We start from the raw sequence: 57,671 nt of genomic DNA, 5'->3' as shown, positions 1-57,671 counted from the left end.
TGACAAGTAGGTCGGATCAGGCCGCAGGCCGTAATCCGACACCACCACGGCGGGCGCCAACACTGTTGTCGGATTACGCGCTTGCGCGCTAATCCGACCTACGCCTTCGGTGCGCCACGGTGGCCATGGTGGCCACGCATGCCGCCCGGCACGCTGTCATCAAATACCTTCTGTTGTTCCGGCGTCAGCACGGCGTAAAACGTTTTCAGCGAGGCCAGACGGCTTTCCTGGCCGGCGATGCGTTCCTTCGACATGGCGATCCATTGTTCCATGCGCTCGGGCGCCGACAGCTTGGCGAACGCTTCACGCTTGGCCTTCCAGTCGCCGTTTGGCTTTTGCCGCGCATTGGCGGCCGTGAAGGTGGCCCAGGCCGGTTCCTGGGCGGCCGTCAGTTTCAGCTTGTCGTGCAGGCGTGCCTGGTATTTGGCCATGCGTTCGGCCGGGTTGCCGCGATGTTCGCCACGATGCGCGCGCGGGGCATCCGGCGCGGCCTTCGGGTTGCTGCTGGCGGCCGGGGCGCCGGCGGGTTCTTGCTGGGCGTGGACGGTCAGCGATGCGGCACCCATGCCGAGTACGCTCAGCGCGATGACCAGGTGTTTGCGTACGGTGTGAAATGAGGTGTTCATCTGGATTCCTTTGTAAGTGAAAGAGCATGTACATGTTTCTGCACATGAATCCAGTGTGGCGGTCCCATGTTTCCACCAAGTGTCCGCTGTCCGACAGATTGTATCTGTATGTTTCGTCACATGGTCTATATACAAGACGATACAAATGCGCTGTGCAGGCCCGTGTGAAGTGGGGATAATTCAGGCATGGAAACCACTTCTACAATACTGATCGTCGATGACGACCGCGATATCCGCAGCCTGCTGGCGGATTACCTGGAAACCAATGCCTACCGTACCCTGGGCGCGGCCGATGGCACGGCCATGTGGAAGGTGCTGGACGAAACCCGGCCCGACCTGATCGTGCTCGACCTGAACCTGCCCGGCGACGACGGCCTGACCCTGTGCCGCAAGCTGCGCGCGCAGTCGACCGTGCCCGTCATTATGCTGACGGCGCGCAACGAGCCGCTCGATCGCATCCTGGGCCTGGAAATGGGCGCCGATGATTATTTGCCGAAACCGTTCGAGCCGCGCGAGCTGCTGGCGCGCATCCGCAGCGTGCTGCGCCGCAGCCATGCGATGCCGTCGAATGCGCCGTCGGACAAGGCCCAGCAGATCCGCTTTTCCGGCTGGACGCTGGACCTGACGGCGCGCCACCTGCTTAACCCGACCGGCGTGGTGATCATGCTGTCGGGCGCCGAGTTCCGCCTGCTGCGCGTGTTCCTCGAGCACCCGAACCGCGTGCTCAACCGCGACCAGCTGCTGAACCTCACGCAAGGGCGCGACGCCGACCCGTTCGACCGCTCGATCGATATTCAGATCAGCCGGCTGCGGCAAAAACTCGGCGAGGATGCGCGCCTGCCGCAAATCATCAAGACGGTGCGCAACGGCGGCTATGTGCTGGCCGGCCAGGTCAATGTGGAGCCGCACGCGTGAAGGCCTTCCTCGGTTCGATGACGGGGCGCGTCTTCATGGTGCTGCTGCTGGGCGTGGTGGCGTCGGCCGCGCTGACGCAGTGGCTGGCCGTCGGCGAGCGCCAGCGCGCGATTGAACAGTACCGCGACTATCACGCCGTCGAGCGTGCCGAGCAGCTGGTGATGTCGACCGACATGGTGCCGCTCACTTCGCGCGCGGCCTACCTGAAGGTGGCCAACAAGGGCAGCGTGCGCCTGGAGCTGCGGCCGGACGCCGAACATGCGGCCGGCGCGCCGACCGAGTTTTCCACCGCGCTGCAGGCCAAGCTGGGCGAAACATTCAAGGTCACCGCGCTGGCCCAGCCGCCGCTGGCTTGCGTGAAACCGAAAAAAGCGCCTGGCCTGTTTTCACCCAAGCCCTGGGGCGGCACCTGCGAAAACCTGGACGTGCGCATGCAGGACGGCCACATGCTGCGCCTGCTGGTATTGCCGCCGCGCCAGCCCGCGTTTGCCGAACACAATGACTGGATGACCTTGCTGCCTTTCCTGATCAGCATCGCCATCCTGGCCTACCTGGTCACGCGCATGACCATGCGCCCGTTGAAACAGCTGGCGCAGGCGGCGAAAGACCTGGGCAACGATATCAACCATCCGCCGCTGGCCCTGACCGGCGCGAGCGAAATCCGCCAGGCCAGCGCGGCCTTCAACGCCATGCAGGCGCGCATCCGCCAGCATATTTTCCAGCGCACGCAGATGCTGGCCGCCATCACCCACGATTTGCAAACGCCGCTCACGCGCCTGCGGCTGCGGCTGGAAAAAGTGGCCGACTCGGACCTGCACGAACGCCTGGTGGGCGATTTGTCGGCCATGCAGAGCATGGTCAAGGAAGGGCTGGACCTGGCGCGCTCGATGGACAGCACCGAAGCGATGCAGGCGCTCGATGTCGATTCGCTGCTCGACAGCGTCTGTTCGGACGCCGCCGATGCGGGCCAGAACGTGACCTTGGAAGGCCATGCGGGCATGGCCCTGATGGGCCGCCCGATCGCCATGCGGCGCTGCCTGGTCAACCTGATCGACAACGCCGTCAAATATGGCCAGCATGCGCAAGTGACGGTCGAGCGCCTGGCGGGCGCGGCGCGCATCCGCATCCGCGACGGCGGCCCCGGCATTGCGCCTGACCAGCTGGCCAAAGTATTCGAGCCGTTCTACCGCATCGAGACCTCGCGTTCGCGCGAATCGGGCGGCACGGGGCTGGGCCTGACGATCGCGCGCAATATCGCCGAGCAGCACGGCGCCACGGTTTTGCTGTCCAATCATGTGGACGGCGGGCTGGAAGTGACCCTGGTGGTGCCACAATATTACGCAGGCAAGTGATGATTTTCCATGGCGCTTTCATGCGACAATATCGCCCTTAATGCCGTTAGGCAATTAAATTCAACCTGGAAATCCGCGCCGAGACAGCGTGACGCATAATGAAAAAAACTAGCCTGGCAATCCTGGTCGGTGCCGCCCTGTGTATCGGTGGCGGCATCTGGTATTTCAATCATCAGGGCGCCGACAAGCCCCGGGCCGCAGCGGCAGGCAAGGGCGGCGGCCAGGCGCCGACCAGCGTGAGCGTGGTCAGGCCGGTGCGCCAGGACGTGCCCATCGTGCTGCAGGCCAACGGCAGCGTGGCGCCGATCAGCAGCGTCGAGCTGCATCCGCAAACCACCAGCACGATCGCCAAGGTCCATATCAGGGAAGGCCAGTTCGTCAAACAGGGTGAGCTGATGTTCACCCTCGACGCGCGCGCCGAAAGCGCCAACGTGGAAAAAGCCCAGGCGCAGGTGCTGCGCGACCGCGCCTCGGTGCTGGACTTGGAACGCCAGCTCAAGCGCAGCAACGATTTGCTGAGCAAAAACTTTATCGCCCAGGGCGCCGTCGACACCCTGCAAAGCCAGCTCGATGCGGCGCGCGCCTTGCTGGCCGCCGACCAGGCCGCCTTGCGCTCGGCCCAGGTCGATTCCAGTTATACCGTCCTGCGCGCCCCCCTGAGCGGCCGGGTCGGCGCCATCGGCGTGTATCCGGGCAGCCTGGTGCAGCCGGCCACGTCGCTGACCAGCATTACCCAGCTCGATCCGATCGACGTGGTGTTTACCTTGCCTGAAAGCAGCCTGTCGGCGCTGTTGTCGGCGCAGAAAGCGGGCGAGGTGCCGGTCACGGCGCTGCTGGCCGACGCCGGCGGCAAGCAGGTGCAGGGCAAGCTGAACTTTATCGACAATGCCGTCGATCCCACCTCGGGCATGATCAAGGTCAAGGCGCGCTTCGGCAATACGCAGACCGATCTGTGGCCGGGTCAGTACATCAACACGCAAATGACGGTGCAAACCTTGAAAGACGCCCTGGTGATACCGCAAAACGCCATTATCACCACCACCGCCGGCACCCTGGTCTACACGATGGAGGCCGACAACACGGCCAAATCGCGCAAGGTCACGCGCGTGCACGCGTTTGGCCCCAACGCCGCCGTGACGGGGCTGAGCGGCGACGAGCAGGTGATTGTCGACGGCAAGCAGAACCTGCGTCCGGGCAGCAAGGTGCGCCTGGCGGAAAAACGCCCGGAAGCCATGGACCAGGCCGCCACGGCGGGCAAGCCAGCATGAACTTGTCCGAACTGAGCATCCGGCGCCCCGTGATGGTGGTGCTGCTGTCGCTGTCCATCATCCTGGCCGGCGTGCTGGCCTATCTGCAAATCCCGGTGGCGGCCTTGCCGAGCTATAACACGCCCGTCATCAATGTCAGCGCCGACCTGGCCGGCGCCAGCCCGGAAACCATGGCCTCGTCGGTCGCCTTGCCGCTGGAAAAGCAGTTTTCCACCATTTCGGGCCTGAGCCTGATCACCTCCACCAGTACCCTGGGCAATACCTCGCTGACCCTGGAGTTCGATTCGAGCATCAATGTCAACGAGGCGGCCGTCGACGTGCAGGCGGCGCTGCTGCGCGCGCAGCGCCAGTTGCCGACCGAAATGACGGACTTGCCGTCCTACCGCAAGGTCAATCCGGCCGACGCGCCGGTGCTGTTCATCCAGATGACGTCGCCATCACTGAACCTGTCGGACCTGAACGACTACGCCGAAAACCTGATCGCGCCGAGTTTGTCGACCTTGCCGGGCGTGGCCCAGGTGGTGGTCAACGGCCAGAAGCGCTTTGCCGTGCGCGTGCGGGCGCGCGCCGACCTGATGAATGCGCGCGACCTGACCATGGACGAGCTGGCCACGGCGCTGCGCACCTCGAACACCAATTCGCCGCTGGGCATCCTGGACGGCCCCAGCCAGACCCTGACCATCCAGGGCAATCCGCAGATGATGAAGGCGGCCGACTTCGCCGAACTGATCGTTGCCAGCCGCAACGGCCAGCCGGTGCGCCTGAAAGACGTGGCGCAAGTGGAAGACAGCTTTCAATCGATCAAGGCGGTCGGCAGCTTCAATGGCGAACGCTCGATCAGCCTGATGGTGCAGCGCCAGCCCGACGCCAATACGGTGCAGGTGGTCGATGGCGTGCGCCGCCTGCTGCCCGGCTTCAAGGAACAATTGCCGCAGTCGATACAGATCAGCCTGGTCAACGACCGTTCGCTGTCGATCCGCGAAGCGATCCACGACGTCAACCTGACCCTGGCGCTGACGGTGGTGCTGGTGGTGCTGGTGATCTTTTTGTTCCTGCACCGCGCGGCCGCCACCTTTATTCCCGCCGTCACCATGCCGATCTCGCTGCTCGGCGCGCTGGCCCTGCTGTACTGGCTCGGCTACAGCCTCGACAATATCTCGCTGCTGGGCATTACGCTGGCCGTCGGCCTGGTGGTCGATGACGCCATCGTGGTGCTGGAAAACATCGTGCGCCATATCGAGATGGGCAAGAAGCCGATCCAGGCGGCGCTGGTGGGCGCGAAAGAGATGGGCTTTACCATCATCTCGATCTCCGTCTCGCTGGTGGCCGTGTTTATCCCGATCTTCTTCATGCCGGGCGTGATCGGCCTGCTGTTCCATGAGTTTGCGGTGGTGGTGTCGCTGGCGATCCTGGTCTCGGCGATTGTTTCGCTGACCCTGGTGCCGATGCTGGCCAGCCGCTTCCTGCCGGCCGGCGCTCAGGGGCACGCCAATGAGCACGAGCACGCCCAGGAAAAAACCTTTATCGGCCGCCACTTCGAGGCCGGTTTTACGCGCGTGCGCAATGGTTATGTATTCGTGCTCGACAAGGCGCTGGCGCACCGCACCGTGGTGCTGCTGATCGCGGTGGCCACGTTTGCCCTGACCGTGATCCTGTACGCCACCATACCGAAAGGCTTTTTCCCCGAGGAAGACCTGGGCCAGATCCAGGTCAATACGGAGGCGTCGGAAGATATCTCGTCGGAAGCCTTGCAGGCCTTGCAGGCGCGCATGGCGGCCGTCATCAAGGCCGACCCCAGCGTGCAGGACGTGACCTCGTTTGTCGGTGGCGGCAATACCGGCCGCATGTTCATGGTGCTGAAACCGCGCAGCGAGCGGCCGAAAATGCCGGTGGTGCTGGAAAACCTGCGCCGCGCGACCAGCGCCGTGCCCGGCATGGCCGTGTATTTCCGCCCGGTGCAGAACCTGCAGCTCGGTGGGCGCCAAAGCAAGAGCCGCTACCAGTACACCCTGCAAAGCGTCAGCCCCGACGCCCTGAATGACTGGGCCGAAAAATTCCTGGCCGGCATGCGCGCCGACCCGGCTTTCCGCGACGTTACCAGCGACTCGCAGATCAAGGGCTTGCAGGCGTCCTTGAAAATCGACCGCGACAAGGCGAACATGCTGGGCGTGCAGATGTCCGATATCCGCACCGCGCTGTACAGCGCCTTTGGCGAGCGCCAGGTGTCGACCATTTATTCGTCGGCCGCCAGCTACTACGTGATCCTCGAAGCGGCCACGCCGGATCGCCAGTATGACGATGCCCTGACGCGCGTGTCGGTGCGCAGCAAGACGGGCGAGCTGGTCAAGTTGTCGAGCATCGCCCGGGTCGAGCGCACCATTGGCCCCACCTCCGTCAATCACCAGGGCCAGCTGCAGGCCGTCACGATCGCCTTCAACCTGGCGCCGGACGTGCCGCTGGGCATTGCCACCGGCAAGATCGACGTGATGAGCAAGGGCATGAACTTGCCCGCGTCCATTATCACGCGCTATGGCGGCGACGCGGCCGTGTTCCAGTCGTCGCAGGCGAGCCAGATCATCCTGATCATCGCCGCGCTGGCGGTCATCTACGTGCTGCTGGGCGTCTTGTACGAAAGCTATATCCACCCGCTGACGATCCTGGCCGGCCTGCCGTCGGCGGCCGTCGGCGCGCTGCTGACCCTGCGCCTGTTCGGCATGGACCTGACCATGATCGCGATTATCGGCATCCTGATGCTGATCGGCATCGTCAAGAAAAACGCCATCATGATGATCGACTTCGCCCTGCATGCGCAGAGGAACGAAGGCCTGGCGCCGTTTGACGCGATCCGCCAGGCGTGCATTTTGCGGTTCCGTCCCATCATGATGACCTCGGCGGCGGCGCTGATGGGCGCCTTGCCGATCGCGCTGGGCCTGGGCGCCGGCGCCGAACTGCGCCAGCCGCTGGGCCTGGCCGTGGTTGGCGGCTTGCTGTTCTCGCAAGTCATTACCCTGTTTATTACGCCGGTGATCTATCTGTTCCTCGATAAATACAGCGGCACCGGGCCAATGACCGATGAGCAACTGGTGGCGCTCGACAATAAAGCGTGATCGGTCGTACAGCAACAGCGGGCGCGCGGTTTTTGTATTGCCCCGCTGTAAGGCGAGTGATACATACGGTAACAACCGTCAAGGGCCGCTTCGGCTACGCTGCAAGGCGATGCAAGGAATGCCGCGATCCTGTACGCTTCGTGTGGCAAACGCGCCGCCAGTGTTCCCAAAAGCGCGCCGCTCTGGCAAGATGACCGCCCGGTAAGATTACTTTTGTTGCAAAGAAAGCACGATTTATTTTGCATGACACGACCCACCCGATGGCTGCCGATACCGGCTATTGCCCCACTTGCGGGCAATTGATACAGCCGCCACTGGCTTATGGCGAGAAGACCAGCAAGCGCCGCAAGGTGGTATTGGGGGTGTCCGTCCTGCTGCACGTGCTGATTGCCGCGTATGCACTGTTGCATACGGATAAGATCGAAAAGATCCCGCCGCCGAAAAAGGAAAGCGCGATGGTGTATATCGCGCCGCTGAAGGACAAGCCGGCGCCCAAGCCGGCCCCGACGCCGAAGCCCACGCCCAAGCCGACGCCGAAGGAAACCAAAGTGGCCAAGGTCAAGCCGCCGCCACCGCGCGCCAGCAAGCCGGTGGTCACGAAAAACGTGCCGCGTGACAAGCCAAAGCTGGAAACGTTTACGCCGCCGCTGGTGTCGAAAGTGCCGCTGCCACCGCCGCCGGCCGAAGACATGAGCGCCATGATCGAGCAGCGCCGCCAGCAGCGCCAGGCGCAGCAGCCGGCGCAGCCGGCCGAGGAAAGCGAAAACGACCGCGCCATGCGCGTGGCCAAGGCCAATATCGCGCGCGCCCAGGGCCGCAATGCGGGCAGCGACAACGACGATTCGGGTGGCGTGTTCTCCATCGTCAACCAGACCTCGTTCAGCGCCGAGGTCAAGTTCAAGGGCTGGAACGGCAACTTCAAGCGCAATTGGCTGAAGCAGGAAAAAGTTGAAATCGGCAATGAACCCGATATCGAATCGGCCATCATCAAGAAGATGATCCAGCTGATCCGGGCCGAAAAGCCGGGCGACTTCGTGTGGGAATCGCGCCGCCTGGGCCGCAATGTCAACCTCAGCGCCCGCGTCGAGGATACCGCCGAGCTGACCGCCTTCCTGCGCCAGGAATTCTTTGCCGAGAAACGGCAAGGGCCGGGCCGGCGTTAAGCCTCAGCCATGAAAAAAGGCGGCTCACCACAGTGAACCGCCTTTTTTACGTGCCGTGCCGGGTTGAAATCAGGCCGGCTTGTCCGCCTGCGCTTCCGGCTCGACGTCGTCTTCCATCTCGATCAGTTCCACCATCTCGGCGGCGCCGTCTTCGCTGATGCCGGCCAGTTCCATGATCTTGTCATTGGCTTCTTCGATGCCGACCCGTTTCAGGGCCGAGAACAGCTGCACCGTGAACGGGAAGCCGACGCCGTCTTCATCGACATAGCTGTCGAGCTTGGCCTTGGCCTGGCGCAGGGCATTGACCGACTCGTTGCGGTTCAGTTTGTCGACTTTTGTCAGAATGCAGTGGATCGGTTTGCCGGTCGGCGCGAACCATTCCAGCATCTGGATGTCGAGATCGGTAAACGGGCGGCGCGAATCCATGATCAGGATCAGGCCAGCGAGCTGTTCGCGGCGCTGCACATAGTCGCCCAGCAGACGCTGCCAGTGCAACTTGGCCGAGCCCGACACTTCCGCATAGCCATAACCTGGCAAGTCGACCAGCAGGCATTCGATCTCCTCGACGATGGTGGCATCCTTGCGATGCTGGCCCACATGGGCGCCGCCGATCGAGAAATAGTTGATATGCTGGGTGCGGCCAGGGGTCTTGGAGGCGAACGCCAAGCCTTTCTGATTGCACAGGATATTGATGGCGGTCGATTTACCGGCATTGGAGCGGCCGGCAAAAGCGATTTCCGGCACCGAGGTATCGGGCAGGTCACGCAGTTGATTGACGGTCGTAAAGAAACGGGCTTGCCAGAGTTTTGACATGGGAGTAGTAATGCAAGAAAAGGGAGCGATAAGAGAGCAATAACGCCAAGAAGCTATTGTACAATAAGGAGTTGTTAATTGTTGCCGGCGTAGCAGCGATGCGGCTTGCGGCCCTGAAAATAATGCAAAAATCCCAGGGCGCGGCAATGTCCACCACTAATTTCTCACTGTCCCAGGGTGCCTGAATGAATCGTGCATTTTCACCGTTGTTCAAATCCATGTTGCTCGCTTTGCTGGCCGTGTCGGCAACTGTTTCGGCCGCTGAAGCACCGAAAGCCGCCGTCAAAGCCGATGCCAACAAGGGCGCCACCCTGTACGCCGATGGCGACGCCGCGCGCGGCTTGCCCGCCTGCGTGTCCTGCCATGGCGCGGCCGGCAACTCGACCATCGCCGTCAATCCCAAGCTGGCCGGCCAGCACGAAAACTATCTCTACAAGCAATTGGTCGACTTCACCACGCCGCAGCGCAACCAGCCCGTGATGACGACCTACGCCAAGATGCTCAGCGACGAAGACAAGAAAAACGTGGCCGCCTACCTGAGCGCGCAAACGGCCAAGCCGGGCGCCGCCAAGAACAAGAACACCATCGAACTGGGCAAGAAGATCTACCGTGGCGGCATCGCCGCCAAGCAGGTCGCGGCCTGTGCCAGCTGTCATGGCGCGGCGGGCAATGGCATTCCCGTGCAATATCCGCGCATCGCCGGCCAGCACCAGGACTACACCGTGGCCCAGCTGACCATGTTCCGCAGCACCAAGGCCGACGCGCGCAAGAACAGCGCCGAAATGCACACCATCGCTGCGCGCATGTCGGACGATGAAATCGCCGCCGTGGCGGACTATATTGCCGGCCTGAAGTAATTTTTCATCGCGGCAATTTCTGCCGGGCACTGCGGTGCGGATAAAGAGGGCGGCCGTGGCAAGGGCTGCCCTTTTTTATGGCGCCAGCCAAACTGGGTTATGCTGCCGCCTTGCACAGTGCAAGCTTCCCGTCTTTTTCAGATTGCCATCCTGTATGAGTACCAATATGAGTCATAACATGAGCATCAGCGCATGAGTACCAGCACCACCGGAATCGAACTCAAAACACAGCGCCGCAGCCTGGCCGAATTCGTCGAGCTGATCTCGTCGATGCGCTTTGCCATCAGCCTGTTGACCCTGATTGCGGTCGCCTCCGTGATCGGCACCGTGCTCAAGCAGAACGAGCCGATGCCCAATTACATCAACCAGTTCGGTCCGTTCTGGTTTTCCGTGTTCGACAAGCTGAGCCTGTATTCCGTCTATTCGGCCTGGTGGTTTTTGCTGATCATGGGTTTCCTGGTCGCCTCGACGTCGCTGTGCATCGTGCGCAATGCGCCGAAAATGCTCAAGGACATGCGCAGCTGGCGCGAAACCGTGCGCGAACAATCGTTGCGCAATTTCCACCACAAGGCGGAGTGGCAGGCGGCGCTGCCGCGCACCGCGCTGGCCCAGCAAATGGTGATGCGGCTGAAAGACGCCGGCTACCAGGCAAAAATCGTGGAAAAGGACAACGCGACCCTGGTCGCGGCCAAGCGCGGCGCGGCCAACAAATGGGGTTATATCTTTGCCCACGGCGCCATCGTCATCATCTGCGTCGGCGGTTTGCTGGATTCGGAAATGCCGATCAGGGTGCAACAATGGTTCTTCGGCAAGACGCCGTTTGCCGGCAGCGGCGTGATCGCCGAGATTCCCGCCAAGCACCGGTTGAGCTTGTCCAATCCTACCTTCCGCGGCAACACCATGATTCCGGAAGGCTCGACCAGCAGCACCGCCATCATTCCGCAAGCCGATGGCGTGCTGATCCAGGATCTGCCGATCACCATCTTGCTCAAGAAATTCCATATCGATTTCTACAGCACCGGCATGCCCAAGCTGTTTGCCAGCGATGTGGTGATCACCGACCATGAGACGGGCAAGAGCTTTCCTGCCACCATCAAGGTCAACCAGCCGTTGCTGTACAACGGCCTGGCCCTGTACCAGTCCAGCTTTGAAGATGGCGGCAGCAAGCTCAAGCTCACCGGTTTCCCGATGGCCGGCAAGACCGACAAACGTTTCGATATCGGCGGCGAAGTGGGCGGCAGCACGCCCCTCGAGCGCAGCGACGGCAATTCCTACAGCGTCGAATGGTCGGGTTTCCGTCCGTTCAACGTGGAAAACATGAGTTCCGGCCAGGATGTGCGGGCCGTCAGCAAGGCCGAAAGTTTCAACGAAAAATTTGCCGTCGGTCTCGACAAACGCCTGGGGTCGGCCGCCAGGAACGCCAATAACAAGGATCTGAAAAACGTCGGCCCGAGCGTGCTGTACAAATTGCGCGACAAGACCGGCCAGGCGCGCGAGTACCAGAACTACATGCAGCCGGTCACGGTCGATGGCGCACTGGTGTTCCTGGCCGGCATGCGCGTCAACCCCAGCGACGCCTTCAGCTATCTGCGCATTCCCGCCGACGACAACTATACGGTCAAGGAATGGATGCGCCTGCGCGCCGCGCTGCAGGACCCGGAGCTGCGCGAGCAGGCCGCCGTCCGCTATGCCCAGCGCGCCATGCCGAGCGCCAATGCGGAAGCGCTGCGTGGCCAGCTGCAGGAGTCGGCCGCGAAAAGCCTGGCCATCTTTGCCGGCAACGGGCAAGAGGGCGGTTTCCTGGCCATTTCGCGCTTCCTGGAAAAAGTACCCAAGGCCGAGCAGGAAAAGGCGGCCGATATCTTCATGAAGATATTGAACGGCAGCCTGTGGGACCTGTGGCAGGCCGCGCGCGCCAGGGACGGCTTGAAAGCCATCGAGGCCGATGAAAAGCACGGCCGCTTCCTGCAACTGGCCACCAACGCGCTGTCGGACAGTTTTTTCTATGGCGCACCGGTGTATTTGCAGCTCGATGAATTTACGGAAATCAAGGCGTCCGTCCTGCAAGTGACGCGCTCGCCGGGCAAGGGCGTGGTCTACCTGGGCTGTCTGTTCCTGGTGATCGGCGTGTTTTCCATGTTTTATATCCGCGAGCGCCGCCTGTGGGTGTGGATCAAGGATGATGCCGACCGCCCTGGCGACAGCTGTGCCCTGATGGCCATGAGCACCCAGCGCAAGACCCTGGACTTTGAAAAAGAATTTGAGAACCTGAAGGCAAAACTGCCGCAATCGGCGTAAGCTGCGCCTGAACTGGCGTCATGCCGTGCAGGCAATGGAGAAAAACATGGAATTGGCAAACAAACAGATCTATACGCAAGAGCCCGGCTTTTTCAAGCGCCTGGGCCTGGTTGACTGGCTGTATGGCGCGGGCCTGCTGGCCGCTTCGCTGTACGGCCTGGTGCATTTTGGCGCCTTCATGGACATCTATGAAAAAGTCATTTTGCTGGCGGCGGCGCCGACCTTTGCCTGGCTGGGCTGGTACTGGAAACCGGTGCGCTGGCTGATCCCGCTGGCGGCCGTGCTGTCCTTGTTTGCCATCGAGCTCTACGGTGGCCAGCTGGACATGGCAAACCAGAAATTTTTCCTCAAATATATGTTGTCCAGCCAGTCCGCGATTTTGTGGATGGGCACCTTGTTCGTGCTGTCGACCCTGTTCTACTGGATCGGCCTGATGGCGCGTTCGGAGTTCGGTTCCTCGGTCGGCTCCTTGCTGTGCTGGGCCGGCGTGGTGCTGGGCCTGACGGGCATGCTGGTGCGCTGGTATGAGTCCTACCTGATCGGCGCCGACGTGGGCCATATTCCCGTATCGAACCTGTATGAAGTGTTCATCCTGTTTTCGCTGATCACGGCCATGTTCTACCTGTACTACGAGCAGCACTATGCGACGCGCCAGCTGGGCGCCTTCGTCATGCTGGTCATTTCCGCCGCCGTGGTGTTTTTGCTGTGGTACACCGTCACGCGCGACGCGGCCGATATCCAGCCGCTGGTGCCGGCCCTGCAAAGCTGGTGGATGAAGATCCACGTGCCGGCCAACTTCATCGGCTACGGCACTTTCTCGCTGTCGGCCATGGTGGCCTCGGCCTACCTGCTCAAATCGAGCGGCTACCTGGTCGACCGCCTGCCGTCGCTGGAAGTGCTCGACGACGTGATGTACAAGGCCATTTCGGTCGGCTTCGCTTTCTTCACGGTAGCGACCATCCTGGGCGCGCTGTGGGCGGCCGAGGCATGGGGCGGCTACTGGTCGTGGGATCCGAAGGAAACCTGGGCCCTGATCGTCTGGCTCAACTATGCGGCCTGGCTGCACATGCGCTTGATGACGGGCCTGCGTGGCCGCGTCGCTGCCTGGTGGGCGCTGGTGGGCTTGATGGTCACCACGTTTGCGTTTTTAGGTGTCAACATGTTCCTGTCAGGCTTGCATTCTTACGGCAAACTTTAAGGTTGTCTTAGATGACGCAACCGTCATGAACGGCTACGGAAACTGGTGTAAGGTGCAGATAACCACCACTTTTCCGGAGCCGCCATGTTGATCAAGCGCAGTCCCAACGGTATCGAATTACCGTTCTCATCCGAAATTACGCCGCGCGCCGTGTTCGAAGCGCGCCGCAGCTTTATCCGGCAGGCGGCCGTCGGCGCCGTCTCCAGCGCGGCCCTGCTGGAAATGATGAACCGCGAGGCGTTCGCCCAGGGCACCCATCCCAAGCTGGCCGCCAAATTGAATCCCGCCTATTCGGCGCTGGACAAGCAGACGGCCTACAAGGACGCCACCACCTATAACAATTTCTACGAGTTTGGCACCGACAAGAGCGATCCGGCGCAAAACGCGGGCACCTTGCGCACGCGGCCGTGGACGGTCGCCATCGAAGGCGAAGTCAAGAAGCCGATGACGCTGGATCTCGATGCGCTGCTCAAACTCGCACCACTGGAAGAGCGCGTCTATCGTTTGCGCTGCGTGGAAGGCTGGTCGATGGTGATCCCGTGGGTCGGCTACTCCTTCTCCGAGATCATCAAGAAGGTCGAGCCGACCGGCAACGCCAAGTATGTGGAATTCATTACCCTGGCCGACAACAAGCAGATGCCCGGTGTCGGCAGCCGCGTGCTGCAGTGGCCCTACACGGAAGGCCTGCGCATCGATGAAGCCAATCACCCGCTGGCGCTGCTGACCCTGGGCATGTATGGCGAAACCCTGCCGAACCAGAACGGCGCGCCGGTGCGCATGGTGTTGCCGTGGAAATATGGCTTCAAATCGGCCAAGTCCATCGTCAAGATCCGTTTCGTGAAAGACCAGCCACGCACCTCGTGGAATTTGTCGGCGCCGTCCGAATACGGTTTTTATTCCAACGTGAACCCGAACGTCGACCATCCGCGCTGGTCGCAGGCCAGCGAACGCCGCATCGGCGAAGACGGTTTCCTGGCGCGCAAGCGCAAGACGCTGATGTACAACGGCTATAACGACGTGGCGTCGCTGTACGCCGGCATGGACTTGAAGAAATTCTTTTAACAGGGCAAGACATGGCTTTCCATCCCACGCCACGGCAGCTGTCGCTGATCAAGGCCGTCATCTTTGTGCTGGCGCTGCTGCCGTTCGCGCGCATGGTGTGGCTGACGTACTCGGGCCAATTGGTCGAGCCGCTCGAATTCATTACGCGCGGCACCGGCGACTGGACCCTGTATTTCCTGTGTATCGGCCTGGGCGTTACGCCCTTGCGGCGCTTCACACAGTGGCACTGGCTGATCAAGCTGCGCCGCATGCTGGGCCTGTTCGCGTTTTTCTACGCCAGCCTGCACTTCACCACGTTTCTATGGTTCGATCATTTCTTCGATCTGGCGGCAATGTGGAAAGATGTGCTCAGGCGTCCGTTCATCACGGTCGGCTTTATCGCCTTCGTGCTGCTGATCCCGCTGGCCGTGACCAGCACCAACGGCATGGTCAAGCGCCTGGGCGGCAAGCGCTGGCAGTGGTTGCACCGGCTGGTGTATCTGATCGCGCCGCTGGGCATCTTGCATTACTGGTGGATGAAGGCAGGCAAGAACAACTTCGCCCAGCCCATCCTGTTTGGCTGCATCGTCGCGCTGCTGCTGCTGATCCGCGTCTATTTCGCCTGGAACCGCCGCGTGCAGAACGCGAAACTGGTGCGCTAGGGCGCCGGCACGATCACCGGTGGCGGCGGCACCGCCGCTGGTTCGACCGGGCCCTTGGCCGCTGGCTTGGCCGCGGGCGGCTTGGGCAGGTAGAGGGGGCCGGGCTGGCCGCAGCCTGCCAGGACGCTAGAGACCACAATGGCAATGCCGATATAAAACGCTGAGGATGACTTCACGATTAGAATCACGGTTTGATTAAGATCTTTGGAGTGTAGCATGAGCGAATCGGAATTCCTGGCCTTGGCCGAAGCCACCCTGAACCAGATCGAGGCGGCGCTGGACCGGCTCAACGATGAGGACGTGCTCGACGTCGAATGCAGCCGCAGCGGCAATGTGCTGGAAATCGAGTTTATCGACAACGGCACGAAAATCATCGTCAACAGCCAGGCGCCGATGCGCGAAATGTGGGTGGCGGCCCGTTCCGGCGGCTTTCACTACAAGCGCGATGGCGACGAGTGGGTCAATACGCGCGACGGCTCGGAGCTGTTCGCGGCCTTGTCGAGCATGGCCAGCGAGCAGGCCGGCGCGACGGTGGTGTTGAAGTAACGTCAAAACAAGGTAGGTCGGTTTAGCGCGGCGAAGCCGCGCGTAATCCGACAACACCGCAGACGTCAACAATATTGTCGGGTTACGGCCTGCGGCCTAACCCGACCTACGAAGTCTAGAAGAGCTCGTTCTTGACGGCTTCCTTGGCTTTCTCTTCCTCCGGCGTGCCGCGCGCCGCGCCTTCCAGGCTGCCCACGCCCGTGCCCGGTGGATTTTCCGCATAGTAATACTCGTCGCCCACGCGTATCAGGCCTTCCGGTACCGCGCGTTCTTCGACCGGGATGCTTTTCAGGGCTTTCGCCATGTAACTGATCCAGATCGGCAAGGCCAGGCCGCCGCCCGTTTCGCGGTTGCCCAGGTTGCGCGGCTGGTCGTAGCCGATCCAGGCGATGCCCACCAGCTTGGCCTGGTAGCCGGCGAACCAGGCGTCGATCGAGTCGTTGGTGGTGCCCGTCTTGCCGGCCAGGTCAGGGCGCTTCAGGGCCATCGCCTTGGCGGCCGTGCCGAAGCGCACCACGTCGTTGAGCATGCTGTTCATCATGAAGGCGTTGCGCTCGTCGATCACGCGGTTGGCTTCTTCGCCTGCCTTGTCAGGGTTGGCTTCCGACAAGACCTTGCCGTCGCTGTCGGTGACCTTGGCGATCAGGTAAGGGTTGATCTTGTAGCCGCCGTTGGCGAACACGGCATAGGCGCCGGCCATCTGCAGCGGCGTGACATTGCCGGCGCCCAGCGCCAGCGTCAGGTAGGGCGGGTTCTTGTCGGCGTCAAAGCCGAAGCGGGTCGCGTATTCCTGGCCGTACTTGGCGCCGATCTTGTGCAGGATGCGGATCGAAATCATGTTTTTCGATTTCATCAGGCCCTTGCGCATGGTCATCGGCCCGTCGTACTTGCTGTCGTAGTTCTTCGGTTCCCACGCCTGGCCGCCCGTCTGGCCGGCATCGAACGAGATCGGCGCGTCGTTGATGATGGTCGCCGGCGACAGACCGCGTTCGAGCGAAGCGGAATAGATAAAGGGCTTGAAGGCCGAACCCGGCTGGCGCCACGCCTGCGTCACGTGGTTGAACTTGTTGCGGTTGTAATCGAAGCCGCCCACCATGGCGCGAATCGCCCCGTCGGTGGTGCTGGCCGACACGAACGCCGACTGCACTTCCGGCATTTGGGTCAGCACCCATTTGTCGTCATCGCGCATGACGCGGATCACGGCGCCACGGCGGATGCGGCGGTTGGGCGCCGCTTTTTCCGACAGCCAGGCCGCGCCGAATGTCAGGCCAGGGCCGGTGATGCTGATTTCCTCGCCGGCCGAAGTCACCGCCTGCAACGATTTCGGCGAGGCCTGCAGCACCATGGCGCCGATGATGTCGTCGCTGTCCGGATGGTCGGCCAGTTCCGTTTCGATCGCATCGTCGGCTTCGGCCTTGGTTTTCGGAATCTCGATATACGCTTCCGGGCCGCGGTAGCCGTGGCGTTTTTCGTAATCCATCACACCCTTGCGCAGCGCGATATAGGCGGCGTCCTGGTCGGCCTTGGTAATGGTGGTGTAGACGTTCAGGCCGCGCGTGTACGTGTCTTCCTTGAATTGTTCATAGATCAGCTGGCGCGCCATCTCCGACACATATTCCGCATGCACGCCAAAGGCGCTGCTGTCGGTCTTGACCTTCAGTTCTTCATGTTTGGCTTCCTCGTACTGGGCCGGCGTGATATAGCCGAGCTGCGCCATGCGCTGCAAAATGTACTGCTGGCGCACCCGGGCGCGTTTCGGGTTGACCACCGGATTGTAGGCCGACGGTGCTTTTGGCAGGCCGGCCAACATGGCCGCCTCGGCGACAGTCAGGTCGCGGATATTCTTGCCGAAATAGATTTGCGCGGCCGAGGCAAAGCCGTAGGCGCGCTGGCCCAGGTAGATCTGGTTCATATAGACTTCCAGGATCTGGTCCTTGCTGAGATTTTTCTCGATCTTCCAGGCCAACAAGACTTCATAGGCCTTGCGCTTCAGGGTCTGCTCGCTGGACAGGAAGAAATTGCGCGCCACCTGCTGCGTGATGGTCGACGCGCCTTGCTTGGCGCCGCCGGTCAGGTTGTGCAGCGCCGCGCGCGTGATGCCCAGGTAATCGACGCCGCCGTGTTCATAGAAGCGGTCGTCCTCGATGGCCAGCACGGCCTTTTTCATGACATCGGGAATATCCTTGATGTGCACCATATTGCGCCGCTCTTCGCCAAACTCGCCGATCAGCACGCCGTCGCTGGTAAAGATCCGCAGCGGCATCTTCGGCCGGTAATCGGTCAGGGTGTCGAGCGCCGGCAGGTTCGGATACGCCATCGCCAGGCCAAACACCACCAGCAACACGCCGACTGCGGCCGCGCCCACCAGCGATACCAGGGCCATCAGCAAAAAGCGTTTGGGTTTGCCGCCCTTGTTGGGCGGCTTCGAGCCAGCGTTGCCAGCGGAGGTGGAAGAAGTCATGCGCGTTATGTCTTTCAGTTAATTTATGCGGGCCAATTATAAGCGAGCTTGCCGGTGGGACGGCGCGCCAGGCGGGCTGCGGAACTCTTGTCGGTACTCTATATAAGCGTGTCTGTGCTGGCTGGCAACAAGGATTTGGTAACAATTGTCCTGCGCCAGATCAGCTTCCCTGCAGATAGGCGCACTGTGCCGCAGAAGCCGGCCGGAAAGCGGTTGTCAGCCGGGCCGGGCAGGGAATAGCATTTTGGAGGACGCAAGGGGGGAGTGACCATGTTTTCCTTGAATAAACCTGGCCTGCTGGGCATCGATATCGGCGACGACGCCATCCGCGTGGTCGAACTGGCGCGGCGCCTTGGCGCCTTGCATTGCCGCCACCATGCCATGAAGGCCTTGCCACCCGGCGTGCTGTTTGACGGCAATGTCGACGATATCGAGGCGCTGGCCGGCCTGCTGCGCCAGGCGTGCCAGGCCAGCGGCAGCCGTTGCAGGCGGGTGGCGCTGGCCATGCCCGCCAGCAGCCTGATCACGCAGGCCGTGCGCCTGCCGGCGGGTTTGCCCGAGGAGCAGCTGGAAATCCTGGTGGAGCTGGAAGCGGCGCAATACATGCCGTTTGCCGTCGAGGACGCCAGCCTGGATTTTTGCATCATGGGAGCGGCGCCGCCCGTCGGCCCGGAAAAAGACAGTGCCGAGCTCGACATACTGCTGGTGGCGGCGCGGCGCTCCAGCGTGCAGCGCCGCCTCGATGCGGCGGCCAGGGCGGGCTTGCAGGCGGTGGTGATGGACAGCGCAGCGCTGGCCCTGCGTGCCGGCACGGCGCATGGCGGCTGGCAAGCCTTGGCCGATGGCGCGGCCTTCCAGCTGGCCTGGGGACTGGCCCTGCACGGGTTTGCCAGATGAGTGCGAACGCGCCGGTATCGATCAATCTGCTGCCGCACCGGGCGGCGGCACGCCGCCAGCGCGAGCTTGGGGTGCTGCGCCAGCTGGCCGGCGGCGTGCTGCTGGGCGCGGCGCTGGCGCTGGCGGCCGGTCTTGCCCTGGTCCTCGCCATCGGCGACCAGGCGCGCCAGCAGGCCACCTGGCAGGTGGCCTTGCGCGAGCGCGAGGGGGCGCTGGCGGCGGCCCGGCTGGCGCAGCGCGAAACGGCGGCGCTGGCGGCGCGCCAGCATGCCGTCCACCTGTTGCAGGCGCGGCGCAATGACGCCGTGATCGTGCTCGACGCCCTGGCCCGCGCCGTGCCGGACGGCGTCAGCCTTAACAGCCTGCGCCAGGACGGCGCGCGCCTGATGCTGGCGGGCAGGGCGCCGTCGCAGCAAGCCGTCTCGGCGCTGCTGCTGGCGCTGGCGCAAGCCTTGCCCGGTTCCACGCCGCAACTGCAGGAAGTGCGCTCGCCAGCCACGCCGGCAGCGAAGAGCGGCGTGGAGCTGGCCGTGCACTGGACCTTGCCTGCCGATGGTTTGCCGGGAGACTAGCCATGTCCAGCCTGAAACAGATGGCCTTGTGGCCCCGTGGTACCCGCCTTGCATGCGCCGGCCTGCTGGCGGGTTTGACTTTGGCGCTGGCGTGGCTGGCGCAACTGGACAGCCTGGTGGCGAGCTGGCAGGCGGCGCAGGCGCACACCGGGTCGCTGCGCGCGGCGCACGGCCAGGCCCAGGCCCAGGCCGGGCAATTGCCGCAGCTGCGCGCGCGGCAACAGGAAGCCGCCGCCACCCTGGCCGCCCTGGAGCGGCAATTGCCGCGCCAGCAGGAGATGCCCGCGCTGCTGTCCGCTATCAACCAGGCGGGACTGGCGCGCGGCCTGCAGTTCGAGTTGTTCAAGCCGGCCGCGCCGCTGCCGCAAGCGCATTACGTGGCCATGCCGATCGCCATCAGGGTGCGCGGCGGCTACCACGCCCTTGGCGCCTTCATGGCCGACCTGGCCTATCTGCCGCGCATCGTGACCGTGCATGGCCTGGCGGTCCAGGCGAACCAGGAGGGCGCACTGACCCTGGACGCCGTGCTGCGCGCCTATCGCCTGCCTGACGCGCAGGAGCAAAAGCGCATGAGCGGCATGAAGGCAAGCAGGACGACTGTACCGCCGCGCCCGCCCAAGCCCTTGGTGCCGCGCGACTACAGCGCCAGCGATCTGCCCGATCCGTTCGGCGCCGCCGCCAGCGTGCGGCCCGCCGCCGCCGGCGTGGCCGCGCCCGATCCGCGCCGCGTGCGCGAGCCGCTTGAAAGCGTCGCCCTGTCCGCCATGGCGATGGTCGGCAGCCTGCGCCAGCATGGCCGGCTCGACGCCTTGCTGCAGGCGAACGGGCGCCTGTACCGGGTCGCGGCCGGCCAGTACCTGGGCCAGGATCACGGCGTGGTGACGGCGATTTCCGAGCAAGCCATCACCTACCGCGAAGTGGCGCAGGACGCCGGCGGCGCCTGGCGCGAACGGCGCGGCAGCCTGGCCTTGCAGGTGGCGGGCGCGGCCGGCAAGGAGGCGGACAAATGAAGCCAGGCCTTTTGCTGCTGCTCATTGTGCTGGCCTGGCCCTTGGGCGCCGGCGCGCAGGACGCGCCGGCGCAAGTGCAGGTAACGGCGCCGCGCCTGTATGCGGGCGAACCGATCTCCATCGATTTCCAGAACGTCTCGGTGCGCGCGGCGCTGCATATGCTGGCCGATGCTTCCGGGCAGAACATCATCGCCAGCGACAGCGTGGCCGGCAATCTCACCTTGCGCCTGCGCGAACTGCCGTGGGACCAGGCGCTCGACGTGCTGCTGCAGGCCAGGGGCCTCGATATGCGGCGCACTGGCAATGTGCTGTGGATCGCGCCGCGCGAGGAAATCCTGGCGCGCGAAAAACTCGAACTGGAGCAGCGCGCGCAGATCGCCGAGCTCGAACCCGTGCAGTCGGCCGTGTTCCAGCTGAACTACCAGAAAGCCGAAGCGTTTCGCACCGTGTTTGGCCTGGACGCGGGCGAGGGGCGCAGCCGGCTGCTGTCGCGGCGCGGCAGCGTGCTGATCGAGCCGCGTACCAATCAATTGTTCGTCAGCGACGTGCCGGCGCGCCTGGAGCAGATCCGCCTGCTGATCGCCAAAACCGACGTGGCGACCCGGCAGGTGCTGATCGAGGCGCGCATCGTCGAGGCCAACGACAGTTTCAGCCGCAACCTCGGCGCGCGCCTGGGCTTTGCCGACCAGCGCCTGGCCCAGGGTGGCCAGCCCGGTTTTGCCGTCGGCGGCGGGCGGCGCGCGCTTATGGGCGGCACCTACGAGGGCGTGGGCGAGGCGACCGGCCAGGCGGTGGCGGGCGCCGGCGCCTATGTGCCGAACACCCAGTTCGTCAACCTGCCGGCGGCCAGCATCAACGGCCTGCCGCCGGCCAGCTTTGCCCTGAGCCTGTTTTCGGCCGCCGCCAACCGCTTCCTGAACCTGGAACTGTCGGCGCTGGAGGCGGACGGCAAGGGCAAGATCATTTCCAGTCCGCGCGTGGTTACGGCCGACAAGGTGCTGGCGCTGATCGAGCAGGGCATCGAATTGCCCTACCAGGTGGCCACCAGCAGCGGCGCCACCTCGATCACCTTTCGCAAGGCCAATCTGCGCCTGGAAGTGACGCCGCAGATCACGCCGGACGGCAACGTGGTGCTGGAAGTCGATGTGAACAAGGACAGCGTGGGCCAGGAAACGCGCTCGGGCTTTGCCATCGACACCAAGCACGTCAGGACGCAGGTCATGGTCGAGGACGGCGGCACGGTGGTGCTGGGCGGTATTTACCAGCAATCGGAGAGGGGCACGCAAAGCAAGGTCCCGCTGTTGGGCGATATCCCGCTGCTCGGTGTTTTTTTCCGCAGCACGGGCCGCAGTCAAGAAAAAACCGAGCTGATGGTCTTTATTACGCCGAAAATAGTGGCAGAGAGGCCCTCAACACGTTAATGTCACATCTTTACGTTTAAGTAACAATGCTGACGAAAGCGGACTGATGGCGACTATGCGGAATATTTCTTTTGGCAACACTTATTGGAGTCGGGCATGTAACTGGCTGTTTGCCATGAGCCTGGCCATGCTGCTGGCTGCCTGTGGTGGCGGTGGCGGCGATCCGACCCTCGATGGCGGCGGTGGTGGTGGCGTGGTGGGCAGCGTGCCGGCGGCAGTCAGTGTCAGCCTGCTGGACGCCAATGGCGCCGCCAGCAACACCGTCAGCGCCACCGCCGCCTTGACGGCCCGGGCGGTGGTGCTCGACAAAAGTGGTGCGCCGGTCGCCAATGCGCTGGTCACTTTCACGACGCCAGCCAGCCTGGTCACCCTGACCCCCGCTGTTGGTACCGCCTTGACGGACGCCAAAGGCGTGGCGGTGGTCACCCTGCGTCCCGCCGACCCTGCCGCCAGCGGTGCCGGCAAGGTGACCGCCACAGTGACCCAGGGTGCGGTCATCGTCAGCGGCGAGGCCAATTACCAGGTTGCTGCCGCAGCGGCGTCCAAGGCCAGTATCAGCGTTTCCCTGTTAAATGCTTCAGGCAGCAACAGCAATACCTTGTCCAGCGCGACGCCGTTGACGGGCGTGGCGCTGGTCAAGGACCAGAACGGCGCTGTCCTGGCGAATGCAATGGTGGTGTTCGCTACCAGTAACGAGACGCTGGCCATCCTGGCGCCTGCCAACGGGACGGTGCTCACCGACAGGAATGGCGAGGCGCGTGTGACACTGCGCCCCTTCAGTCTTGCCGCTGCCGGCGCGGGTACCTTGACGGCGGCGGTCGTCCTGAATGGCACCACCACCACCAGCACGATCAACTACATGGTAGGCGCAACCGCTCTGGCTTTCGGCAACATCATCTTTGAAGCGCCATCGCTGGACGCCTACGGCTCGACCCAGGTAGCGCTCGATGTCATGTCGAATGGGGTGAAATACACCGATCAGAGCATCGCCGTCAATTTCAGCTCCACCTGCGTGGCCGCCGGCAAGGCGACGTTTGCGACGCTGGTGCAGACGGCCGATGGCACTGCGCGTGCTACCTACCGTGACCGGGGTTGTGGCGCCAACGATGTTATTTCGGCGACGGCCAGCGGGGTCACCGGCAGTCGCAGCGCAACGCTGGCAATTGCGCCGCCACAGCCTGCGTCGATTCAATTTACCTCGGCCATACCGAGCGACAAGGCCATCGTCATTCGAGGCCAGGGCGGCTTGCTGCGCAGCGAAACGGCAACCTTGAAATTCCGTGCCTTTGATACCTTCAACAACCCATTGCAAGGCTTGAAAGTGACGTTCGAGAAAGCCGATGTCAATGCCCCGGTTGACCTGGCGCCGGACTTGGCTTCGACCGATGCAAACGGCGAGGTGACCACCAGTGTCAGTTCGCGCGATACGCCATTGTCTTTCCGTATCCGTGCGAAGTTCACGACGGCAGCCGGACGCGAGATTTCCACGTTGTCCGATACCATCGTGGTGTCGACCGGCACGCCAGTACAAAAAGCATTCTCCCTGAGCATCAGCGACAGCAATGTCGAAGGCCTCAATGTCGATGCCAATGGTAGTGCGCCATCGGCAACAGTGAACGTGGCCATGGGCGACAAATTCGGCAACCCGGTGGCCGATGGCACCCCGGTCGTCTTCCAGTCCAATGTCGGCGTGGTCGGCAGCGCCAGTCGCGGCGGCTGTACCTCGGTCAATGGCGCCTGCTCGGTCGATTTCCGCTCGCAGGAACCACGTAGCCCCGTTCCCAATACCCCCGCCACCGTATGCAATCGTGTCGCCAGTGACAGTACGCGCGCTGGTGTCGGCACCATCTGCGCCAGCACCAGCGATGGTACGGCCGTGCCGATCTTTGACAGCATCAGCTTTTTTATCAGCGGCAGCGAACCGGGACGGGTATTGCGTGACGATGCCGTGGTCCTGACAAAAAATGTGGTCAATGACCTTGGCATTGCCAGTTGGACGGTACCCAAGGTATTCACCTTGCGTGTCAGCGATGTGAACGGCAACCCGATGCCCAGCGGCACGCGGATTGAAGTGGCCAATATCAGCAATGCCGCCAGCAGCGGTGTTTCGCCCCCTGCGGTACAGAAGATTTTCCCTGACAGTACGGTAGCGAACGACGTGGATCAGGGCACCCGCCATATCGTGACGGTCAGTGCGCCAGCGGACAATTGCAGTCCAAGAACGGCTACCTTTAATGTCAACGTGATAAGCCCACGTTTACTAACAACAAGCTATCCGTTTAAACTGACGTTCACATGCCAATAATGGAGCCACGGGGCGATAGCGGAAGTACCGAGTTATTGCCTGAGTGAAATGCAAATAGTGTCTGAAACTTCTAACCGTAATATCTTCCTTGTCGGCCTCATGGGCGCGGGCAAAACCACGATCGGGCGCATCCTGGCCCGCAAGCTGGGCTTGCGCTTTGTCGATTCCGACCACGAGATCGAAGCCCGTACCGGGGCCTCGATCCCGTGGATCTTCGAGATCGAGGGAGAGCCGAGCTTTCGCCGGCGCGAAGCCGAGGTGATCCGCGACTTGAGCGCCCAGGAAGGCCTGGTCATGGCCACCGGCGGCGGCGCGGTGATGAATGCGGAAAGCCGCGCCTTTCTGAAAGAGCGCGGCACGGTGATCTACCTGCGCGCCAGCGTGACCAACATCCTGGCGCGCACCAGCCACGACAAGAACCGCCCGCTGCTGCAAACGGCCGATCCGCGCAAGACGCTGGAAAACCTGACGGCGCAGCGCGAGCCGCAATACCTGGAAGTGGCCGACATCGTCATCGATACCGGCCGTCCTAACGTACAATCGATGGTCCAGACCATCCTGATGCAGCTGGCCAGCCTCGAATGCGAGGCCTCGCCCAACTGCGTCATTCACGCAGAGCCTTCGATGAACGAGCAATCCAAAATGTTGTTGAGCGTAGACCTCGACGAACGCAGCTACCCGATCGCCATCGGCCCCGGCCTCCTGGCCGACGCCGACGCGCTGCTGCGCCATATCAGCGGCCACAAGGTGGCCATCGTCACCAATACCACCGTCGCTCCGCTGTACCTGGGCCGCCTGCAGGCGGCGCTGGCCAGCGATGGCCGCGAGGTGATCAGCATCGTGCTGCCGGACGGCGAAGAATATAAAAACTGGGCCAGCCTGATGCAGATTTTCGATGCGCTGCTGGCCAACAAATGCGACCGCAAGACCACCCTGGTGGCGCTGGGCGGCGGCGTGATCGGCGACCTGACCGGCTATGCGGCTGCCAGCTACATGCGCGGCATCGGCTTCGTGCAGGTGCCGACCACCCTGCTGGCGCAGGTCGACTCCTCGGTCGGCGGCAAGACCGGCATCAACCACCCGCTGGGCAAGAACATGATCGGCGCCTTCTACCAGCCGCGCGCCGTGATCGCCGATACCTCGACCCTGGAAACCCTGCCGGCGCGCGAGCTGTCGGCAGGTCTCGCCGAAGTAATCAAGCATGGCGCCATCATCGACGCGGCGTTTTTCGACTGGATCGAAGCGAACATGGGCAAGCTGATGGCGCGCGACAAGGGGGCGCTGGCCTATGCGATCGCCCGCTCCTGCGAAATCAAGGCCGATGTGGTACGCCAGGACGAACGCGAAGGCGGCCTGCGCGCCATCCTGAACTTCGGCCACACCTTCGGCCACGCCATCGAGGCCGGCATGGGCTACGGCCAGTGGCTGCACGGCGAAGCCGTCGGCTGCGGCATGGTGATGGCGGCCGACCTGTCGTGCCGCATGGGTTATATCGACCAGGCGGCCGTCGAGCGCGTGCGCAGGGTGGTGGCTGCCGCCGGCCTGCCCGTCAAGGGGCCGGACCTGGGCGTGTCGCGCTGGCTGGAACTGATGGAAGTGGACAAGAAGAACGAGGGCGGCGCCATCAAGTTCATCCTGTTGAAACCGCTGGGCAGCCCCCTGATCACGGCCGCCCCGCATGAACTGGTGCTGGCCACCCTGGCCGCCGGAGTGGCCTGACCATGACGCCGGAAGACTTCCTCGCTCCGTATGCGGCCCGTTCGGCACAGGGGCAGGGACGTCGCCATGCCGAGACGGCGCACGCCTCGCGCAGCCAGTTCCAGCGCGACCGCGACCGCATCATCCATTCCTCGGCCTTTCGCCGGCTCGAATACAAGACCCAGGTCTTCCTCAACCACGAGGGCGACCTGTTTCGCACGCGTCTGACGCACAGCCTGGAAGTGGCGCAGATCGGCCGCTCGATCGCGCGCAACCTGCGCCTGAACGAAGACCTGGTCGAAGCGATCGCCCTGGCGCACGATCTGGGCCACACACCGTTCGGCCATGTGGGCCAGGACGTGCTCAACGACTGCATGAGCGAACATGGCGGTTTCGAACACAATCTGCAAAGCCTGCGCGTGGTCGACACGCTGGAAGAACACTACGGCGCCTTCGACGGCCTGAACCTGATGTTCGAAACGCGCGAAGGCATCTTGAAACACTGCTCGCTGACCAATGCGCGCGCGCTGGGACCGGTGGCGCAGCGCTTTATCGACGGCACCCAGCCGACCCTGGAAGCGCAGCTGACCAACCTGGCCGATGAAATCGCCTACAACAGCCATGATATCGACGACGGCCTGCGCTCGGGCCTGATCACCATCGAACAGCTGGAGCAGGTGGCGTTTTTTGGCCGCCTGTGGCGCGAAGTGCAAACCGTGTATCCGGGCCTGTCGGGCCGGCGCGCCATCTATGAAACCCTGCGCCGCCTGATCACGGCGCTGGCCGACGACCTGATCACCACCTCGACGCAGCTGATAGTCGAGGCGGCGCCACGCAATGTGGACGAGGTGCGCTCCAGCGCGGCGCTGATCCGTTTTTCCGACACCATGCGCAAGGATGCCACCGAACTGAAGCGTTTTTTGCGGGCCAATCTGTACCGCCACTACCAGGTCAACCGCATGCGCGTCAAAGCGAGCCGCATCGTGCGCGAACTGTACGACAGCTTCATGGCCGAACCGGCCCTGCTGCCGCCCGATTATCAAATCAAGGATGATGACGTGACGAAGCAGGCGCGCAAGATTGCCGACTATATCGCCGGCATGACGGACCGCTATGCGATCCGCGAGCACCGGCGGCTGTATTCGCTCGACGAGTTGTAACCGTCGCCAACGATGTTGTCGGATTACGCGGCTTCGCCGCTAATACGACCTACGTGCTTGTTGGCGCTGGTGGTGGTGTCGGATTACGCGGGGCTTTGCCACGCTAATCCGACCTACAAGAACATGCTGCGCTGCGCCGCGCGCGCGTCGCCCAGCAGGTCGAGCAGCAGTTTCTTGATCGGCGCGGGCAGCGGCGCGTCCGCCACCTTGTCGCCAGCGAGCCACACGTGGCCGGCTTCCGCCGCCATCTGGTGGCGGTGCGACAGGGTGATGCGGCAGGGCACGATATGCAGCTTGTAGTGGGTGAACACGTGCACGATCGGCAGCAGCAACTCCTGTGTCTCGATCGCGCCGAACGGCGCCACCGCGCGCTGCAAGGCCGGCTGGTCGATCGCGCGCGGCAGCTCGCCATCGCGCAGCACATGGCCATCGAGTTCGGGCAAGGAGAGTAGTCCGCCCCAGATGCCGGCGCCGGGGCGCTGCTGCAGCAATACCTGGCCGCTGTCGACGATCGCCAGCATCACGGCGTGTTTTTCAGGGCTGGTCTTTTTCGGCTTGCGCACAGGCAGCTCTTTGGTGCGGCCGGTGGCGTAGGCCACGCAGCGCGCAAGCAAGGGGCAGCGGCCGCAATCGGGGCTGCTGCGCGTGCACAGCGTCGCGCCCAGGTCCATCAGGCCCTGCGTATACGATTCGATGCCGGAATTTATGTCACCTGCGGGCAGCAGCGCTTCGGCGCGCCGCCACATCGCTTCCTCGACCTTTTTTTCGCCGGGATAGGCGTCGATGCCGAACACGCGCGCGAACACGCGCTTGACGTTGCCGTCCATGATGGCCGCCCGCGTGCCGCTGGAAAAGGCCGAGATGGCGGCCGCCGTCGAGCGGCCGATGCCGGGCAGGTCGGCCAGCAATACGGGATCGCTGGGAAACACGCCGCCATATTCCGCCACCACGCGCTGGGCGCACTTGTGCAGGTTGCGCGCGCGCGTGTAGTAGCCCAGGCCGCTCCACTGCGCCATCACGTCTTCCACCGGCGCTTCGGCCAGCGAACGCAGGGTAGGGAAGCGGGCCAGGAAGCGCGCGTAATAGGCCAGCACGGCGGCCACCTGGGTTTGCTGCAGCATGATTTCGGACAGCCAGATCAGGTAGGCGTCGCGCGTGTTCTGCCACGGCAGCGCGTGGCGGCCGTGCTGCTTTTGCCAGGCGATGACGGTGGCGGAAAAAGTGGGGTCGACATAGTTTTCTAGCGATGCCGCGCCCGATTCGGGCGACAGCGGATGCGGCGGACGTTTCATGCAGGATTCCGGTAATAGTTCAATGTTCAGGCGGCGATGGCCGCGCGCAGCGAATCGCCCAGCTGCGCCAGTTGCGCCTTGTCGCGCTCCAGGGCCGCCAGCGATGCTTCGAAGCCGGCGATCTTCTGTTCCAGGCTGCCGGTGGCGTCGTGGATGCGCTGGATCGAGGCCAGGCGCAGTTTCAGATGTTCCTTGTACTCGACGATCTGTGCTTCGAGCGGCGCCATGATGACCTTGAGCCAGGCGCTGGCGTCGTCATTGGCGGCGGTGAAACTGCGCCGCACGCGCGAGGCGATGGTGTCGAAGAATTTTTCCATCAGCACCACGCGGCTGGTGGTGAGCAGGGTGGCCGTGCCGAACTGCTTGTGATACACCACCTCGATATCGTCGATCTCCTGGCGGTAGCGCGCCAGCGAAAACGGCATCGGCATGGCCAGCGCCAGGCCGTGTTCGGTGGCGAAGCGGCGGTACATCACCTGCATCATTTCCGTGATCTCGCTTGTTTTGCGTTCGGAGCGCTCGAGGTTCTGGCCGATGCGTTCGAAGTATTGGCGCATGGCGTCGCGCAGGCCCGTGAAAAAGCGGCTGCGCTGCATCGCCAGGCGCACCGCGTCGATATCGTCGCGCACGATTTCCATGCCCAGGCTGGTGTACAGCTCGGTCGACAAACGCGTAAACACGGCGCGGGTCGCCTGCAGCTTGAACAGGCTGCTGTCGAATTCCTTTTTCTCGATATCGATGCGGCGCATCATGTGGGCGATCACGTTCTGGTTCTTGCCGCGCAGGCTGTGCAGCTCGTGCAGCTGCTCGGCGATGCCGCGCGCGCGGGCGCCGTACTGCACCTGCTGCGCGGAGACAATCGCATCGAGGTCGAAGTCCAGCTGGCGCCGGATGATGTTCTTGCGCGCCGGTATCAGTTCATTGAACAGGGCCGCTTCCAGCGGCAGCAAGCGGCTTTTTTCCAGCAGGTCGTCATCGTGGTTGATCTTGCCCACCAGCGCCTTTTGCGCCGAGACGGGAAACACCTGGCCGGCGTCGAGGTTGAGCAGGTGCGCCACGCTGGCCTGCTGGCGCGCGATGGCCTGCGCCACTTCCGCGTCGCCGCGCAGCTCGTCCCACATGCTGTCGATTTTATTGAGCACCACCAGGCGGCCGCTGCCCCCACCGGCGCCGATATGGTTGCGCCACACTTCGATATCGCTGCGCGTGACCCCGGTGTCGGCGGCCAGGATAAACAGCACCGCGTGCGCGTTCGGGATCAGGTTCAGGGTCAGTTCGGGCTCGGTGCCGATGGCGTTCAGGCCGGGCGTATCGAGGATCACCAGCCCATGTTTCAACAGCGGATGCGGAAAATTGATGATGGCGTGGCGCCACATCGAAATTTCCACCTGGCCGTCCTCGTCGAGCAGTGCCTGCGCGTCGGCATCATCAAAGTCATACAGGCCGTAGCGCGCCGCTTCTTCCACGCCGACCTTGCGCGTCAGGCTCACTTGCCGGATGGCATCCTGCATGTCTTCGCCCGCGTCCAGGTTCAGCGGCAACACCGTCCAGGCGGCGGGCAGCTCGCGGTAGTCGCTGGTCGACAGGTTCTGGGCCCGCGTTTCGATCGGCAGCAGGCGGATCGACGGTTGCCACGCCGCATCGTACAGCAGCTCGGTCGGGCACATGGTGGTGCGCCCGGCGCCCGAGGGCAGGATGCGCTGGCCGTAGTCGGCAAAGAAGATGGCGTTGATCAGTTCGGATTTGCCGCGCGAGAACTCCGCCACGAAGGCCACCGACAGGCGGTCGTCCGCCAGGCGCGACACGCAGCGCGCCAGGCGCAGCGCCGAGGCGCCGTCGACCAGGCCGGCCGCTTGCGCCGCCTGCTGCCAGGCGCGCAGGGCGGCCAGCACATCCTGGCGCCAGGCGCTGTATTGTTCCAAGTCCCTGACCATGCACGCTTCCTTATTTTTGACAGTTCACGCAATAAAACGTGGAGCGCTGTCCCTGCACGATTTGCCGGATCGGCGCGCCGCACACGCGGCAGGGCTGGCCGGTCCGGTTGTAGGTGAAATACGTCTGCTGGAAGTAGCCGGACTGGCCGTTCACATGCAGGAAGTCGCGCAGGGTGCTGCCGCCCTGGACGATGGCTTCGGCCAGCACGTCGCGGATCGCCTGCGCCAGTTTTTCGTAGCGCGCGAGACCGATGCGTTTGGCCGGTGTCTTCGGGTTGATTCCCGCGCGAAACAGGCTTTCGGAACAATAGATATTGCCCACGCCGACCACGATATCACCGGCCAGCAGCACCTGCTTGATATTGGTGTTGCGCTTGCGCGTCTTTTCAAACAGCAGCTGGCCCGTAAACGCCCCTTCCAGCGGCTCGACGCCGAGGCCGCGCAGCAGCACGTGGGTGTCGAGCGGGCCGTCGGCCAGGTCATGCCACAGCACGGCGCCGAAGCGGCGCGGATCGGTCAGGCGCAGCACCTGTTCGCCATCAATACCGGACACCACCAGGTCGAAATGGTCATGCTTGAGTGCTTCAGTGCCTGGCGGCAACACGCGCAGATGGCCCGACATGCCCAGGTGGATGATCAGCGTGCCATGCTGGAAGTGGATCAGCAGGTATTTGCCGCGCCGGCCGGTCAGGCCGATGGTCTGGCCCGACAGCTGGTCGCCGAGGGCGGCCGGGAAGGGCCAGCGCAGGCCGTCGCGGCGCAGCACCACCGCGCGCACGGCGCGTCCTTCGATATGGGGCGCGACACCGCGCCGCGTGACTTCGACTTCTGGCAATTCTGGCATAGGGCTCGCTGGTGAAAACGGGTAAACAGGCTGGCCGCGGGACCGCCCGGCATGGCGCGGAGATCGCGATGACTATATTTCGTTACATGCGTAAAGTACGCAAAGCACGGGTTGGGCGTAGAATCAAACTTTGCCGTTCAGCCAGGATCAGCCTTTGAAAAACGCTTTCGCCATTGTAACCTTGTCCGCCCTGATGGCTACGCATGCCATGGCGCAAACGTCCACCGTCCCCGCCGACGCCCCGGCCAGCGCTGCCGCTGCCGAAAGCCCGGCCGACGCCAAGGCGGGGGCCAAGGAAGGTTTGCCCAACGTCGACCTGAACAGCGAGCTGCTGTACAAGCTGACGAAGGCCGAGATGGAGTTCAAGAACGGCCAGTGGCAGGGGCCGTACGTGACCATGATGATGGCGGCCCAGCAGACGCGCGACCCGCGCCTGGCGCGCCGCGCCTCCGAAATGGCGCTGGCCGCCAAACAGGGCGGCGAAGCGCTGGCGGCCATCCGTTTGTGGCGCGAGCTGGCGCCGGACTCGGATGAAGCGACCCAGTTCTTCCTCGGCTTCGTGGTGCTGACCGACAAGATCGAAGAAGCCGAGCCGATCTTTGCCCAGCGCATCGAGGCCGCGCCGCCCAATGCGCGTGGCGTGGCGCTGTTCCAGACGCAGCAGATCCTGGCCCGCGCCAACGACAAGCTGTATGCCTATTCCATGCTGGTGCGCCTGATGGAGCCTTATCACGATATGTTCGAAGCCCACCTGGTGCTGGCCCAGGGCGCGCTGTCGATCGGCGAGCGCGAGCGCGCGGTTGCCGAAGCGAACAAGGCGCTGCGGATGAAGCCGGCGTCCGAACTGGCCGTGCTGACCCTGGCGCAGGTGACGGGCGAGCCCGAGGCGGCCAACAGGGTGCTCGCTGACTTCCTCGCCAAAAATCCCGATGCGGTCGAAGTGCGCGCCGCCTATGCGCGCCTGCTGGTCGAGCAGAAGCAGCTCGAGCCCGCCCGCACCCAGTTCCTGGCGCTGCTCAAGACCCAGCCCGATAACGTGGCCGGCCTGTATGCGCTGGGCATCGTCTCCCTGCAGCTGGAAGACGCCAAGGGCGCCGAGCAGTATTTCAAGCGTTTCCTGAGCGTGCTCGACAAGAACCCCGGCGACGCGCGCGATCCGTTCAAGGCGCTGATGATCCTGTCGCAGATCGCCGAATCACGCGGCGACATCCCTGGCGCCATCGCCTGGCTGGACAAGGTCGACAGCCGGGAGTCGGCCGGCTACCTGGACGCCCGCCTGCGCCGCGCGCAGCTGATGGCGCGCAGCGGCAACCTCGACGGCGCACGCAAGTCGCTGGCCGAAACGCAGGTCGACGACCCCGCCGCCCAGGGCCAGATCGTGCTGGTCGACGCACAGCTGCTGCGCGACGCCGGCTATGTGCAAAGCGCTTACACGGTGCTGGAAAACGCCCTGGTGCGCTTCCCCGACAATCCTGAACTGCTGTACGACTACGCCTTGCTGGCCGAGCGTCTCGACAAGCTCGAACAGATGGAAGCGAGTCTGCGGCGCGTGATGCAACTCGCGCCTGACAACCAGCACGCCTACAACGCGCTGGGCTACTCGCTGGCCGAACGCAATGTGCGCCTGCCCGAAGCGCTGGCGCTGATCGAGCGTGCGCTGCAGATGGCGCCGGGCGACCCCTTCATCATGGACAGCATGGGCTGGGTGCAATACCGCATGGGCAACCTGCCGGCCGCCGAAGACGCGCTGCGCCGCGCCTACGCCGTGCGCCCCGACCCGGAAATCGCCGTCCACCTGGGCGAAGTGCTGTGGCAGAAGGGCGACAAGGACGGCGCGCAAAAGCTGTGGCGCGAGGCGCAAGCGAAGGACCCGAAAAACGATGCACTGAAAAGCACACTGGCGCGCTTGAATGTCAGTTTGTAATTTTTAAACCCCATGGCAAGTGGCGGGGGAGGACCGGGGTCAGACCCGCCGGGTCTGACCCCAGCCTTTGCACTTGGGTTAATTCCTCCAAATTCCCATGCCCAAAAAACTACTTCCACTTGCCGCCCTCTGCCTGGCTTTGTCTGCCTGCACCACGCTCCCATTCACCGCCGGCCAGCCGTCGTCGTCGCAAGCCGTCGCACCCTACCGCGACCAGGTCGACCTGTCCGGCCGCCTGAACGTGGTGTACCAGAAAAATGACAAGCCCGAATCGGCCACCGTCAATTTCACCTGGCAGCAAACGGCGCAGCGCACCGATGTGACCTTGTTCTCGCCCGTTGGCAGCACCCTGGCGACGATCGCCGTCACGCCGCAGGAAGCGGTACTTGAGCAAAGCGGCAAGCCGCCGCGCAGCGCGCCCGACGTCGATACCTTGAGCGCGCGCCTGCTGGGCTGGTCGCTGCCCGTATCGGGACTGCGTGACTGGCTGCAAGGCCATGCGGTCGGCGACGACGGCAAGCGCTTTGTGGCCTCGCCGCAAAATGACCATGTGACCACCAGAGACGGCTGGCGCTTGCGCTATGTGTCGTGGCAAGATGGCAGCGACACGACGCCCGGCGCCGTGCCGCAGCCGCGCCGCATCGATGCCGAGCGCAATGCCAGCGCCCAGGCCGACGCCGTCTCGCTGCGCATCGTGCTCGATCCTGTTCCTGCCACCACCGCACCATGACTTTGATTACCCTCAACAATTGCCCGGCCCCGGCCAAGCTCAATCTTTTCCTGCACGTCAATGGCCGCCGCGATGACGGCTATCACCTGCTGCAAACCGTGTTCCAGCTGGTCGATCATGGCGACACCGTGCATTTTTCTTTGCGTGACGACGGGCAGATCTTGCGCGTCACCGACCTGCCCGGCGTGCCGCAGGAGCAGGACCTGATCATCCGCGCCGCCAGACTGCTGCAGGCCGAAGTGCTGCGCCGCACGGGCAGCTTGCCGCGCGGCGTCGATATCGCCATCGACAAGAGATTGCCGATGGGCGGCGGATTGGGGGGCGGCTCGTCCGACGCGGCCACCACCCTGATGGCCCTGAACAAGCTATGGCAAGGCGGTTTGACGCGCGAGGAACTGATGGCGCTGGGCCTGCCGCTGGGCGCCGATATTCCGTTTTTTATCTTTGGCGAGAACGCCTTTGCCGAAGGCGTGGGAGAACACTTGCAAGCCGTCGCCACGCCCGATTGCTGGTATGTGGTGATCGAGCCGGGCGTGCAAGTGGCGACCGCGGCAATTTTTTGCGCGGAAGGCTTGACGAGGGATACCGAAGCCGTCACAATAGCGGACTTTTCCAGGCACCTCGCAGAAAGCAACAGCGCGAACGGGTTTGGAAAAAATGACTTACAGCAAGTAGCATGCAGTCTTTTCAAGCCGGTAGCAGATGCGGTAGAATGGCTGAGTGCTTACGGTGAAGCCAGGATGACTGGTTCCGGTGCTTGTGTGTTTGGCGCGTTTTCCACCAAGGAAGAAGCAGATGAAGTGCTCAGCAATGTGCCCGCCGTCTGGTCAGCCTGGAAAGCAAAAGCGCTGAGCCAACATCCGCTGCTCACGATGTTGTAAGTAGAAAAAAAGATTTTGCTTAGCTTCAAAAAGTCGGTATAATACCGGCCAACATGACAGCAAGCAGTCAGTTGCGTAGGGGAGTCGCCAAGTTGGTTAAGGCACTGGATTTTGATTCCAGCATGCGAAGGTTCGAATCCTTCTTCCCCTGCCACCCGTTTCACCGTAGTCTGTCGATGCGAAGTTGGCGTCCAGTACGGGAAGCACGCCGTTAAGCGGCACATGCATAACACAGACTGACCGGGCGCATGCCCGGTCAGTTCTTTTCAAGACTTCTATATCACCTCTTGGGACTCCCATGGCTTACGAAAACCTGATGGTTTTTACCGGCAACGCGAATCCAGCGTTGGCAGAGGGGGTCGCAAAAAATCTCGGCATCCCTCTCGGCAAGGCAAACGTTTCGAAATTCTCCGACGGCGAAGTAATGGTCGAGATTAACGAAAACGTGCGCGGCAAGGATGTTTTTGTTTTGCAATCCACCTGCGCCCCGACCAACGACAGCCTGATGGAAATCATCCTGATGGTCGACGCCCTGAAACGCGCATCGGCCGGCCGTATCACCGCAGCGATTCCGTATTTTGGCTATGCCCGTCAAGACCGCCGTCCACGCTCCGCGCGTGTGGCCATCTCGGCCAAGGTGGTTGCCAACATGCTGGAAAAAGCCGGTGTCGAGCGCGTCCTGATCATGGACTTGCACGCCGACCAGATCCAGGGTTTCTTCGATATTCCAGTCGACAATATCTACGCGTCGCCGATCTTGCTGGGCGACCTGCAAAAGAAAAACTACCAGGACCTGCTGGTCGTGTCGCCGGACGTAGGCGGCGTGGTTCGTGCGCGCGCCCTGGCAAAACGCCTGGGCTGCGACCTGGCCATCATCGACAAGCGCCGCCCGAAGGCGAACGTGTCCGAAGTGATGAACATCATCGGTGAAGTCGAAGGCCGCAACTGCGTGATCATGGATGACATGGTCGACACCGCAGGCACCCTGACCAAGGCCGCCGAAGTGCTCAAGGAGCGCGGCGCCAAGAAAGTCGTGGCCTATTGCACGCACGCGGTGCTGTCCGGCCCGGCGATCGACCGTATTTCGGCCTCGTCGCTGGACGAGCTGGTGGTGACCGACACGATTCCCCTGTCCGAAGCGGCCCTGGCCTGCGGCAAGATCCGTCAACTGACGTGCGCGCCGCTGCTGGCCGAGACGTTCAAGCGCATCATCAAGGGCGATTCGGTCATTTCCCTGTTTATCGACTGATACGGTCAGCGGTAGTAAACAACGTAAGACCAGCGGCGCGACCGGTTTTCGAACCGGCCGCGCCGCTGCTTTAGTGGTTTTCCGGGTGCATCCGCACCCATTTTCCGAAGTCTCCTGGTCGCGGGAGTCTTCATCACACAAGACGTGAGTCTTGTTTTATTTGGAGTTTCACATGAAAGTTATCGCATTCAAACGCGAATTGCAAGGTTCCGGAGCGAGCCGCCGCCTGCGCAATTCCGGCCAAACCCCTGGTATCGTCTACGGTGGTTCCGAAGGCCCGGTCCTGGTTTCCCTGGACCACAATGCCCTGTACCACGCGCTGAAAAAAGAAGTGTTCCACTCGTCGATCCTGGAACTGGAAATCGACGGCGTTTCCCAGCAAGTGCTGCTGCGCGACTTCCAGGTCCACGCATACAAACAACTGGTCCTGCACGCTGACTTCCAGCGCGTTGATGCCAAGCAAGCTGTCCACGTGAAAGTGGCGCTGCACTTTGAAAACGCCGACGTTTCGCCAGCAGTCAAACTGCACGGCGCGACCATCAGCCACGTTGCCAACGAAATCGAAGTATCGTGCCTGCCAGGCAAGCTGCCAGAATTCATCAGCGTTGACCTGTCGAACATCGACGTCGGTCACTCGCTGCACGCAAGCGACCTGGTTCTGCCAGAAGGCGTGACCGTTGTTGCTCACGGCGCTGACCTGACCATCGCTACCGCATCGGTACCGGCTGGCCACGTTGCTGCCGAAGCCGAAGCTGCTGCCGAAGCCGACAAGAAGTAATCGTGCCGCCGCCGCAAGGCGGTAGTCACCAAGGAAAAACCCGCCTGGCTCGCTCCGGCGGGTTTTTTTCTGCCTGTTTTCAACGATAATCGTTCTTTTTACTGCAGACATCGCCATGCCCATCCGCCTGATCGTCGGCCTCGGCAACCCGGGGCCCGAATACGAACAAACGCGCCACAATGCCGGCTTCTGGCTGGTCGACAACCTGGCCAACAGCCTGCCCGGCACGCGCTTGCAGCGCGACTCGCGCTATAACGCCATGCTGGCCAAGACCTCGATCAACGGCCAGGACGTGTGGCTGCTCGAACCGCTGACCTTCATGAACCGCTCCGGCCAGTCGGTCGGCGCGCTGGCGCGCTTTTTCAAGATCGCCGCCGACGAAGTGCTGGTGGTGCACGATGAACTGGACCTGATGCCCGGCATCGCGCGCCTGAAAAAAGGCGGCTCGGCCGGCGGCCACAATGGCCTGAAAGACATCACGGCCGCGCTCGGCACTCAGGATTACTGGCGCTTGCGCCTGGGCATCGGCCATCCGCGCAGCCTGAACCTGCAGCAGCAGGTGGCCGATTTCGTGCTGCACCGTCCGCGCCGCGAAGACCAGGAGCTGATCGAGCAGGCGATTGACAAGTCGCTGCTGGTGATGCCGCAGATCGTCGACGGCAAGTTCGAGGCCGCCACCATGAAGTTGCATACGGCATGATGTTGCAAACCGATGGCGCACCAGCCCGGGCGGTGCGTCAAAGCTGTTGCCACGCAGCGGGCAGGGGTACAATGACGTCCTGAATGTCGTTGTCCAGACCACCGGAATCGTCGCACGACCACCATTTTTCCTAACAGCACCGCCAGCACGCCGATCAACGGCTGCTTTGACCGCTGTGCTTTGATAATTAAAGGTTTTTCATGAGTCTCCAATGCGGTATCGTCGGCTTGCCGAACGTCGGCAAGTCCACCCTGTTCAATGCGCTGACGAAAGCCGGCATCCCGGCTGAAAACTATCCTTTCTGCACCATCGAGCCGAACGTCGGCGTGGTCGAAGTGCCGGACCCGCGCATGGATGCGCTGGCCGCCATCGTCAAGCCGGAACGCATGGTCAACGCCATCGTCGAGTTCGTCGACATCGCCGGCCTGGTCGCTGGCGCGTCGAAAGGCGAGGGCCTGGGCAACCAGTTCCTGTCGCATATCCGCGAAACGGACGCCATCGTCAACGTCGTGCGCTGCTTCGAAGATGACAACGTCATCCACGTGGCCGGCAAGATCAATCCGCTCGACGATATCGAAGTCATCCAGACCGAACTGGCGCTGGCCGACATGGGCACCGTGGAAAAAGCGATTCACCGCGAAAACAAGAAAGCCCGCTCGGGCGACAAGGACGCGGCCAAGCTGCTGGCCATCATGGAACGCATGATGCCGTACCTGAACGACGCCAAACCGGTGCGCGCGATGGGCCTGGACGCCGACGAAATGCTGCTGATCAAGCCGCTGTGCCTGATCACCGCCAAGCCGGCCATGTTTGTTGCCAACGTCTCGGACAGCGGTTTCACCGACAACCCACTGCTGGACCAGCTGACCGCCTACGCGGCATCGCAGAACGCCCCGATCGTCGCCATCTGCGCCTCGATGGAAGCGGAAATCGCCGACCTGGACGCCGCCGACAAGGGCGCTTTCCTGGCCGACATGGGCATGGAAGAGCCAGGCCTGGACCGTTTGATCCGCGCCGCCTACAAACTGCTGGGCCTGCAAACCTACTTCACCGCCGGCGTCAAGGAAGTGCGCGCCTGGACCATCCCCGTCGGCGCCACCGGCCCGCAAGCGGCCGGCGTGATCCACACCGACTTCGAACGCGGCTTCATCCGCGCGCAGACCATCGCCTACGACGACTTCATCACCTACAAGGGTGAAGCCGGCGCCAAGGAAGCGGGCAAGATGCGCGCCGAGGGCAAGGAATATGTGGTCAAGGATGGCGATGTGCTGAATTTCCTGTTCAACGTCTGATGATGGCGGTGCCGGGCTCTGCCTGACACCGGCCTGGTTTGAACAATGCCTGCCCGCGCCTCGCGCCGGCGGGCATTGTTACATTTGTACGGCGCGACCTTCTGATGGGCAATGGGTTTATAGTCAATCCATGTACTGACACTGACAGTCGCCGCCCCGCGCGGCAGGGAGAGTCTTGATGACCAATGATACCGATACCGATATTGCCGGACTGTCGTCCGCCGAACACGCCACCGGCAACCTTGAAGCCAGGCTGACCCTGGTCGAATACGGCGACTTCGAATGCCCGCGCTGCGCGCAGGCCGAGCCGCTGACGCGCCATCTGGTCGACACCTATGGCGACAGGCTGCGCTTCGTATTCCGCCACTTTCCCGATGCTGCTGCCCATGCGCATGCGGAGCTGGCGGCCGAAGCGTCGGAAGCGGCCGCCGCGCAAGGCAAGTTCTGGGCGATGCATGCGGCGCTGTTTCGCCAGCCGCAGCATCTGAAGGAAGCCGCGCTGACCCGTTACGCCGGGGAAATCGAGCTCGACATGACGCGCTACCATGCCGACATGAACGACCATCTGTATCTGCAGCGCGTGCGCGAACACCATGCGGCGGCCGTGCAGCTGGGCCTGCGCGGCACGCCGAGCTTTTTTCTCAACGACCAGCCGGTCGATGTGTCGTTCGGGCTTGAACAGCTGGAACAGGCGGTGCGCGCCGCTTTGGGTGATAACTGAAAGAAACTTGCATTGCTGATGAAAGATGACTAGACTAAGTGAACTTAGTTTGATTGAGGTTCAGTATGTTAACAGTCAATATACACGAGGCCAAAACGCATTTGTCCAGGCTTATCGATCAGGCCGCCAACGGTGAATCGTTTATTATCGCCAAGGCGGGCCGGCCCTTGGTCAAGGTCATGGCACTCGATGCGCCAGCGGCGGGTCAGAAGAAGCGGCTTGGTTTTCTTGCCGGCCAGATCACCGTGCCGGATGATTTCGACACGATGGGAAGCGTGGAAATTGCCGCGCTGTTCGGCGGTGATGCATGAAGTTGTTGCTCGACACGCACTTGCTGCTGTGGGCGGCAGGCGATCCAGGCCGTATTAGTCCAGTTGCGCTGGCCTTGATCGAAGACGCTGGCAATGAGCTGTTTTTCAGCGCCGCCAGTCTGTGGGAAATCTCGATCAAACATGGTCTGGGCCGTGTCGACTTTCAGGCTGACGCTCGGGTATTGCGCCGCGCGCTGCTGGACAATGGCTATAGCGAGTTGCCCATCATCAGCGAGCACGCCGTCGCCATCGAGGGCTTGCCGCCTATCCATAAAGACCCGTTCGATCGGATGCTGGTAGCCCAGGCAACGGTCGAAGGCATCACCTTGCTGACGGCTGACGCCTTGCTTGCGCAATATCCAGGCCCTGTGCGCAGGGTATGAACCATCCGCATCTTCTGCTCATCAGTACGCTGGTAACGCCACGCTGATGCGCCAGGTGCTTTTCAAGGCACAAAAAAACCTCGCAGTCGGCGAGGTTTTTTGTTTCTGGCATCTCGGGCAGGCTATGACGCGGTCGTCAGGCTGAGCGCCGTGTCGAGCGCTTCCATGAACTCCGGTACGTTGATCGGCTTGGTCAGGTAGCGCAGGAAGCCGGCCTCGAGGCCTTTGCGCACGTCGCGCGGCAGGGCGTTGGCCGACAGGGCGATGACGGGGATGTGCGCCGTCAGCGGGTCGGCGCGCAGCAAGCTCAGCACTTCGCTGCCGCTGATGCCGGGCAGGTTGATGTCCATCAGGATCAGGTCGGGCTGGTGCTGGCGCGCCAGCGCGATGCCGAGGTGGCCATCGATGGCGCTGAGCATGCCCAGGTCGCTGCGGCGGGCGATCAATTGCTCGACCAGGATCAGGTTGGCCGGATTGTCCTCCACATACAGTACCTTGCGGCGCGGCGCATCGAACGGCGCTTCGGCCAACGGTTCCCGGATGTCCACGCCATGCTCGCCGAGCTGCAGTGCAGGCGCCGAAGAGGCCGCCAGTTCGATCCAGAACATGGTGCCGACCCCGACTTCGCTTTCCACCCCCAGCGTGCCGCCCATCAGCTCCACCAGTTGCTTGGTGACCACCAGGCCGATACCGGTGCCTTCTTCGGTGCCGGCTTCCTGTCCCAGCCGGTTAAACGGCTGGAATAATTGTTGCAGTTGCTCTGCGCTCAGGCCATTGCCCGTGTCGCGCACGCTCAGGCGCACGCGCTCGCCATGCTGTTGGCATTCCACCAGCACGCTGCCGCCGGTGCGGTTGTATTTGATCGCGTTCGACAGCAGATTGATGACCACCTGTTTGACCCGCGTCAGGTCGGCATGCACGTAGAACGGCTGGGCCAGCGAAGGAAAGCTCAGCGTGATATGGCGCTTTTGCGCCTGCGGCGTGATCATCGCGCGGCAGTCGCGCAAGACCTCGGTGAGCGCCATCGCTTCGCGCGACATGGCGACCCGGCCCGATTCGATCATCGACAGGTCGAGAATTTCATTGATCAGGCGCAGCAGATACCAGCCGCCATTGAGGATCTGGTCCAGCGAGCGTTGCTGCGAGGCGCTGGGCGGCGGCGTGTCCGACGCCATCAGCTGGGCAAAGCCCAGTACCGCGTTGAGCGGCGTGCGCAATTCATGGCTCATGCTCGACAAAAATTCGGACTTGGCGCGGTTGGCCTTGTCCGCTTGCGCGCGCGCGTTTTCCAGCTCGACACTATTGTCACTCAGCACGCGATTGAGTAGCTCGCGCTCCTGTTCCGCATGCTTGCGCACGGTGTTGTCGGTGCCGATCAGCAGGTAGCCGATGACCGTCTCGCTGGCATCGCGCAGCGCCGTGACCGACACGATGGCCGGGAAGCGGCTGCCGTCCTTGCGCACATACGTCAGTTCATAGTTGTCTTCGATGCCGCGCGAGGCCTTGTAGACCAGCGCCTCGAAACCTGGGCTGATCGGCGTATCGAATTGCCGCGAGAGGGCGGCGGCGCGAACGATGGCCTCGGCCGGATCGGAAATGCCGGCCGGCGTGATCCGGTCAATCACATCGTCCGCCTGATAACCCAGCATGCGCTCGGCGCCGACATTGAACAGCTGGATCACGCCCTGGGCATCGGTGGCGATGCAGGAAAAATAGGGACTGCTGAAGATGGCCTCCTGCAATACGCCCGTTTGCAGGAGCGCAGGCCGGGCTGCGCGCGCGGCGGCGCCGGCGCGGTAGATGTCGTTCATGCTTACTGCCCTTGGTTCGCAACGGCCATATCCGGTCAGACAGGCGGGTTGCACATTGTTGAGCGACAGGCGCTGTTGTCTTGTGAAAGACGCTGCTGTCTATGTTGCAAAATCACATGACAAAATACATTTTAGCAAAAATCTTTTCATCGCTGCGCGCGTCTGACAGGCCCAGGAGCGCCAGCCGGCCGCGTTCTGCCGGTTTTTTTGCCGTATCGCGCAAGAATTCCTATGTGCGGTAACCGGCAGAGTTTCATTTTTCCAATAGGCAATATCAGCCTTATGAAATTTTACCGTTCACAGAATATCCAAATCGAGGCCAGCATGTCCAATATCAAATTCCTGCCATTCGCCGTGTTGGCACTCACGCAGAGCATCGCCCTGGCGCAGCAAGTACCGAGCGCCGGCAGCCAGTTGCGCCAGATTCCGCCCGCACCGGCGCCGCAGCAGGAGCCGCCGCGCCTGCGCATCGAACAAAGCGCGGAGCCGGTGGCGGCCGCGCCAGCGTCCAGCGCCAGCATCGAGGTCAGGCGCTTGCGCGTGACGGGCGCCGTGGCCTATACGGAAGCGGCGCTGCTGGCCCTGACAGGATTCCAGCCTGGCAGCGCGCTGACGGTGGCCGAACTGAACGCCATGGCCTTGAGCATCGAACAGGAGTACCGCCGCAACGGCTATTTTGTGGCCCAGGCCTATTTGCCGGCGCAGGATATCCGCGAAGGCGAGGTGACCATTGCGGTACTGGAAGGGCAATATGGCCAGATCGGCCTGAAGAACCAGACCAATATGTCCGACGGCAGGGTCGGGGCGTTGCTGGCCGGCATAGACAGCGGCGACACGGTGATGCGCGAACCGCTGGAGCAGCGCCTGCTGCTGCTGTCGGACTTGCCTGGCGTGGTCGTCAAGTCGACCCTTGCGCCTGGCGCCACGCCCGGCACCTCCGACCTGCTGGTCGATGTCCAGCCCGGCCAGCGCGTCACCGGCAGCATCGACGCCGACAATGCCGGCAGCCGCTACACGGGCGCAAACCGCATCGGCGCGACCGTCAACCTGAACCAGCCGTTCGGCCTGGGCGACGTCGCCAGCCTGCGCGTGCTCACTTCCGGCGACGGCTTGAAATATGCGCGCGCCTCGTACCAGCTGCAGGTGGGCCGCGCCACGGTAGGCGCCGCCTACAGCCGGCTCGATTACAAGCTGGGCAAGGAATTCGACCGCCTCGACGCCAGGGGCACGGCGAAAATCGCCGGCATCTACGGCAGTTATCCGCTGATCCGTTCGCGCGACAGCAATCTGTACGCGCAGCTGTCGTATGACGACAAGACTTTCCAGGACAAGGTCCAGGTGGCGTCCATCGTCAATGATAAAAAAGTGCGCGCCGCCACCATCGGCCTGTTTGGCGACCACCGCGACAATCTTGGCGGCGGTGGCATCAGCAACTATGCGCTGGCGCTGACCAGAGGCGACCTCGACATCCGGACGGCCGACGTGCGCGCCTTCGATGGCTTGACGGCGCGCAGCAACGGCGGCTACCGCAAGCTGGCCTTCAGCGCGACGCGTCTGCAAAACGTCAGCGATACGGTGTCGCTGTATGCGGCCGTCAATGGCCAGCTGGCGTCGAAAAACCTCGATGTGTCCGAACGCATGGAACTGGGCGGCGTCAACGGCGTGCGCGCTTATCCGGAAGGCGAGGCGTATGCCGACCAGGGCTATGTGCTGAACCTGGAAGCGCGCCTGCGTCTGCCACCGCTGACGGCCAGCATGCCGGGGCAGATGCAGCTGATCGGTTTTGTCGATACCGGCACCGTATCGCTGAACAAGAACCAATGGGCGGCGGGTGACAACAAGCGCACCCTGAGTGGCGCCGGCGTTGGCCTGAGCTGGGCCAACAACAACGATTTCGTGGTGCGCACGTATTACGCGCACAAGCTGGGCGGCGCCGTGGCCACCTCGGCCCCGGACAAGGGCGGACGCTTCTGGATCCAGGCGGTGAAGTATTTCTAAGCCCGCGGCCATCCACGCACAACCCCATCCACTACGCCCGATACAGAACAGAGAGACACCATGAACCACATTTACCGCTCGATATGGAATGAAAAGACCGGCGCCTATGTCGCCGTTTCCGAAAACACCAGCAGCGCCGGCAAGGCCTCGTCCTCGGTGCGCGGCAGCACCGCCAGCGGCGCCATGTTCGCCCTGAAGACCTTGTCGGTCTCGCTGATGATGGCGCTCGGCGCCAATGTGTATGCGCTGCCGCCCGCCGGTACCGTGACCGCCGGCGGCGCCACCATCAACACCACCCGCCCAGGCAGCATGGTGATCAATCAATCGACGCAGAACGTGGCGATCAACTGGCAGAGTTTCAATATCGCCGCCGGCGAAAGCGTGCAGTTCGTGCAGCCGAACAGCAATTCGGTGGCGCTGAACCGCGTCATCGGCAGCGATCCATCCAGCATCCTGGGCAACCTCAGCGCCAACGGCAAGGTATTCCTGATCAATCCGAACGGCATCCTGTTCGGCAAGGGCGCGTCGGTCAACGTGGGCGGCCTGGTCGGCTCGACCCTGGGCCTGAGCGACGGCGATTTCATGGCCGGGCGCTATCAGTTCAGCGGCAACGGCAATGGCGCCATCGTCAACCAAGGCGCGATTGCGGCCGATGGCGGCTATGTGGCGCTGGTCGGCGGCAAGGTCGATAACCAGGGCAGCATCGTCGCCAACCGCGGCATGGTGGCGCTGGCGGCCGGCAGCGCCGTCACGCTCGATGTGCTGGGCGGCCAGTTGCTCAATGTTACTGTCGACCGCGGCGCCCTCGGCGCGCTGGCGCAAAACGGCGGCTTGATCCAGGCCGACGGCGGCCAGGTCATGCTTAGCGCACAAGGCGCCGGCAGCCTGCTGGGCAGCGCCGTCAACAATAGCGGCGTGATACGCGCCCGCACGCTGGAAAACCACAACGGCGTGATCCGCCTGCTCGGCGATACGGCCGGCGGCAGCGTCATGCAGGCCGGCACGCTCGATGCATCGGGCCGCGGCGCAGGGCAGCGCGGTGGCCAGGTCACCGTGCTGGGCCAGGACATTGCGCTGACCGGCACGGCGGCCATCGACGCTTCCGGCGACGCCGGCGGCGGCACGGTGCTGATCGGCGGCAATTACCAGGGCAAGGGCGCCGAAGCCCACGCCCTGTCCACCAGCGTCGAGCGCGGCGCGGTGGTGCGGGCCGATGCGCTCAGCCGCGGCAATGGCGGCCAGATCGTCGTCTGGTCCGATGGCACGACCTCGTTCGGCGGCACGCTGACGGCGCGCGGCGGTGCGCAGTCCGGCAATGGCGGCCTGATTGAAACCTCGGGCAAGACCGTGGTGCGCGGCGACGGCGCCTACGTCAACACGCTGGCGCCGCAAGGCAAGACCGGCACCTGGCTGCTCGATCCGGTCAACTACACGATCGCGCTGGCAGGCGGCGATGAAACGCCGGCGCAGGTGGCCCAGAGCCTGGCCAGCAGCAACCGCGTCATCACCGCCACGAATGACATCACGGTCGGCAGCGCGCTGACCTGGACCACGCCGCAAACGCTGGAATTGAACGCCGGCCACGACGTGCTGGTCAATGCGGCAATTACCGCCAGCACGGCCGGTTCCGGCATCAAGCTGATCGCACTCAACGATGTGGTGCTCAATTCGGCGGCAGCCATCACGGCCAGCGGCAGCGGTTCGCAAGTGAGCCTGGACGCCGGACGCAACATCGTCATCGATGGCGCCCTGACGACCGACGGCGGCGGTTCCACCGCCATGCGCGCGACCAACAATATCGATATCAATGGCGCGCTCAGCGCGAATGGCGGCGGCTCGCTGAGCATGATCGCCGACAACACCATTACCATCAACAGCGCGGTCAGCGCCGATGGCGGCCAGGTGACCTTGCGTGCCGACAATGACGGCACCGGCCCCGGCGTATCCGGCGGCACCGTGGTGTTCGCCGGCATCGGCAAGGTCAGCGGCGCCAACACGGTGATCCTGTTCAATCCGAACGGCTATGCCAACACGGCCGCCGAGATCGCTGCGTACGGCACCAAGGTGGTCGGCGCGCTCGACGCGCGCGCCTGGGTCTTCGCCCGCGCCGAGAACAAGGTGTATAACGCCACCAATGGCGCCAGCCTGGGCTTTATTGCCGATCCGCGCGCCGGCGGCGACGTCACCCTGGTGCCCGGCATCGCCACCTTCAGCGACAAGAATGTAGGCACCGGCAAGGCTGTTGCCTACAGTGGCTATAACCTGGGCGGCGCCGACGTGGCGCGTTTCGCGCTGTTCGGCAATGGCAGCGGCAGCAGCTCGGCCAACATTACCGCGCTGGCCATTGTCGGCTCGATTGGCGCGGCCAACAAGGTCTATGACGGCAACCAGAGTGCCGACATCACCAGCCGCAGCTTGAATGGCGTGCTGCCTGCCGATACGGCAAGCGTCAGCTATACCGGCGGCTCGGCTACCTTTGCCGACCAGAATGTCGGCAACAACAAGGCGGTGCAGGGCACCGGCCTGGGACTGACCGGCGCCAACGCCGGCAACTACACGGTCAATGGGACCGCGTCCACCACTGCCAACATCACGCCGGCTCCCCTGACGGTGACGGCGACCAGTGTCAGCAAGGTGTACGGCCAGACGGCGGTGCTGACGCAGTTCGATGCTACCGGCATGCAAAACGGCGAAACGGTCGGCAATGTGACTGAAAACAGCCTCGGCGCCGCCGCCACCGCGCCGGTCGCCGGCGGCCCATACGCCATCGTGCCGAGCGCCGCCGGCGGCGGCACCTTCACGCCGTCGAACTACACCATTACCTATGTCAATGGTGCGCTGGCGGTGACGCCGGCGGCGCTGACGATCACGGCGACGGACGCGAGCAAGGTTTATGGCCAGACGCCGACCTTGTCCGCCTTTACTTCCACCGCGCTGCAAAATGGCGAGACCATCGGCAGCGTTACCGAGACCAGCGCCGGCACGCTGGCCACCGCACCGGTGCCGGGGGCCTACCCCATCATTCCAAGCGATGCCAGGGGAGGTACCTTTACGCCATCGAACTATGCGATCAGCTATGTCAATGGCGCGCTGGTGGTCACGCCGGCGCCGTTGAGCATCACCGCCAATAACGTCACCAAGGCGTTTGGCGAGACGCCGGACCTGAGCGGCTTTACCTCGAGCGCGTTGCAAAACGGCGAAAGCATCGGCAGCGTTATCGGCACCAGCCCCGGCGCCGCCGCGGACGCCGCCGCGCCCGGACCGTACGCGATTACGCCCGGCAATGCAGCGGGCGGCAGCTTTACGCCGTCGAATTATGCGATTACCTACGTGACTGGCGCACTGGCCGTGATCCCTGCGGTAGTCGTGCCGCCAGTGATCGTCGCCCCGCCGGTGGTGGTTGATCCCCCTGTAGTCGTGCCACCTGTGGTAATACCGCCGGTGGTCGAGCCTCCGGTAGTTGTGCCACCGGTAGTTGTGCCACCGGTCGTCGTGCCGCCGGTGGTGGTCGACCCGCCCGTGGTTGTGCCACCTGTGGTAGTGCCGCCGGTGGTCGTTCCGCCAGTAGTGGTACCGCCAGTAGTGGAGCCACCGGTGGTTGTTCCGCCCGTGGTTGTTCCACCTGTGGTGGTACCGCCGGTCGTTGTTCCGCCAGTAGTGGTACCGCCAGTAGTCGAGCCACCGGTGGTTGTTCCGCCAGTGGTTGTTCCACCTGTGGTGGTGCCGCCGGTCGTTGTTCCGCCTGTGGTGACGCCGCCGGTGGTTGTTCCGCCGGTCGTTGTTCCGCCTGTGGTGACGCCGCCAGTGGTTGTTCCGCCAGTGGTTGTTCCGCCTGTGGTGACGCCGCCTGTGGTTGTTCCGCCAGTGGTCGTTCCGCCTGTGGTGACGCCGCCTGTGGTGGTGCCGCCAGTGGTTGTTCCGCCTGTGGTGACGCCACCTGTGGTGGTCGTGCCGCCCGTGGTCGTGCCACCGGTCGTGATCGTGCCGCCAGTCCTGGTGCCACCCACAAGGGAAGTACCGCCGGTGGTCGTGCCGCCGAATAATGTGACGCCTGCGCCGCCGCCGATCACGACGCTGGTGGTGGTGCCGCCGACCTTGCCGCCTGGTACAACATTCGCGCTGCCGCCGCCGGTGTTGCCGCCGGCGCCGGTCGCAAGGCCACCAGCACCGCCAGCGCCGCCGGTCACGCCGGTTGAAGCGCCGCCAGCCCCGTATGTGCCGATCGTGCATCCGCGCAAACAGGATCGCAACTGATGGCTGGGCGATGGGGTGGCATGCTGCTGGCCCTGGGCGCCCTGGCTGCGGCGCCTTGCGCGCTGGCGGCCGGGGGGCGGGCCGACTTCAAGCTGGAGCCGGCGTCTGCCGAAGCGAGCAAGCTGGCGGACTGGATCGTTGATTCCGGCGATAACGGCAAGCTGCCATTTGTCATCGTCGACAAGCACGGCGCCAAGGTGTTTGTCTTCCATGCCGACGGCAGCCTGCGCGGCGCCTCGGCCGCCTTGCTGGGACAGTCGTCGGGAGACGACTCGGCGCCCGGTATCGGCACGCGCAAGCTGGCCGATATCCGGCCCGAGGAGCGCACCACACCGGCCGGGCGCTTTGTCGCCTCGCTGGGCCATAATCTGCACGGCGGCGAAATCTTGTGGGTCGATTACGACGCCGCCATTTCCCTGCATCCGGTGGTTACCAGCAATCCGCGCGAACAGCGTCTGCAGCGCCTGGCCAGCGCCACGCCGCTCGACAACCGCATCTCGTATGGCTGCATCAATGTGCCGCCCAAGTTTTACCAGGGCGTCGTCAGCCCGGCGTTCAAGCAGTCCGATGGCATCGTATATATCCTTCCAGAAACCCGGCCGGCGAGCACGGTCTTCCCTGGCTATCGATAATTCCTGCCTTGCTTCGGATATGCGTACGCGTGCTTGTCCCAGGTCATTAGTCCAAGGCCAGCAACTGAGTTTCTGGTTATTCCTCGCCACCCCATGCCGGACGGCTGGAACGCTGCCACGTCCACATCAGCCCGATGCCGGCCGAGGTGCCGCTGTTCTGGCGCAGCAGCGGGCTGTCGCGGTTGGCGGCGCCGGCGTAGTTGTCGTAGCGTAAAAAGGCAAACGCGCGCCAGTCGCGGTGCAGCAGGTAGGAGCCGCCCAGGCCAAGGCGGGTCAGCATCAGCCCGCTTTTCGCCGCATAGGCGGGGCGCGCAGCGGTGGCAAATTGCTGCCCGACGCCATAGAAATAATCGTTGATGCCACGATTGCCCAGCACGGCGGAGAGGGCGGTATCCACATGCCAGCGTCCCTGCGGGTCGGCCAGCGTGTAGGCCAGGCGCGGCTCGAAGGTGGCGCCCTGGCGGTGCAGGCCGCCGCGCGCTTCGATCACGGCGCGCAGCGGCAGTTCCAGCCGCACGCGGCTGTTCGGCGACGGTGCGGCCAGCTTGATTTTGAGGCGCGGGCCAAATTCCACCAGGGTGCCCAGGTCCGGCATGCCGCGCCGGGCCGGCACCTCATCGGACCTGGCCGGCAGCGACAGGGCAAAGCCCACGTCGAATTCGGTGTTGTCGGTGTTGAGCAGCCGCGCGCCCACGCCCGAGCGGTCGGCGCGCAGTACTTCGCCGCGATAGATCAGGTAGGGCAGGGCCAGGGTGCGCGTCGAACTTTCGCTTGCGCCCGGATAGGCGGGCGTGACGGCCGTGCCGCCAAACACGCCCGCTTCCCACAACGGCAGTGCCGGTTCGGCGGCCAGCGCCGGCGCCACGCCGGTCATCGCCAGCAGTGTCACAGTCCTGATCATGGTCGTGCTCCGCAAGATGGCTCCATTGACGGTGGCGCCGCAGGCGCGGCCTGCCCGGCCCGCTGCCACAGCGCGGCGGCGCTGCGCAGATGATGCTCCACCGCATCTGGCCGGCAGGCGGCACGGGCGGCCTGCGCGGCCTGCTGATGCAGCCGCGCCCGCCAGCTCATGTCCCCATGGCCCAGTTCGACATTGTCGATCGCATCTTCATACGTGCGCAGTGCCTGCGGCCACTGGCCTTGTCTGGCCGCCTCGTTCGCCCATTGTTCCTGCTGCGCGGCCATGCGCAGCTCGGCCTGGGTGGCGCAGGCGGCCAGCGCGAGCAGGCAGGGCAGGACGATCAAACGCAGGCGGGCGATCAGCACAGGCATGGTGTGACAAAAGTTGTCGGAATGAGACTACTGTAGCGCATTGGCGGGCGCGCACGGTTGTCACTTGCAAAATCATGCTGCAAGGGTGTGTTGATGGCATATAATTTACGCACCACTTTGTTACTTTCTTCATATTACCAACAGGAGTACCATGTTTTCACGCAAATTCCAATCTTGTGCACAGCTGATGCTGGCCACCGTGATGATGAGCTTTGTCGCCACCGCGCCCGCGCGCGCGCAGCAGGCCACCGCCAAATTGCCGAACGTGGTGATCCTGGCGACCGGCGGCACCATCGCCGGCAGCGGCGCCGACAGCACCACCACCGTGGGCTATACCTCGGCCACCGTGGGTGTCGAGCGTTTGATCGCGGCCGTGCCGGAACTGAAGAAAGTGGCCAACGTGAAAGGCGAGCAGGTCTTCCAGATCGCCAGCGAAAGCATGACCAATGCACACTGGCTGACCCTGGCCAAGCGCATCAATGTGCTGCTGGCCTCGCAGGATGTGGACGGCGTGGTGATCACGCACGGCACCGACACCATCGAAGAAACCGCGTATTTCCTGAACCTGACCGTCAAGAGCAACAAGCCGGTGGTGGTGGTCGGCGCGATGCGGCCATCGACGGCGATCTCGGCCGATGGCCCGATCAACCTGTACAACGCGGTGATGCTGGCCGGCAGCAAGGAAGCCGTCGGCAAGGGCGTGCTGGTGGCATTGAACGACCAGATCAATGCGGCGCGCGAAGTGACCAAGACCAATACCTCGACCACCGACACCTTCAAGTCGACCGAACTGGGCATGCTCGGCTATATCCAGGGCAGCAAGCCTTACTTTTACCGACAGTCGACGCGCAAGCACACGCTGGAATCGGAATTTGACATCAGCAAGCTCGACTCCCTGCCGCAAGTGGACATCGTGTATGGCTACGCCAACATGAACCGCATCGGCATGGACGCCTTTATTGCCGCCGGCGCCAAGGGCATCATCCACGCTGGCGTGGGCGATGGCAGCGTGGCCGCGCAAATGAAGCCGGCGCTGGTCGAAGCGCGCCAGAAAGGCGTGCTGATCGTGCGATCGAGCCGCGTCGGCCAGGGCATCGTGGCGCGCAATGGCGAAGCCAATGACGACGAACTCGACAGCGTCGTATCGGACACCCTGAGCCCGCAAAAAGCCCGCATCCTGCTGATGCTGGCGTTGACCAAGACCAATAGCACCCAGGAAATCCAGCGTATTTTCTACACCTATTGATGTTTGAGCGGGCTGGCCTGCCTTTTGCCTTGTCAGGCAGATTTACGCTGGCCCGCTTTGCTGCCATACTTCGCCCCTGAACAATGAATCGGCAGCGGCTGCGGCACTGCCCGTGGCGCATGGCTATCCTGTCCGAGATTACCCTTTATCCCATCAAATCGTGCGCCGGCATCGCCCTGCGCGAGGCCGTGCTGACGGACTGCGGCCTGATGAGCGAACACGTGTATGACCGCGAGTGGATGGTGGTCGACGCCGAAGGCCGTTTCCTGACCCAGCGCGAGTATCCGCGCATGGCGCTGATCGTGCCGGCCATCAAGGCCGCCACGCTGGCATTGCGCGCGCCGGGCATGCTGCCCCTGGAAATCGAGCTGGGCCTGCCGCACCCGCAGCAGGCGCCCATGCTGGAGGTGAGCCTGTGGGACGAAGCGGTGCGCGCCTATGATTGCGACGAGGTGACGGCCACCTGGTTTTCCAATGCCATCGGCACGCCTTGCCGGCTGGTGCGTTTTCATCCGGACGTGGTGCGCACTACCGGCACCAGCTGGACCGGCGGGATTGCCGCGCCCACCTTGTTTTCCGACGGCTATCCGCTGCTGGTGGCCAGCGTGGCCTCGCTCGGCGATGTGAACGAGAAGCTGCGCACGGCCGGCCGCGCGGCGTTGCCGATGAACCGCTTCCGCCCCAATCTGGTACTCGACGGCATCGGCGCTTTCGAGGAAGATTATGCCGACGCGCTGCAGTTTGGCGCCACCACCCTGAAACCGGTCAAGCCGTGTCCGCGCTGCCCGATACCGTCGGTCGACCAGGCCACGGGCGTGCCGGGGCCGGACCCGCTCGATGTCATGCGCGCCTACCGCGCCAAGCCCGAGCTCGATGGCGCGATCTGCTTTGGCATGAACGCCATCGTCACCAGGGGCGGTGACGAGCGCATCGTGGTGGGCCAGGAAGTCGGTTTCGACCTGGCGTTTTAAGCGTAGCGGCCGCACAGAAGGGTTTGAGGTTTATATGAGTCAACCGATATCGCCAGTGTCAGGCCAGCAGGGCAGCGATGCCAGGAGCCATGCCGCCTCGATCAGCGGCCTGGAAGCGGAAAACCAGGCCTTGCGTGCGCGCCTGGCCTATCTGGTCGAGCAGCTCGAACGCAACCACGACATCATGGGCCGGCACCAGGCATTCGACCTGGAAATTGTCGGCGCTTCCACTTTTCCCGAACTGATCGGCACCATCTTTCGTACCTTGCCCGTGGTGTCCGGGCTCGACGGCGTCACTCTGAGCCTGGTCGACGAGGGCGACGATATCCTGGTGGTGATGGAAAAGCTGGGCGTCGATTTCAGCGCCTTTCCGCAGATGCTGTTCGTCCACCACACTGGCGAGCTGGGCTTCATGGCGGCGGCCGAGGGCGCGCCGCCCCTGCCGCTGCTGGGCCCGTTCGATGCGGCCGTGCACGGCCCGCGCTTTCCGGCCAGCGAGGTCGCGCTGCGCAGCGTGGCGCTGGTGCCCTTGCTGCGCAACAAGCGGCTGATCGGCAGCCTGAACCTGGCCAGCAGCGACGCGGCGCGCTTTACGCCGGCGCTGGGCACGGATTTTATCGAGCATATGGCGTCGATTATCGCGATCTGCCTGGAAAACGTGATCAGCAATGAAATGCTGAAATATATCGGCCTGACCGATGCGCTGACCGGCGTCTACAACCGCCGTTATATCGACCGGCGCCTGCTCGAAGAAATCGCCCGCGCGCGGCGCCAGCAATATTGCATCGCCTGCATGTATATCGATATCGACCATTTCAAGCGCGTCAACGACACCCACGGCCACCAGGGCGGCGACGAAGTGCTGCGCGAAGTGGCCGCTCGCATCCGTCATGAGTTGCGCCGTTCCGATGCGCTGGGGCGTTTCGGTGGCGAGGAGTTCGTCGTGCTGCTGATCGACGCCGACCTGGCCAGCGCCACCCTGGTGGCCGAGCGCATTCGCGCCAGCATCGCCGGCGCGCCGTTCGAACTGTCCGGCGCCGCGCACGCGTCCGTCAGCGTATCGATCGGCGTGGCCAGCCTGCCGTCGCAATCGGACCAGCTGCCAATTGAAATGGTGGCGCAGCAGCTGGTGGCGCATGCCGACCAGGCCCTGTATCAGGCCAAGGCGGGCGGGCGCAACCTGGTTGTCAGCGCCTCGGCCTGACTTACTTCGCCAGCAGCGTTTCCGCTTTCGCCACCGCGTCGGCGCTGCCGCGCAGCACCACCACGTCGCCGCTGGCCAGCTGCGTCTCTGGCGTGATGGCCAGCCGGCTGCGGCCGCGGCGGATGGTGGCGATGGCGGCGCCGCAGGCCTCCATGTCGATGCTGCCGAGGGCGGCGCCGATGCAGCGCGCGCCGTCGCCGACGGTGACCGAATGCAGGCGTTCGAGCTCGGCGTCGTCGCCGGCGTCGCTGGCGCCATGGAAATAGCCGCGCAGCGAGGCATAGCGCTCCTCGCGCGCCGCCTGCACCCGGTGCACCACGCGGCGCAGCGGCACGCCCATCATGATCAGCGCGTGTGACGCCAGCATCAGGCTGCCTTCCATCAGTTCCGGCACCACTTCGGTGGCGCCTGCGTCGCGCAGCAGGTCCAGGTCGCTGTCGTCGTAGCTGCGCACGATGACGGGCAAGGTCGGCGCCAGTTCATTGACCAGATGCAGCAGGCGCAGGGCCGCCGGCGTATTGGCATAGGTAATCACGACGGCGCTGGCGCGGTAAATGCCGGCCGCCACCAGGCTTTCGCGCCGCCCGGCGTCGCCATACGACACATGGGCGCCCGCCAGCTGCGCTTCCTGCACCCGCTCCGGGTCCAGGTCCAGCGCGTGGTATTCGATCTTTTCTTCGGTCAGCAAGGTCGCCAGGCTTTGCCCGCTGCGCCCGAAACCGGCGATCAGCACGTGTTTCTGCGCCGCCATGGTGCGCGTGGCAATTTTCGTCAGCGCCAGCGACTGCATCATCCAGTCGTTGGCGGCCAGCTTCATGACGATGGCGTCCGATTTGGCGATCAGCAAGGGCGCGATCAGCATCGACAGCACCATCGCCGCCAGCACCACCTGCACCACGAACGGGTCCATCAATTTGATGCCGCCGGCCAGGTTCAGCAGCACGAAGCCGAATTCACCGGCCTGCGCCAGCCCCAGCCCGGTGCGCAGGGCCACGCCGTTGGAGGCGCCGAACAGCCTGGCCAGGCCGGCGATGAGGGCGAATTTGAGCAGCACGGGCGCGCACAGCAGCAGCAATACCAGCCACCAGTTGTCCAGCACCACGCGGATATTGAGCAGCATGCCGACCGTGATGAAAAACAGGCCCAGCAGCACGTCGCGGAAAGGTTTGATATCCTCTTCCACCTGGTGCTTGAATTCGGTCTCGGAAATAAGCATGCCGGCCACGAAAGCGCCCAGGGCCAGCGACAGGCCGGCGCGCTCGGTGATCCAGGCCGCGCCGAGAGTGATGAGCAGCAGGTTGAGCATGAACAGTTCCTGCGAGCGGCGCTTGGCGACGATGGTGAGCCAGCCGCGCACCATTTTTTGTCCCAGGAACAGCAGCAGGATCAGCACCACCACCGCCTTGGCGCCGGCCCAGGCCAGCGTCTCGGCCAGGTTGTCCGAATCTTTTGTCAGCGCCGGAATCAGGATCAGCAGCGGCACCACGGCCAGGTCCTGGAACAGCAAAATGCCGATGATCTTGCGGCCGTGTTCGCTTTCGAGTTCGAGCCGTTCTGTCAGCATTTTTGACACGATGGCCGTCGACGACATGGCCAGCGCCCCGCCGAGCGCAAACGCGGCCTGCCAGCTCAGGTGAAAATAGGCCGACAGGTAGCGCCCGACGAACCAGCCGAAGACGACGGTGGCAACGATGGTGGTGACCACCTGCGCCATGCCGAGGCCGAACACAATGCGCCGCATGGCCAGAAACTTGGGCAGGGAAAACTCGAGCCCGATGGAAAACATCAGGAAGACGACGCCGAATTCGGCCAGGGTATGGCTCGCTTCATTCTCGGCGGCCAGGCCCAGCGCATGCGGGCCGATGACGATGCCGACGGCCAGGTAGCCGAGCATGGGCGGCAAGTGCAACATTCTGAAAGCAACCACGCCAAGCACGGCGCTGCCGAGTAACATCAGGGTCAGTTCTAACGAGGAAAACATGGGTTGCCCGGGTGGTCAGTGGAAATCGTTTTTTGTTGTGACTGGCAAGTTTTTTGCTTTCCTAATTCGTTTATACTTTGGGCATGAGTGTAACCCATGAAAAAACAATGCAGAAAGCTTTTGATCGAAGTGACATGAAAGCGACAAGCGAGCGCGCCGTGGCGCTGGCCCGCACCACCTTGCAGATCGAGGCGGACGCCATCGTGGCGCTGCACGCGCGCCTGGCCACCGACGACAGCGTGGGCCGCGCCGTGGCCCTGCTGCTCGACTGCAAGGGCCGCGTGGTGGTGTCCGGCATCGGCAAGTCCGGCCATATCGCGCGCAAGATCGCCGCCACCCTGGCCTCGACCGGCACGCCGGCGATGTTCGTGCATCCGGCCGAGGCGGCCCATGGCGACCTGGGCATGGTCACCTCGGACGACGCCTTTATCGCCATTTCGTACTCGGGCGAATCGGCCGAACTGATGGCCATCATGCCGGTCGTCAAGCGCATGGGCGGCGTGCTGATTGCCATGACGGGCAAACCGCAATCGAGCCTGGCGCAACTGGCCGATGTCCACCTCGATATCTCGGTGGAAAAAGAAGCGTGCCCGCTGAACCTGGCGCCGACCGCCAGCACCACCGTCACCCTGGCGCTCGGTGACGCGCTGGCCGTGGCGCTGCTGGACTTGCGCGGTTTCAAGGAAGAAGATTTTGCCCGTTCGCATCCCGGTGGCGCGCTGGGCCGCCGCCTGCTCACGCACGTGCATGACGTGATGCGCAGCGGCGAGCGGGTGCCGAAGGTGCCGGTGGACGCCACGCTGCTGCAGGCGCTGGAAGAAATGACGAAGAAGGGCATGGGCATGACGGCCGTCGTCGATGCGGATGACCGTCCGGTGGGCGTATTTACCGATGGCGACCTGCGCCGCATGTTCGAGCGCGTGCAGGATTTCACGCAGGTGGCGATCCGCGACGTCATGCATGCCAGCCCGCGCGGCATCGCGCCCGAACGCCTGGCCGTCGACGCGGTAGCCGTGATGGAACAGCACCGCATCAACCAGATGCTGGTGGTTGACCTTGATGGCAAGCTGGTCGGCGCCCTGCATATCCATGACCTGACGCAGGCCAAGGTCATCTGATGCCGGGCGACCTGGCGGTGGTCAGCGGACATATTTTTTGAGAGTGAAACACTATGCGTAAGCCAGAAGGCGCCCATCGCTGGCGCATGATCTTTACCGTGCTGGGCGCCGTTGCGGTGGCGCTGGGCAGCTTCTGGCTGCTCGAAGTGATGAACAAGGGCAGCCTGGACGTCAATGCCGCCAAGAAACTGGATGAACCCGATTATTTCGTCACCAATTTCAGCCTGGTGCGCATGGACCTGGAGGGCAAGCCCAGCTACATCGTTTCCGGCGCCAAGCTCACGCATTACCCGGCCGACGATTCGTCCGATATCGACCAGCCTTTCGTGCGCAAGATCAGCCCTGGCGTGCCGCCGTTGAACATGACGGCGGAGCTGGCCCATATCGACCAGAACAATACGCGGCTGCAATTGTCGCGCAATGTCGTGATCGATCGCGTGGCCGGCCCGACGACGCAGAACATGACGCTGAAAACCGAGGCGCTGACGATTTTCCCCGACGAAGAGCGGATGGAGTCGGCCGTGCCGGTCGACCTGCTGTCGGGGCGTTCACACGTGACCGGCGTGGGCCTGAAGGCCAACAATGCCTCCAGCGTGGTGGAAGTGCCGAACTCGGTGCGCATCGTGATTCCGCCGCGCAAAGCCGCGCCGGCCAAATAAATAAAGAGGACCAAAACAACATGAAAAAAGTATTGCTGCTCAGCCTGTTTTCCCTGGCCGTCATGGGCACTGCCCATGCCGAAAAGGCCGACTCGGAAAAAGAAGCCGTCATCACC

General features: G+C 63.5%; 49 protein-coding genes, 1 tRNA gene and 1 pseudogene (2 of these 51 cut by a window edge). 39 read left to right on the top strand and 12 right to left on the bottom strand.

Annotated elements, in window-relative coordinates; all coding sequences use genetic code 11:
• Positions 1-10: the 3' end of a protein-disulfide reductase DsbD gene (gene dsbD, locus ASR47_RS23070; protein WP_065310320.1), read on the top strand. 1,850 nt of this gene lie to the left of the window's left edge; 10 of the gene's 1,860 nt are visible here — the last part of the coding sequence; its start codon lies off the left edge, out of view; it ends in the stop codon at positions 8-10.
• A gap of 88 nt (positions 11-98) precedes the next feature.
• Here the strand turns inward: dsbD and ASR47_RS23065 are convergent, their stop codons facing one another.
• Positions 99-626 carry a Spy/CpxP family protein refolding chaperone gene (locus ASR47_RS23065; RefSeq protein WP_065310141.1) on the bottom strand — a complete coding sequence of 176 codons (528 nt, stop codon included), beginning with the start codon at positions 624-626 and terminating at the stop codon, positions 99-101.
• 186 nt (positions 627-812) lie between these two features.
• Between ASR47_RS23065 and ASR47_RS23060 the strand changes: the two genes are divergently transcribed.
• From ASR47_RS23060 to ASR47_RS23040, 5 genes are all read left to right on the top strand, one after another.
• Positions 813-1,541, top strand: coding sequence for a response regulator (locus tag ASR47_RS23060; protein ID WP_065310140.1), 729 nt, complete (start codon positions 813-815; stop codon positions 1,539-1,541).
• Positions 1,538-2,893: an ATP-binding protein gene (locus ASR47_RS23055; RefSeq protein ID WP_065310139.1), complete on the top strand. Its 1,356-nt coding sequence runs from the start codon at positions 1,538-1,540 to the stop codon at positions 2,891-2,893. Before ASR47_RS23060 ends, ASR47_RS23055 begins: the two co-directional genes overlap by 4 nt.
• A gap of 98 nt (positions 2,894-2,991) precedes the next feature.
• Positions 2,992-4,161, top strand: a complete 1,170-nt coding sequence (locus tag ASR47_RS23050; RefSeq protein ID WP_065310138.1) for an efflux RND transporter periplasmic adaptor subunit — start codon at positions 2,992-2,994, stop codon at positions 4,159-4,161.
• A complete protein-coding gene (locus tag ASR47_RS23045; RefSeq protein ID WP_065310137.1) occupies positions 4,158-7,268 on the top strand; it encodes an efflux RND transporter permease subunit in 3,111 nt (1,036 codons plus the stop codon). The genes ASR47_RS23050 and ASR47_RS23045 overlap by 4 nt, the downstream gene beginning before the upstream one ends.
• A gap of 260 nt (positions 7,269-7,528) precedes the next feature.
• Positions 7,529-8,431, top strand: a complete 903-nt coding sequence (locus ASR47_RS23040) for a hypothetical protein (RefSeq protein WP_245714452.1) — start codon at positions 7,529-7,531, stop codon at positions 8,429-8,431.
• Between the two features lie 69 nt (positions 8,432-8,500).
• Here ASR47_RS23040 and yihA read toward each other — a convergent pair whose 3' ends face one another.
• Both yihA and ASR47_RS27585 read right to left on the bottom strand, forming a co-directional pair.
• Entirely contained in the window at positions 8,501-9,244 is a 744-nt protein-coding gene (gene yihA, locus ASR47_RS23035) for a ribosome biogenesis GTP-binding protein YihA/YsxC (protein WP_065310135.1), read from the bottom strand.
• Positions 9,192-9,464 carry a hypothetical protein gene (locus ASR47_RS27585; RefSeq protein WP_171899019.1) on the bottom strand — a complete coding sequence of 91 codons (273 nt, stop codon included), beginning with the start codon at positions 9,462-9,464 and terminating at the stop codon, positions 9,192-9,194. The genes yihA and ASR47_RS27585 overlap by 53 nt, the downstream gene beginning before the upstream one ends.
• On the opposite strand from ASR47_RS27585, the gene ASR47_RS23030 reads away from it, so the two are divergent.
• The 5 genes from ASR47_RS23030 to ASR47_RS23010 all read left to right on the top strand — a co-directional run bounded on the left by ASR47_RS23030 (position 9,430) and on the right by ASR47_RS23010 (position 15,300).
• Complete coding sequence (locus tag ASR47_RS23030) at positions 9,430-10,101, top strand: c-type cytochrome (protein ID WP_065310134.1); 672 nt, start codon at positions 9,430-9,432, stop codon at positions 10,099-10,101. The two genes, ASR47_RS27585 and ASR47_RS23030, sit on opposite strands and share 35 nt — an antisense overlap.
• Positions 10,102-10,293: 192 nt before the next feature.
• A complete protein-coding gene (locus ASR47_RS23025; protein WP_065310133.1) occupies positions 10,294-12,399 on the top strand; it encodes a cytochrome c biogenesis protein ResB in 2,106 nt (701 codons plus the stop codon).
• Between the two features lie 46 nt (positions 12,400-12,445).
• Entirely contained in the window at positions 12,446-13,597 is a 1,152-nt protein-coding gene (gene ccsB / locus ASR47_RS23020) for a c-type cytochrome biogenesis protein CcsB (protein WP_065310319.1), read from the top strand.
• Between the two features lie 84 nt (positions 13,598-13,681).
• Positions 13,682-14,659 (top strand): protein-methionine-sulfoxide reductase catalytic subunit MsrP, encoded by a 978-nt coding sequence (msrP, locus tag ASR47_RS23015; RefSeq protein WP_065310132.1) that lies wholly within the window; start codon positions 13,682-13,684, stop codon positions 14,657-14,659.
• 11 nt (positions 14,660-14,670) lie between these two features.
• Complete coding sequence (locus ASR47_RS23010; protein WP_065310131.1) at positions 14,671-15,300, top strand: protein-methionine-sulfoxide reductase heme-binding subunit MsrQ; 630 nt, start codon at positions 14,671-14,673, stop codon at positions 15,298-15,300.
• Here ASR47_RS23010 and lptM read toward each other — a convergent pair.
• A complete protein-coding gene (gene lptM / locus ASR47_RS23005; protein ID WP_217270620.1) occupies positions 15,297-15,476 on the bottom strand; it encodes an LPS translocon maturation chaperone LptM in 180 nt (59 codons plus the stop codon). The genes ASR47_RS23010 and lptM overlap by 4 nt on opposite strands.
• Before the next feature lie 40 nt (positions 15,477-15,516).
• Here lptM and cyaY point away from each other — a divergent pair, with 40 nt between their 5' ends.
• Positions 15,517-15,846 (top strand): iron donor protein CyaY, encoded by a 330-nt coding sequence (gene cyaY / locus ASR47_RS23000; protein ID WP_065310129.1) that lies wholly within the window; start codon positions 15,517-15,519, stop codon positions 15,844-15,846.
• 115 nt (positions 15,847-15,961) lie between these two features.
• Here cyaY and ASR47_RS22995 read toward each other — a convergent pair whose 3' ends face one another.
• Positions 15,962-18,307: a penicillin-binding protein 1A gene (locus ASR47_RS22995; RefSeq protein ID WP_065310128.1), complete on the bottom strand. Its 2,346-nt coding sequence runs from the start codon at positions 18,305-18,307 to the stop codon at positions 15,962-15,964.
• Positions 18,308-18,577: 270 nt separating this feature from the next.
• Here ASR47_RS22995 and pilM point away from each other — a divergent pair, with 270 nt between their 5' ends.
• The 7 genes and pseudogenes from pilM (at position 18,578) to ASR47_RS22960 (ending at position 27,370) form a co-directional block, all read left to right on the top strand.
• Positions 18,578-19,204, top strand: a complete 627-nt coding sequence (gene pilM / locus ASR47_RS22990) for a type IV pilus biogenesis protein PilM (protein WP_065310127.1) — start codon at positions 18,578-18,580, stop codon at positions 19,202-19,204.
• On the top strand, positions 19,201-19,776 hold the full coding sequence (locus ASR47_RS22985) for a PilN domain-containing protein (RefSeq protein ID WP_065310126.1): 576 nt from the start codon (positions 19,201-19,203) through the stop codon (positions 19,774-19,776). Before pilM ends, ASR47_RS22985 begins: the two co-directional genes overlap by 4 nt.
• Positions 19,777-19,778: 2 nt before the next feature.
• Positions 19,779-20,786, top strand: a complete 1,008-nt coding sequence (locus ASR47_RS22980) for a pilus assembly protein PilP (protein ID WP_065310125.1) — start codon at positions 19,779-19,781, stop codon at positions 20,784-20,786.
• A 98-nt stretch (positions 20,787-20,884) separates the two neighbouring features.
• Positions 20,885-22,207, top strand: a pseudogene (locus ASR47_RS22975) (type IV pilus secretin PilQ); the annotation flags it as partial.
• A 193-nt stretch (positions 22,208-22,400) separates the two neighbouring features.
• A complete protein-coding gene (locus tag ASR47_RS22970; RefSeq protein ID WP_171899023.1) occupies positions 22,401-24,512 on the top strand; it encodes an Ig-like domain-containing protein in 2,112 nt (703 codons plus the stop codon).
• Positions 24,513-24,611: 99 nt separating this feature from the next.
• The gene (gene aroKB / locus ASR47_RS22965) at positions 24,612-26,231 is read left to right on the top strand and encodes a bifunctional shikimate kinase/3-dehydroquinate synthase AroKB (protein WP_065310122.1); all 1,620 of its coding nucleotides are present in this window, start codon (positions 24,612-24,614) and stop codon (positions 26,229-26,231) included.
• Positions 26,232-26,233: 2 nt separating this feature from the next.
• A complete protein-coding gene (locus ASR47_RS22960) occupies positions 26,234-27,370 on the top strand; it encodes a deoxyguanosinetriphosphate triphosphohydrolase (protein ID WP_065310120.1) in 1,137 nt (378 codons plus the stop codon).
• A 113-nt stretch (positions 27,371-27,483) separates the two neighbouring features.
• Here the strand turns inward: ASR47_RS22960 and mutY are convergent, their stop codons facing one another.
• The 3 genes from mutY to mutM are packed head-to-tail and all read right to left on the bottom strand — an operon-like array spanning position 27,484 to position 31,440.
• Positions 27,484-28,662: an A/G-specific adenine glycosylase gene (gene mutY, locus ASR47_RS22955; protein WP_065310119.1), complete on the bottom strand. Its 1,179-nt coding sequence runs from the start codon at positions 28,660-28,662 to the stop codon at positions 27,484-27,486.
• 26 nt (positions 28,663-28,688) lie between these two features.
• On the bottom strand, positions 28,689-30,596 hold the full coding sequence (locus tag ASR47_RS22950) for a dynamin family protein (protein WP_065310117.1): 1,908 nt from the start codon (positions 30,594-30,596) through the stop codon (positions 28,689-28,691).
• Between the two features lie 10 nt (positions 30,597-30,606).
• Positions 30,607-31,440 (bottom strand): bifunctional DNA-formamidopyrimidine glycosylase/DNA-(apurinic or apyrimidinic site) lyase, encoded by an 834-nt coding sequence (mutM, locus tag ASR47_RS22945; RefSeq protein ID WP_065310116.1) that lies wholly within the window; start codon positions 31,438-31,440, stop codon positions 30,607-30,609.
• Between the two features lie 154 nt (positions 31,441-31,594).
• Here mutM and ASR47_RS22940 point away from each other — a divergent pair, with 154 nt between their 5' ends.
• The 11 genes from ASR47_RS22940 to ASR47_RS22890 all read left to right on the top strand — a co-directional run bounded on the left by ASR47_RS22940 (position 31,595) and on the right by ASR47_RS22890 (position 40,409).
• Positions 31,595-33,364 (top strand): tetratricopeptide repeat protein, encoded by a 1,770-nt coding sequence (locus ASR47_RS22940; protein WP_065310318.1) that lies wholly within the window; start codon positions 31,595-31,597, stop codon positions 33,362-33,364.
• A gap of 97 nt (positions 33,365-33,461) precedes the next feature.
• Positions 33,462-34,094 carry an outer membrane lipoprotein LolB gene (locus ASR47_RS22935; protein WP_065310115.1) on the top strand — a complete coding sequence of 211 codons (633 nt, stop codon included), beginning with the start codon at positions 33,462-33,464 and terminating at the stop codon, positions 34,092-34,094.
• Complete coding sequence (ispE, locus tag ASR47_RS22930; protein ID WP_065310114.1) at positions 34,091-34,975, top strand: 4-(cytidine 5'-diphospho)-2-C-methyl-D-erythritol kinase; 885 nt, start codon at positions 34,091-34,093, stop codon at positions 34,973-34,975. The genes ASR47_RS22935 and ispE overlap by 4 nt, the downstream gene beginning before the upstream one ends.
• Before the next feature lie 77 nt (positions 34,976-35,052).
• Positions 35,053-35,129: transfer RNA gene (locus tag ASR47_RS22925), tRNA-Gln, on the top strand.
• A gap of 144 nt (positions 35,130-35,273) precedes the next feature.
• Positions 35,274-36,224 carry a ribose-phosphate pyrophosphokinase gene (locus ASR47_RS22920; RefSeq protein ID WP_065310113.1) on the top strand — a complete coding sequence of 317 codons (951 nt, stop codon included), beginning with the start codon at positions 35,274-35,276 and terminating at the stop codon, positions 36,222-36,224.
• 172 nt (positions 36,225-36,396) lie between these two features.
• Positions 36,397-37,002, top strand: a complete 606-nt coding sequence (locus ASR47_RS22915) for a 50S ribosomal protein L25/general stress protein Ctc (protein ID WP_065310112.1) — start codon at positions 36,397-36,399, stop codon at positions 37,000-37,002.
• 115 nt (positions 37,003-37,117) lie between these two features.
• A complete protein-coding gene (pth, locus tag ASR47_RS22910) occupies positions 37,118-37,702 on the top strand; it encodes an aminoacyl-tRNA hydrolase (protein ID WP_065310111.1) in 585 nt (194 codons plus the stop codon).
• Between the two features lie 200 nt (positions 37,703-37,902).
• A complete protein-coding gene (ychF, locus tag ASR47_RS22905) occupies positions 37,903-38,994 on the top strand; it encodes a redox-regulated ATPase YchF (RefSeq protein ID WP_065310110.1) in 1,092 nt (363 codons plus the stop codon).
• Positions 38,995-39,172: 178 nt separating this feature from the next.
• Complete coding sequence (locus tag ASR47_RS22900) at positions 39,173-39,715, top strand: DsbA family protein (protein WP_065310109.1); 543 nt, start codon at positions 39,173-39,175, stop codon at positions 39,713-39,715.
• Between the two features lie 65 nt (positions 39,716-39,780).
• Complete coding sequence (locus ASR47_RS22895; RefSeq protein WP_065310108.1) at positions 39,781-40,026, top strand: type II toxin-antitoxin system Phd/YefM family antitoxin; 246 nt, start codon at positions 39,781-39,783, stop codon at positions 40,024-40,026.
• Entirely contained in the window at positions 40,023-40,409 is a 387-nt protein-coding gene (locus ASR47_RS22890; RefSeq protein WP_065310107.1) for a type II toxin-antitoxin system VapC family toxin, read from the top strand. The genes ASR47_RS22895 and ASR47_RS22890 overlap by 4 nt, the downstream gene beginning before the upstream one ends.
• Before the next feature lie 122 nt (positions 40,410-40,531).
• Here the strand turns inward: ASR47_RS22890 and ASR47_RS22885 are convergent, their stop codons facing one another.
• Complete coding sequence (locus ASR47_RS22885; RefSeq protein WP_065310106.1) at positions 40,532-42,220, bottom strand: PAS domain-containing hybrid sensor histidine kinase/response regulator; 1,689 nt, start codon at positions 42,218-42,220, stop codon at positions 40,532-40,534.
• 324 nt (positions 42,221-42,544) lie between these two features.
• On the opposite strand from ASR47_RS22885, the gene ASR47_RS22880 reads away from it, so the two are divergent.
• From ASR47_RS22880 to ASR47_RS22870, 3 genes are read left to right on the top strand one after another with little or no spacing between them, the layout of a single operon-like run.
• Positions 42,545-44,218, top strand: coding sequence for a ShlB/FhaC/HecB family hemolysin secretion/activation protein (locus ASR47_RS22880; protein ID WP_065310317.1), 1,674 nt, complete (start codon positions 42,545-42,547; stop codon positions 44,216-44,218).
• 60 nt (positions 44,219-44,278) lie between these two features.
• Positions 44,279-48,472: a two-partner secretion domain-containing protein gene (locus ASR47_RS22875; RefSeq protein ID WP_065310105.1), complete on the top strand. Its 4,194-nt coding sequence runs from the start codon at positions 44,279-44,281 to the stop codon at positions 48,470-48,472.
• Positions 48,472-49,104: a hypothetical protein gene (locus ASR47_RS22870; RefSeq protein WP_150127942.1), complete on the top strand. Its 633-nt coding sequence runs from the start codon at positions 48,472-48,474 to the stop codon at positions 49,102-49,104. The genes ASR47_RS22875 and ASR47_RS22870 overlap by 1 nt, the downstream gene beginning before the upstream one ends.
• Positions 49,105-49,180: 76 nt before the next feature.
• Here ASR47_RS22870 and ASR47_RS22865 read toward each other — a convergent pair whose 3' ends face one another.
• Both ASR47_RS22865 and ASR47_RS22860 read right to left on the bottom strand, forming a co-directional pair.
• The gene (locus ASR47_RS22865) at positions 49,181-50,005 is read right to left on the bottom strand and encodes a MipA/OmpV family protein (RefSeq protein ID WP_065310103.1); all 825 of its coding nucleotides are present in this window, start codon (positions 50,003-50,005) and stop codon (positions 49,181-49,183) included.
• Positions 50,002-50,376, bottom strand: a complete 375-nt coding sequence (locus tag ASR47_RS22860; protein ID WP_065310102.1) for a hypothetical protein — start codon at positions 50,374-50,376, stop codon at positions 50,002-50,004. The genes ASR47_RS22865 and ASR47_RS22860 overlap by 4 nt, the downstream gene beginning before the upstream one ends.
• A gap of 151 nt (positions 50,377-50,527) precedes the next feature.
• Here ASR47_RS22860 and ASR47_RS22855 point away from each other — a divergent pair, with 151 nt between their 5' ends.
• From ASR47_RS22855 to ASR47_RS22845, 3 genes are all read left to right on the top strand, one after another.
• Positions 50,528-51,622 carry a type II asparaginase gene (locus tag ASR47_RS22855; protein WP_065310101.1) on the top strand — a complete coding sequence of 365 codons (1,095 nt, stop codon included), beginning with the start codon at positions 50,528-50,530 and terminating at the stop codon, positions 51,620-51,622.
• A 119-nt stretch (positions 51,623-51,741) separates the two neighbouring features.
• Positions 51,742-52,593 carry an MOSC domain-containing protein gene (locus ASR47_RS22850; protein ID WP_065310100.1) on the top strand — a complete coding sequence of 284 codons (852 nt, stop codon included), beginning with the start codon at positions 51,742-51,744 and terminating at the stop codon, positions 52,591-52,593.
• Between the two features lie 34 nt (positions 52,594-52,627).
• Positions 52,628-53,797, top strand: a complete 1,170-nt coding sequence (locus tag ASR47_RS22845; RefSeq protein ID WP_065310099.1) for a GGDEF domain-containing protein — start codon at positions 52,628-52,630, stop codon at positions 53,795-53,797.
• Between the two features lies 1 nt (position 53,798).
• Here the strand turns inward: ASR47_RS22845 and ASR47_RS22840 are convergent, their stop codons facing one another.
• Positions 53,799-55,778 (bottom strand): monovalent cation:proton antiporter family protein, encoded by a 1,980-nt coding sequence (locus ASR47_RS22840; protein ID WP_065310098.1) that lies wholly within the window; start codon positions 55,776-55,778, stop codon positions 53,799-53,801.
• Between the two features lie 107 nt (positions 55,779-55,885).
• Here ASR47_RS22840 and ASR47_RS22835 point away from each other — a divergent pair, with 107 nt between their 5' ends.
• The 3 genes in view from ASR47_RS22835 to lptA are tightly spaced (at most 53 nt apart) and all read left to right on the top strand, a layout consistent with a single transcriptional unit that may run on beyond the window.
• Positions 55,886-56,896 (top strand): KpsF/GutQ family sugar-phosphate isomerase, encoded by a 1,011-nt coding sequence (locus ASR47_RS22835; RefSeq protein ID WP_082989119.1) that lies wholly within the window; start codon positions 55,886-55,888, stop codon positions 56,894-56,896.
• Between the two features lie 53 nt (positions 56,897-56,949).
• Positions 56,950-57,555 carry an LPS export ABC transporter periplasmic protein LptC gene (lptC, locus tag ASR47_RS22830; protein ID WP_065310097.1) on the top strand — a complete coding sequence of 202 codons (606 nt, stop codon included), beginning with the start codon at positions 56,950-56,952 and terminating at the stop codon, positions 57,553-57,555.
• A 20-nt stretch (positions 57,556-57,575) separates the two neighbouring features.
• A protein-coding gene (gene lptA, locus ASR47_RS22825; protein WP_065310096.1) for a lipopolysaccharide transport periplasmic protein LptA crosses the window boundary here: on the top strand, positions 57,576-57,671 show its 5' portion. Its footprint extends 495 nt past the window's final position; the window shows 96 of its 591 coding nt (coding positions 1-96); the start codon lies at positions 57,576-57,578; the stop codon falls past the right edge of the window.

This window comes from Janthinobacterium psychrotolerans (assembly GCF_001677885.1).
Classification (GTDB): Bacteria; Pseudomonadota; Gammaproteobacteria; order Burkholderiales; family Burkholderiaceae_D; genus Janthinobacterium; species Janthinobacterium psychrotolerans.
The sequence above is the reverse complement of the archived record's forward strand: the minus strand, read 5'-3'. Positions and strand labels throughout refer to the sequence as shown.

Coding starts and splice junctions, on each gene's coding strand:
- ASR47_RS23065 (WP_065310141.1), bottom strand. CDS start 626: ATGAACACCTCATTTCACACCGTACGCAAACACCTGGTCATCGCGCTG.
- ASR47_RS23060 (WP_065310140.1), top strand. CDS start 813: ATGGAAACCACTTCTACAATACTGATCGTCGATGACGACCGCGATATC.
- ASR47_RS23050 (WP_065310138.1), top strand. CDS start 2,992: ATGAAAAAAACTAGCCTGGCAATCCTGGTCGGTGCCGCCCTGTGTATC.
- ASR47_RS23045 (WP_065310137.1), top strand. CDS start 4,158: ATGAACTTGTCCGAACTGAGCATCCGGCGCCCCGTGATGGTGGTGCTG.
- ASR47_RS23040 (WP_245714452.1), top strand. CDS start 7,529: ATGGCTGCCGATACCGGCTATTGCCCCACTTGCGGGCAATTGATACAG.
- yihA (WP_065310135.1), bottom strand. CDS start 9,244: ATGTCAAAACTCTGGCAAGCCCGTTTCTTTACGACCGTCAATCAACTG.
- ASR47_RS23030 (WP_065310134.1), top strand. CDS start 9,430: ATGAATCGTGCATTTTCACCGTTGTTCAAATCCATGTTGCTCGCTTTG.
- ASR47_RS27585 (WP_171899019.1), bottom strand. CDS start 9,464: ATGGATTTGAACAACGGTGAAAATGCACGATTCATTCAGGCACCCTGG.
- ASR47_RS23025 (WP_065310133.1), top strand. CDS start 10,294: ATGAGTACCAGCACCACCGGAATCGAACTCAAAACACAGCGCCGCAGC.
- ccsB (WP_065310319.1), top strand. CDS start 12,446: ATGGAATTGGCAAACAAACAGATCTATACGCAAGAGCCCGGCTTTTTC.
- msrP (WP_065310132.1), top strand. CDS start 13,682: ATGTTGATCAAGCGCAGTCCCAACGGTATCGAATTACCGTTCTCATCC.
- ASR47_RS23010 (WP_065310131.1), top strand. CDS start 14,671: ATGGCTTTCCATCCCACGCCACGGCAGCTGTCGCTGATCAAGGCCGTC.
- cyaY (WP_065310129.1), top strand. CDS start 15,517: ATGAGCGAATCGGAATTCCTGGCCTTGGCCGAAGCCACCCTGAACCAG.
- ASR47_RS22995 (WP_065310128.1), bottom strand. CDS start 18,307: ATGACTTCTTCCACCTCCGCTGGCAACGCTGGCTCGAAGCCGCCCAAC.
- pilM (WP_065310127.1), top strand. CDS start 18,578: ATGTTTTCCTTGAATAAACCTGGCCTGCTGGGCATCGATATCGGCGAC.
- ASR47_RS22985 (WP_065310126.1), top strand. CDS start 19,201: ATGAGTGCGAACGCGCCGGTATCGATCAATCTGCTGCCGCACCGGGCG.
- ASR47_RS22980 (WP_065310125.1), top strand. CDS start 19,779: ATGTCCAGCCTGAAACAGATGGCCTTGTGGCCCCGTGGTACCCGCCTT.
- aroKB (WP_065310122.1), top strand. CDS start 24,612: ATGGGCGCGGGCAAAACCACGATCGGGCGCATCCTGGCCCGCAAGCTG.
- ASR47_RS22960 (WP_065310120.1), top strand. CDS start 26,234: ATGACGCCGGAAGACTTCCTCGCTCCGTATGCGGCCCGTTCGGCACAG.
- mutY (WP_065310119.1), bottom strand. CDS start 28,662: ATGAAACGTCCGCCGCATCCGCTGTCGCCCGAATCGGGCGCGGCATCG.
- ASR47_RS22950 (WP_065310117.1), bottom strand. CDS start 30,596: ATGGTCAGGGACTTGGAACAATACAGCGCCTGGCGCCAGGATGTGCTG.
- mutM (WP_065310116.1), bottom strand. CDS start 31,440: ATGCCAGAATTGCCAGAAGTCGAAGTCACGCGGCGCGGTGTCGCGCCC.
- ASR47_RS22935 (WP_065310115.1), top strand. CDS start 33,462: ATGCCCAAAAAACTACTTCCACTTGCCGCCCTCTGCCTGGCTTTGTCT.
- ispE (WP_065310114.1), top strand. CDS start 34,091: ATGACTTTGATTACCCTCAACAATTGCCCGGCCCCGGCCAAGCTCAAT.
- ASR47_RS22920 (WP_065310113.1), top strand. CDS start 35,274: ATGGCTTACGAAAACCTGATGGTTTTTACCGGCAACGCGAATCCAGCG.
- ASR47_RS22915 (WP_065310112.1), top strand. CDS start 36,397: ATGAAAGTTATCGCATTCAAACGCGAATTGCAAGGTTCCGGAGCGAGC.
- pth (WP_065310111.1), top strand. CDS start 37,118: ATGCCCATCCGCCTGATCGTCGGCCTCGGCAACCCGGGGCCCGAATAC.
- ychF (WP_065310110.1), top strand. CDS start 37,903: ATGAGTCTCCAATGCGGTATCGTCGGCTTGCCGAACGTCGGCAAGTCC.
- ASR47_RS22900 (WP_065310109.1), top strand. CDS start 39,173: ATGACCAATGATACCGATACCGATATTGCCGGACTGTCGTCCGCCGAA.
- ASR47_RS22895 (WP_065310108.1), top strand. CDS start 39,781: ATGTTAACAGTCAATATACACGAGGCCAAAACGCATTTGTCCAGGCTT.
- ASR47_RS22890 (WP_065310107.1), top strand. CDS start 40,023: ATGAAGTTGTTGCTCGACACGCACTTGCTGCTGTGGGCGGCAGGCGAT.
- ASR47_RS22885 (WP_065310106.1), bottom strand. CDS start 42,220: ATGAACGACATCTACCGCGCCGGCGCCGCCGCGCGCGCAGCCCGGCCT.
- ASR47_RS22880 (WP_065310317.1), top strand. CDS start 42,545: ATGTCCAATATCAAATTCCTGCCATTCGCCGTGTTGGCACTCACGCAG.
- ASR47_RS22875 (WP_065310105.1), top strand. CDS start 44,279: ATGAACCACATTTACCGCTCGATATGGAATGAAAAGACCGGCGCCTAT.
- ASR47_RS22870 (WP_150127942.1), top strand. CDS start 48,472: ATGGCTGGGCGATGGGGTGGCATGCTGCTGGCCCTGGGCGCCCTGGCT.
- ASR47_RS22865 (WP_065310103.1), bottom strand. CDS start 50,005: ATGATCAGGACTGTGACACTGCTGGCGATGACCGGCGTGGCGCCGGCG.
- ASR47_RS22860 (WP_065310102.1), bottom strand. CDS start 50,376: ATGCCTGTGCTGATCGCCCGCCTGCGTTTGATCGTCCTGCCCTGCCTG.
- ASR47_RS22855 (WP_065310101.1), top strand. CDS start 50,528: ATGTTTTCACGCAAATTCCAATCTTGTGCACAGCTGATGCTGGCCACC.
- ASR47_RS22850 (WP_065310100.1), top strand. CDS start 51,742: ATGGCTATCCTGTCCGAGATTACCCTTTATCCCATCAAATCGTGCGCC.
- ASR47_RS22845 (WP_065310099.1), top strand. CDS start 52,628: ATGAGTCAACCGATATCGCCAGTGTCAGGCCAGCAGGGCAGCGATGCC.
- ASR47_RS22840 (WP_065310098.1), bottom strand. CDS start 55,778: ATGTTTTCCTCGTTAGAACTGACCCTGATGTTACTCGGCAGCGCCGTG.
- ASR47_RS22835 (WP_082989119.1), top strand. CDS start 55,886: ATGCAGAAAGCTTTTGATCGAAGTGACATGAAAGCGACAAGCGAGCGC.
- lptC (WP_065310097.1), top strand. CDS start 56,950: ATGCGTAAGCCAGAAGGCGCCCATCGCTGGCGCATGATCTTTACCGTG.